We start from the raw sequence: 57671 nt of genomic DNA on the forward strand, positions 1-57671 counted from the left end.
TTCGCGTTATTTTGCGGCGGGATCGGGTATCCCGGAAGACCCGGTTACAGGATCTATCCATGCGACGCTTGTTCCCTATTGGGCTCAAAAGATCGGGAAAAACAAAATGTCCGCTTATCAGGCTTCAGCCCGTGGCGGACATTTGGGATGTGAGCTGAAAGGTGGCCGTGTCTTGCTCACCGGTAAAGCCGTCACATTCATGAAAGCCGAGATTTATATCCCGTAAAGAATAAGGGCGCCGATTAGTTCGGCGCCCTGATCGCTTTTGGGTCGTTTTTACAATCAAGCAAGCGGCGGAATGCGCAGCACCTGACCCGGATAGATTTTGTCCGGATGGGTTAGCATTGGCTTGTTGGCTTCAAAGATAATGTCATTCTTTGCGCCCTTGCCTTTGCCATACTGGGCTTCAGCGATTTTCCAGAGATTGTCGCCCTTCTTCACCGTATAGAAGACTGGCTCGGCACCGGTTGTTCCAGCGCCTTCCACTTTTAGTTCCGAGGCTTCCACTTTGGAAACACCCAGCGAATTGCCGACTGCGATAATCGCCTTTTCAAAAGCAGATTGATCCTTCACGTTGCCGGTCAGAACAGCCTTGTCGCCCTGAACGCTCACCTGAACGCCATCGGTGCCGAGATTATGCGAGTCGAGTTCCTTCTTGAGATCATCGGCTTTGGGCTCATTTTCACCGAAACCAAGCTTGGTTCCAACCGACTTCACGAAATCGAAAATTCCCATGGGGCAAGTCTCCCTGTTGTTGCTAACTTATTGATGCATGCAATCAAATATCAGAACCAGAGATGAGCCAGCGCTTCTTGCGGCCAATCAATGGGGTACAAAGTACAGCCCCTTTCAAATTGGTCAAGGCAGGAATTTCCGGAAATTGCTCAATAGGTACGGACACTTAATTAGCAAAACCGTCGGAAAAGACACGTCTTACCGTCCAAGATTGGTACGGGCGAGTTCAACGATTTCATCGCCACGGCCACTGATGATGGCTTTGAGCATATAAAGGCTGAAACCCTTGGCCTGCTCGGCCTTGATCTTTGGTGGCATGACAAGCTCCTGCTTGGCCGTCACCACATCAACCAGAACCGGGCCGTCATGGGCAAAGGCTTGCTTCAAAGCATTTGGCAGATCAGCGGATTCCTCCACCCTGAAACCTTTGATGCCTATGGCTTCGGCCATTGCTGCAAAATTCGGGTTTTCAAGGTCGGTTCCAGAGGTCAGATAGCCGCCAGCCTTCATTTCCATCGCCACGAAGCCAAGCGAGCCGTTGTTATAAACAATGATTTTTGCGGGCAGATTAAGCTGCTTGAGCGAAAGGAAATCGCCCATCATCATCGTGAAGCCGCCATCGCCTGACAGCGAAACCACCTGTCGTTCCGGCGCTGCAGCCTTCGCCCCAAGCGCCTGAAGCATGGCATTGGCCATTGAGCCATGATTGAACGAACCAAGCAGGCGGCGCCTGCCATTCATGGTGAGGTAGCGTGCTGCCCAGACGGTTGGCGTCCCGACATCGGCGGTGAAAATCGCATTCTCGTCGGCAATCTCATCGATGAGACGCGTGAGATATTGCGGGTGGATTGGCTGGCCGGGCTTTGATGGCGCTGCCAGATCATCAAGTGCCTCGCGCGCCTTGGTATAATGGGTCTTGGCTGCATCAAGAAATTTCGTGTTGCGACCCGATTTAAGCTTGGGCAGGAGCGCTGTGATCGTTTCAGAAACGTCGCCCGTCGCGCCAAAAGTCAGCGGTGCACGGCGACCAAGCTGCGAAGGATCATTGTCGATCTGAACGATCTTGGCCTTGTCGGGATAGAAGTTTCGATAAGGGAAACTGGTGCCGAGCATTAACAGCGTGTCGCAGTTGAGCATGGCGTGGTAGCCGGATGAAAAGCCGATCAGACCTGTCATGCCGACGTCGAACGGATTGTCCCATTCGACATGTTCTTTGCCGCGAAGCGCATGAACAACGGGCGCCTCAAGCCGTTCGGCCAATGAGACCAACGCATCATGTGCGCCTGCGCAGCCACTGCCTGCAAGAATGGTAATTTTCTCTGAGCCATTGAGAATGTCTGCGAGTTTCGCCATGTCCTCATCGGCTGGGATGACGCGTGGAAGCGAGATCGGTGTCCAGCTTTGCTTGGAACCTTCGGGGGCTTGTTTGAGCGCTACATCGCCCGGAATAACAATCACCGCTACGCCGCGCTTGCCGATGGCTGCACGCATGGCGCGGTTCAGCACTTCGGGCATTTGCGCAGGATTGGAAACCAGCTCGACAAAATGGCTGCATTCGCGGAACAGTTCCTGCGGATGCGTTTCCTGAAAATAATCGAGGCCAATTTCCGATGAAGGAATATGCGCTGCAATGGCCAGCACCGGCTCATGATTGCGATGGCAATCAAACAGCCCATTGATCAGGTGAAGATTGCCGGGACCGCAACTTCCGGCACAAACAGCCAGTTCGCCGGTGATGGCCGCTTCGGCCCCTGCCGCAAAGGCCGCAGTTTCCTCATGCCGGACATGCATCCAGTCGATCTTGCCAAGTCTTCTGAGGCTGTCATTCAGTCCGTTGAGGCTGTCGCCCGTAACGCCCCAGATACGCTTAACACCCGCTTCGGCCAAGGTTTGAGCCAGAAGATCCGCAACAGTCATACCCATGGTTATTTCACCCTTTTGAGCGCATCCCGAAAGTGGGAACCGTTTTTCGGGCTCAGATGCGCGTAGAATAAAAAGATACTCTTGTATTTCTGAAGGATAACTTAGGGCGCTGGGCAGATGTGGGAAGCTGTCAAACGGCATCATTCGATGCCGTTTGAAATGGGACAGCTATTTTGTGCAGTCGCCAATAAAGCGCGCGAGATAGGCATCAAATTCCGCAGGCGCTTCGCGGAATGGTGCATGTCCTGCATTGTTGATAACGTGGGTTTTGCCGTCCCACAGATTGCCGAACTTCACTTTCGACACGAAGTCGAGTTCCACAAATGGCTCGTCACGTCCATTGACGACAGCGATGGGAAGTTTTGCTTCCGCTACGATGTCGCGCTGATTGCCACCGGTTCCATTGCCAAATTTTTCAAACATGATGCGGCGTGCGCGTCCGTCGGTGCGTGCAACAATGTCGAGAAGCGAAGTTTCAAACGGTTCGCCGCAAGTGCTGCGAGCGTAGGATTCCACATCGCGTTCCGAAAAGATTTCCTGTCCGGCGAGTGCCATATCAGGACCGCTCTTGAACCCCTGCCCTACTTCTTCGCGCGCCACGGGTGGCGTTCCGGTAATCATAAGGCCACGCATCGCCGGATAGCGCGCAATCATCTCGATACCGATATGGCCGCCGAGCGACCAGCCGAAAACAACCGCGTCGGCAATTCCGAGCTTTTGCATCACTTCGGTCATTGCGTCCGCATAGCCTTCCATCGAATAGCTGCGGTCGGGGTCTATGGCGTCGGAGGACTTTCCATGGCCCGGAAGATCGGGTGCGATCACGCGCCACTTCTTGCCGATTTCACCTTCGAGCTGCGGCGCAAAAATGGCACCCGAACTCGAATTGCCGTGGATCATCAGAAGAGGTGCGCCCTCGCCTTCGCTTTCGCGTACTGCAATGCGGCCATGGCTGGTTTCAAGCTCGTGATAATTGATCGTCATGTCGTCTGTTCCCAAATGCTCTATCTGTTCGTTTTTAAGTGCATCTTTTTCCGATCGAAGTGGAACCAGAAATCAGTCGGGCAGACTGATTTCCCCGCGTAGGCGGTTCACACTTTTCGGGATGCGCTCTAATCATAAGAAACCTTACCGCGGCCCTTCTTGATATCCGAGCGACCGGACTTGGCCTTGAGGCGGCGTTCGACCGAGCCTTTGGTCGGCTTTGTCTTCCGGCGTGGTGGCGGCGGCGGTTCAGCCGCTTTGGCGATCAGTGCAATCATCCGCTCGCGCGCATCTTCGCGATTGCGTTCCTGTGTGCGGAAACGATTGGCCTCGATCAGGATATCCCCATCCTTGGTGCCTTTTTGACCGGCTAGCTTGAAAAGTCGGGAAAGCACATCTTCCGGTAGGCCTGAGCGCGCCGCATGAAAACGCAGCTGTACAGCGGTGGAAACCTTGTTGACGTTCTGACCGCCGGGACCGGATGAGCGAATAAAACTCTCCTCCAGATCATCCTCGTGGATGGTCAGGCGGTTGGTGATGCGGATGATGTTGCGGCTTTCTTCCATGATGCGAAGTGATACACCGCTTTTTATCCATTAGACAAAAGAAAAACCCGGCCTTTCGGCCGGGCTTCCCCTCCTCCTCAGGATACTAAAAGCATGTCTCCAAAAAGTGGGAACCGGTTTTTGGATAAAGACATGCGTAAAAGCGAGTTATTCCGCAGCGATCTGGGTTGCCGGGGCGGCATCCTTCACATCGTGATCGACATGGCTTTCGAATTTCTCGAAATTGTTTACGAACATATCGACAAGCTTTTTGGCCTGTGCGTCGTAAGCAGCCTTGTCGGCCCAGGTCGAGCGCGGATCGAGAATGGACGCATCCACGCCAGGCACTTCAACCGGAACGGCAAAGCCGAAATTCGGATCGGTGCGGAATTCCGCATTGTTGAGCGAGCCGTCGAGAGCTGCTGACAAAAGCGCACGTGTTGCCTTGATCGGCATACGCTTGCCAGTGCCATAAGCGCCGCCTGTCCAGCCGGTATTGACCAGCCAGCAATCGACCTTGTGTTCAGCGATCAGCTTGCGCAGAAGATTGCCGTATTCCGATGGATGGCGTGGCATGAATGGCGCGCCAAAGCAGGTCGAAAACGTTGCTTCCGGTTCCGTCACGCCTTTTTCGGTGCCTGCAACCTTCGCGGTGTAGCCAGACAGGAAGTGATACATGGCCTGTGCCGGCGTCAGTTTGGCAATCGGAGGCATTACGCCGAAAGCGTCGGCGGTTAGCATGATGATGTTTTTCGGCTGGCCACCCTTGCCCGAGGCAGATGCATTCGGAATAAAATCGAGCGGATAGGCGCAGCGGGTGTTTTCCGTGAGCGAGCCATCGTCGAAATCCGGCTGGCGGTTTTCATCCAGCACGACATTTTCCAGAACGGTGCCAAAACGTTGCGTGGTCGCAAAGATTTCGGGTTCGGCTTCTGCCGAAAGGCGGATGGTCTTGGCATAGCAGCCACCTTCAAAATTGAAGATGCCATCTTCGCCCCAGCCATGCTCGTCGTCACCGATCAGTGTGCGGCTCGGATCTGCAGAAAGCGTGGTCTTGCCGGTGCCGGAAAGACCGAAGAATACAGCCGTATCGCCGTTCGGGCCTTCATTGGCCGAGCAATGCATTGGCATGACGCCCTTGGCAGGCAGCAGATAGTTGAGCGCGGTGAAGACCGACTTCTTCATTTCACCGGCATAGGATGTCCCGCCGATCAACACGATCTTGCGGGTAAGATCGACCGCGATCACCGTTTCGGTGCGTACACCATAACTTGCAGGATCAGCCTTGAAGGAAGGCAGATCGATAATCGTCATTTCAGGTATATAAGACGCAAGGGCTGCTTCTTCCGGGCGGATCAGCAGGTTGCGGATGAACAGCGAGTGCCATGCATATTCGGTGACAATGCGCGCATTGATCTTGTTATCTTCGTCAGCGCCGCCGATCAGATCCTGTACGAAAAGCTCCTTGCCCTTCGCGTGCTCGATGAAATCGGCATAAAGCAGCTCGAAAGCCTCCGGCGTCATGGGCTTGTTGTTGTCCCACCAGACCTGATCTTCGGTGTTTGCATCACGAACGACGAACTTGTCTTTTGGCGAACGGCCCGTGTGCTGGCCCGTTTTAGCTACAAGGGCTCCTTGCGCGGAAAGCTCTGCTTCGCCACGGCGAATAGTCTCTTCATAAAGCCGGGCCGGTCCAAAATTATAAAAGACTGCGGACAGTTCCTTCAATCCTGAAGTGGCAATGGAAGCGGCAGTATTGTGAATGCCGATCTCTTTCATGGTCTCTCCGCCATCTGGTTCAAAAATGCGTTGGCCCGATTTCATTTTAATCCGGGATGGCAGTCAGAAACAGATTAATTAAATCAAATCAAATATTTAATCGATTTAAAAAAATTGAAACTTTTTTAAATCGTTTAATCTTTACGTTATCGCGTGTATTTCCAGTCTGGAACAATTCTCGATTGCGTTAAGCGGCAAAAACGTTTCGCTTTGGGGCATTGATGGCAAGTTGAGCTGTTGCCACATTTTGTACCTAATTTGTACTGCACAAGCGGGACGACTATTATAGTATTGATTTGTCAGGACGCTGGACCACCATTCCAGTGAGATGACAAAGAGGGTTTAAAGTCGAGACGCCAGAAGGCGTTCGGTAATTTCTGCCGCTGATGTGATCGGGGCGGTTAAAAAAGGAGAAGGTCCGCATGAAGGAAGCTTCGGCAACGCAGACAATTGCGCTGGTCGACGATGACCGTAACATTCTGACCTCCGTTTCCATTGCTCTGGAGTCGGAAGGCTATCGCGTGGAGACCTATACCGATGGGGCTTCCGCATTGGATGGCCTGATGGCGCGCCCACCGAACCTCGCGATCTTCGATATCAAGATGCCGCGCATGGATGGTATGGAACTCTTGCGCCGTTTGCGCCAGAAGTCCGATCTCCCGGTGATCTTCCTGACTTCCAAGGATGATGAGATCGACGAATTGTTCGGCCTCAAAATGGGTGCCGACGATTTTATTACCAAGCCTTTCTCGCAACGCCTTCTGGTCGAGCGAGTGAAGGCAGTTCTGCGCCGCGTCGCAGCGCGCGACGGCACTGCAAAGCCGACAGGTCAGCAGGCAAAGTCGCTGGAACGCGGTCAGCTGGTCATGGATCAGGAGCGCCACACCTGTACCTGGAAGGGTGAACCGGTAACGCTGACCGTGACGGAGTTCCTCATCTTGCATTCGCTGGCACAGCGCCCCGGTGTTGTGAAAAGCCGTGACGCGCTGATGGATGCGGCCTATGATGAGCAGGTCTACGTGGATGATCGAACTATCGACAGCCACATCAAGCGTCTGCGCAAGAAGTTCAAGTCGGTCGATGACGACTTTGAGATGATCGAAACGCTCTATGGCGTCGGTTATCGCTTCCGTGAAGCGTAATATATAGGTATCAGAGCGCCGGGTTTTTTTGAAACCCGGCGCTCATTAAGAAAGTAAGAATGAAGCGACATGGTCGCCGAAACCCGGAAAGACAGTGCCGTTACCATGAGAGAACGTAGGGCGCGGCGGCAACGTTCGCTCTTCCTGCGTCGTCTTTTTGCGCCTTTCAGCCGGTTTCTCGGTCAGTTTCTGTTCTCGAGCCTGACGCGCCGCATACTGTTTCTCAATCTTGCCGCCCTTGCTGTGCTGGTTTCTGGCATCCTCTATATGAACCAGTTCCGTGAGGGGCTGATTGACGCCAAGATCGAAAGCCTGCTCACACAAGGCAAGATTATCGCGGCTGCTATTTCGTCATCAGCCACGGTCGATACCAACTCGCTGATGATCGATCCGGAAAAGCTTTTGGAGCTTCAAGCCGGGCAGAGCATCACGCCATCGCCTGATTCGCCCGATAATTGGGAGTTCCCGATTAATCCGGAAAAAGTATCGCCGCTCTTGCGTCAGTTGATTTCACCAACCAGTACGCGTGCCCGCATTTACGATCATTACGCAAACCTGCTGCTCGATTCCCGCTCGCTTTACGCACCGGCTTTTGCTTCCGGTGGTCCGGTATACCGCTATGATCTGCCAGCCATCGAAGAAGATACGCCAAGTGCCTGGGAGCGTTTCACCGGCTGGTTCTCCCGTCTTTTCTATGGTGGCGGTCTGCCGCTTTATCAGGAGCAACCCGGCGGCAATGGTCTCGCCTATCAGGAAATCGTTCGCGCACTGACGGGCTCGCCACAAACGGCACAGCGCCGTAACCAGCAAGGTGAACTGGTGGTGTCGGTTGCGGTGCCAATCCAGCAATCGCGCGCCATTTTGGGTGTCCTTCTGCTTTCGACCGAAGGTGACGACATCGATAAAATCGTTCAAGGCGAGCGCATGGCCGTTTTCCGTGTGTTCGGTGTTGTTGCTGCCGTCATGGTGATCTTGTCGCTGTTTCTAGCGTCCACCATTGCAAGCCCGCTCAGAAAGCTGGCTGCTGCTGCCGACCGTGTGCGTCTTGGTGTAAAAAGCCGCGAGGAAATCCCGGATTTCTCAGAACGCCAGGACGAGGTTGGCCATTTGTCGACCTCTATTCGTGCGATGACCGATGCGCTTTATACCCGTATTGAAGCGATTGAGAGCTTTGCGGCCGACGTGAGCCACGAGCTGAAAAATCCCCTCACCTCGCTTCGAAGCGCGGTCGAAACTCTGCCACTTGCCAAAAATGATGATTCGCGCAAACGCTTGCTCGACGTCATTCAGCACGATGTCCGCCGCCTCGACCGCCTGATTACCGATATTTCGGATGCTTCACGTCTGGATGCGGAACTGGCGCGCGAACATTCTGATCGCGTTGATATGAAGACGCTGTTGAACAGTCTGGTGGCTGCCGCGCGCGAAGTGCGCCGCAACAAAATCGGCACCGAGATCGTATTTAATACCGGCAAACTGCCGTCCGGCAAAAAAGGCTTCTTTGTTGCTGGTCATGATTTGCGTCTGGGACAGGTCATCAGCAATCTTATCGAAAACGCGCGTTCCTTCGTTCCCGAAGATACAGGGCGTATCGTTGTCACTCTGAACGGCGAAGGTGGTCGTTTGCGGGTGCTGGTCGAAGATAACGGGCCTGGTATTCCGATCGAAAATATCGAGCGTATCTTTGAGCGCTTCTATACTGATCGCCCGGCTTCTGAGGCTTTTGGCCAGAATTCTGGTCTTGGCCTTTCGATCAGCCGTCAGATTATCGAGGCACATGGCGGAACGCTGACCGCGGAAAACATCATCGACCCAGCCGATCCTGATCATATGAAAGGCGCGCGCTTTATCGTCGATCTTCCGGCCAGCGCGTGATCCCGAGATGACACCCGAAGAGGAAAAAAGCGGCCTTCATGCAACGACTGTGCAGTTGCAGGGCCGTGGTGTCATGCTGATGGGTAAGTCTGGCGCGGGGAAAACAGAACTGGCCCTTACGCTTGTCGAACGTGCGATTGCTCGCAATGAACAGGCTTCACTTGTCGCAGACGACCGCACTTTATTGCATGCGGAAAGCGGGAAGCTGATTGCGCGTGTGCCGCAAACATTGGCTGGCGGTGTCGAAATCCGCGGCGCGGGCCTTTTCACTGTTGCTTATGTGGAACAGACGCCGCTCGATCTCGTGGTCAGGCTGGTCCATCGCGACGGGGCCGAGCGCTATCCGAGTGGCGAAAACTGGCATTTCGAAGGTGTCCAAGTTCCATGTTTGCTGCTCCCTGCCCTTTCATCGAATGGCGATTCTAATGCACTTTCGCGGGCGATTGAGGCTACTTTGTTTTTAAAACCCTGGCCGTAAGTGCTGGCATCGGCGTTTTTTGTAAGTCACGTCCAAAAAGCGTGCTTAACGCTGCGGCATTTTGCTTTTTTCAAGGCAATGCTGAAATTTTTCACTTGCTATCAAGATTTGCCCTGCCAAGATGCACAACTCGTCGGTTAAGATCCGGCAGGGTTTTAGTGCCATCTGCGCCTTTGGCGGGTTGAAGCGGCGGGCACGCGACAGGAGCTTTTAAAGTATGATCGGACTCGTGCTTGTTACGCACGGAAGGCTGGCCGAGGAGTTTCTCCATGCTGTTGAGCATGTAGTTGGCCCGCAAGACAATTTCGAGACCGTATGTATCGGTGCGGAAGATGACATGGAACAGCGTCGTCGGGATATCGTCGATGCTGTCGAGCGCGCCGATAGTGGCAGAGGTGTCATCGTTCTGACGGATATGTTTGGTGGCACGCCGTCCAATCTGGCGATTTCGGTAATGGAGGAAGGCAAGATCGAGGTCATTGCAGGTGTTAACCTGCCAATGCTTATCAAGCTTTCGAGCGTTCGCATTGCTGGCGACATCAAGACGGCCTTGCGTGAAGCGCAGGATGCCGGGCGCAAATATATCAACGTCGCAAGCCAGGTCCTCACAGGAAAGTAATCATGCATCCCACCGTGGCCGTTACTGGCGAATACGATGCCGATAGCGCTCTGTCCCGGTCCTTTGAGATCGTCAACAAGCGTGGGCTTCATGCCCGCGCATCGGCAAAATTCGTTCAGCTTGTGGACAGTTATGATGCCCATGTTCGCGTTAGCAAGGATGGTATGACGGTGGGCGGCACATCCATCATGGGCTTGATGATGCTAGCAGCCTCACCCGGCTGCTGCATCGATGTCCGTGCATCGGGCGAACAGGCGGATGCAGTTCTTGATGCGCTTCAGGCGCTTATTGCCGATAAATTCGGCGAGGAATGCTGAGTTTTATCAAGCTTCGGGCTTCCCTCTCAATTGATTGATATAGACACATAAAGATTTCTTTATGTTGCGTTGTGCTGGCCGGGCTGATCTGCTAATCAGGACGCCAGCCGAAGCCCTTTCGCATTATTTTGGGCTTCTAAACAAATTTGATTGGAGCAGATGATGACCGCAAGTCAGGATTTTGTCGTCAAGGATTTAAGCCTCGCTGACTGGGGCCGCAAGGAACTCGATATTGCTGAAACCGAAATGCCGGGCCTGATGGCTGCGCGCGAAGAGTTCGGCAAATCACAGCCACTCAAGGGCGCTCGCATTTCCGGCTCGCTGCATATGACGATCCAGACGGCTGTCTTGATTGAGACGCTGAAGGCTCTGGGTGCCGATGTGCGCTGGGCTTCCTGCAATATTTTCTCTACGCAAGACCATGCCGCTGCAGCAATTGCAGCCACTGGCACACCGGTTTTCGCCATCAAGGGCGAAACGCTTGAAGAATATTGGACCTACACCGACAAGATCTTCCAGTGGTCGGATGGTCAGCCATCCAATATGATCCTCGATGATGGTGGCGATGCCACCATGTACATCCTGATCGGCGCGCGCGCTGAGGCTGGCGAAGACGTTCTTTCCAAGCCTGAAAGCGAAGAAGAAGAAGTGCTGTTCGCGCAGATCAAGAAGCGCATGGCTGAAACGCCAGGCTTCTTCACCAAACAGCGCGATGCGATCAAGGGCGTGACGGAAGAAACCACCACTGGCGTCAACCGTCTTTACCAGCTGCAGAAGAAGGGCCTCCTGCCCTTCCCGGCAATCAACGTCAATGACAGCGTCACCAAGTCGAAGTTCGACAACAAGTATGGCTGCAAGGAATCGCTGGTTGACGGTATCCGTCGCGGCACTGACGTCATGATGGCCGGCAAGGTCGCAGTCGTCTGTGGTTATGGCGACGTTGGCAAAGGCTCTGCAGCTTCGCTCGCAGGCGCTGGCGCTCGCGTCAAGGTCACGGAAGTCGATCCGATTTGCGCCCTTCAGGCCGCTATGGATGGCTTTGAGGTTGTAACGCTCGATGATGCGGCTTCAACAGCCGATATCGTGATCTCAACGACCGGCAACAAGGACGTCATCACGCTTGATCATATGCGTAAGCTGAAGGATATGGCCATTGTTGGCAATATCGGTCACTTCGACAATGAAATTCAGGTTGCAGGTCTTCGTAATCTCAAGTGGACCAACGTAAAGCCACAGGTTGATCTGGTTGAGTTCCCGGATGGCAAGCGGATTATCCTTCTTTCGGAAGGGCGCCTGCTCAATCTCGGCAACGCAACGGGCCATCCAAGCTTCGTTATGTCCGCATCTTTCACCAATCAGGTGCTCGGTCAGATTGAACTCTTCACGCGTACAGATCAGTACAAGAATGAGGTCTATGTCCTGCCTAAGCATCTCGACGAAAAGGTTGCTCGTCTGCATCTCGACAAGCTTGGCGCGAAGCTGACTGTGCTTTCTGAGGAACAGGCCGCTTATATCGGTGTCACTCCACAGGGCCCATTCAAGTCGGAACACTACAGGTATTAAGTATCCGTTAACCATACTGCTACATGTTGTAGGCCGGGCAGCATCAGGTTGCCCGGTCTTTATTTTTACACGTAACACGCTTCACGTGGATTCGCGGTAAGGGTATTGTGAAGACGAATCAATGTGTTTTGACGGGTGTTTGCGTTGGGCGTGTTTTGCCGGTTTAGGGCAAAAGACGGGCGGCTTATTCATCCTCGAAACATGTCTGGCTTTGCTGGTCCGGGCTCTTTGTATTGTGGCGATGCGGGAGAGTTGGGACAGAAATTGCAGTTGCTGTGTTTTGAAATATGGCAGCCTCGCTTTTGGGCGGTGCTGCCGGTGGCGGAGACAAGGGAAATATGCCAGTGGTCGGCTCATCGGGGAGCTTGCGGAGCAAATCCGCATTCAGCGCAGGCAGACACCTGAAAGGTTCGCTTTCGTTCGGCTTCAGCCCTCTTAAACGGGTCATCCTCAAAGCAACAGTTTCCTTTGCCGCACTGGTTGCGGCGGCTCCGGCATTTGCACAAAGCACGGAAAACTCCACACGCATAGATCTGCCATTTGGTGGCAGCGTTGGTGCTTTCGATGTCATCCAGTTTTCGATTTTTCTGGGCGCCATGGGGGCTGCCCTTTTGTCGGCTGGCTGGCTGATCCGCGATCGTTCCAAGATCGCCAATGAAAACAACGAATTGCGTTCGCGCCTGTCCGATATGGGGCTGGCGGCACAGCGCAATGACGCACTGCTTAACCTCAAAGATCAGCGGATCGTTGTCTGGGATGCCCACGGCGCACGCGCTGATGTCGTCGGACAATTGCCGTTTGATTGCGGTGCACCGCAGGACCGTTCGCATTTTCTGGCCTTTGGTCGCTGGCTGCGCCCGCAATCCGTAACCGAGCTTGAACGCGCGGTTTCGGCTTTGCGCGAGCAGGCTCATGCTTTTGATCTCACAGTTGAAACCGTCAACGGCACGCTTCTGGACGTTTATGGGCGCACGTCGGGCAGTTTCGCCGTCGTGCGCTTCCTGAGCCTCCAGGGTGTACAGGCGGAGCGCGCAGCACTACAGTCGCAGAACCGAGAACTCTCTGAAAAGCTTGCACTATTACGCCATCTGCTTGACCGGATCGAACAGCCCGTCTGGGTGCGTGGGTCTGATGGGCGCATCGAATGGGTCAATGGTGCCTACGCGCGCGCCGTGGATGCCGCTGACGGTACACAGGCAAGCTCGGAAGGCCGGGAGCTGTTTGGCGCACAGGCCCGTCAGCGTCTGGAGCGCGACCGCTTTGCCGAGCCGGATATGCGTGAGCAAATGCCTGCCGTGGTCCGCGGCGACCGCCGTATCTATGATGTCACCGATGTGAGTGCTGAGGCAGGTTCTGCTGGCCTCGGATTTGATTTAAGTGAAGTGGAACAGGTGCGCGAAGAACTGAGCCGCACCTTGAAGAGTCACGCCGAGACGCTCGACCAGCTTTCGACCGCTGTGGCTATTTTCGATCCGGATATGAAGCTTCAATTCTTCAATCAGGCTTTCGTTTCGCTTTGGTCGCTGGATACCGCATGGCTTGAAACGCATCCGAGCAACACGCTGCTTTTTGATCGGCTCCGCTCTGAAGGCAAGCTGCCGGAGCAGCCGGAATGGCGCAAGTGGAAGGATTCTCTGCTTTCCGCCTACCGTTCGGTCGAGCCGGAAGAACATATGTGGCATTTGCCGGACACGCGTATCATGCGCGTTGTCGCCAATCCGCACCCGCAAGGCGGCGTGACCTGGTTCTTCGAGAACATGACCGAAAAATTCGAGCTTGAAGGTCGCTACAACACGCTTATCAAGGTTCAGGGCGAAACGCTCGACCATCTGGCGGAAGCGGTTGCGGTGTTTGGCTCCGACGGCCGGTTGCGCCTTTCCAATCCATCTTTTGCCGATCTCTGGTCGCTGCCTGCAGCCATTACTGTTGAAGGCACACACATTTCCACAATCTCCAAGCTTTGCGGCCAGCGTGGCGGCGATGGCCTTTGGGAGGATTTTGTCTCTTCGGTGGCTGGCTTCCTCGACGAGCGCAACGGACGCATGGGGCAGGTGGAGCTTAATGACGGCATTATCCTTTCATATGCCGTCGTACCGTTGCCCAAGGGGCAGACCATGCTCACCTTCATCGATGTCACCGATACGGTGCGTGTTGAACGAGCTTTGAAGGAAAAAAACGAAGCGCTTTCGCTGGCCGATCAGATCAAGAACGATTTTGTGCAGCATGTTTCCTATGAGTTGCGCTCGCCGTTGACCAATATCATCGGCTTTACCGAGCTGCTGCAAACGCCGACCTTCGGTTCACTCAACGAACGTCAACTTGAATATCTCGATCATATTGGCACGTCGTCGGCAGTCCTTCTGACCATCGTCAACGACATCCTCGATCTTGCGACGGTCGATGCTGGTATTATGCAACTCGATATTGATGATGTGTCGGTGACTGATGAAATTTCCGCTGCTGCAAAGCGCGTCAGCGAACGTCTGCAAGAGCATGATATCGGGCTCGATATCGATATTGCCGATGATGTCGAAACTTTCAGGGCCGATGCCAACCGCGTAAGGCAGGTTCTGTTCAATCTCCTTTCCAATGCGTCCAATTATGCACCGGAAGGCTCGACGGTCGCGCTTCAAGTGGCGCGCGATGGCACGGATATTGTCTTTGCCGTGCACGATGACGGCCCGGGCATGCCAAGCGATGTGCTCGATACGGTTTTCAAGCGTTTTCAGGCCTATCAGAATGGCGGACGCAAACGCGGCGTAGGTTTGGGACTTTCCATCGTAAAAAGCTTTGTCGAGCTGCATGGTGGCAGGGTCGAGATTGAAACAGGTGCGGACATTGGAACCACGGTTATTTGTCGCTTCCCATCGGAGGCGCGCAGCTTCCGTGTTGCCGCCGAATAAGGTAAATGGTGCTGCATGAGCACCCCAATCAGTAGCCCGATCAATACTCTTGAGTTTTTCCTGCCAGATGAGGCCGCCACACAGCGCTTTGGTGAGGACTTCGCCCTTGCGCTCATGAAAGGTGATCTCGTCACCTTGTCCGGCGATCTTGGCGCAGGCAAATCCTCGCTTGCCCGCGCGATCATCCGCGCGATAGCCGACGATGAGGATTTTGAAGTTCCAAGCCCGACTTTCACACTGGTCCAAAGCTACGAGGCTTTGCGTATCCCCGTCGCGCATGCAGATCTCTATCGGATTTCGCATGGCGAGGAATTGGACGAACTGGGGCTCGTCGAATTCCTCGAAGATGGCGTGGTGCTGTCTGAATGGCCTGAACAGGCTGAAGGTTTTCTGCCAGAACCAGCTTTTGCTGTTCAGCTTACTCATGAAGGGGTAGGGCGGCGCATTGCGATTGCGGGTTTCGAAGCTGCGATTGCACGCCTTGAGCGGTCGCTTGAAATCCGTAGTTTTCTTGAAACGAACAATCGCAAAGGGGCCAAGCGGCGCTACTTGCAGGGCGATGCATCTCCACGCAAATATGAGATCGTCACAAGCGCCTATGGTGTTGAAGTTCTGATGAATGCGCCTGCGATGCCGTATGATCCGCCGCTGCGCAATGGAAAATCCTATCGCCAGCTTGCGCATATTGCTGAGAATATACAGGCTTTCGTGGCGATTGACGGTCTGCTTGCTGCACATGGTTTGCGGGTGCCCGAGATGCGCGCAATGGATATAGATGCGGGGTTTCTGATCCTTGAAGATCTGGGAACAGAAGGCATCCGCATGCCCTCGGGTGAACCTGTCGCCGAACGCTATGAGGCGGCAGGGCGGTTTCTGGCGCATCTCCACGGTGTTCAATGGCCAGATCACGCGCCGGTTCCAGGCCATCTTGATCATATCATCGCGAGCTTTGACCGCGACGCGATGATCATGGAAGTGAGTCTCGTGGGGCAATGGTATGCGCCACGCATCATGGGTCGCAAGCTCACCGACACCGAAATCGCAGCCTATGAGGCGGCGTGGGACGTAGTTCTGAACGACATCGCTGAGTGTGAGAAAAGCCTGCTTCTGCGCGATTATCACTCACCAAACCTGTTCTGGTTTGAAGATGCCGAAGGTGCCGACAAAATCGGCACTATCGATTTTCAGGATGCGATGATCGGGCCTGCTGCTTATGACGTGGCTTCTCTGGCGCTCGATGCCCGTGTGACGATCACGCCAAATCTCGAAAAAGCAGTGGTGGACGCCTATTGTGACGAGCGCCACAAGCTCGGTCATGTGTTCGACGAAGAGAATTTCCGCAAGGCATATGCAGCGATGGGCGCACAGCGCAATGCAAAGCTGTTAGGCCTGTTCGTGAGGCTTGATGAGCGGGATGGTAAGCCGCATTATCTCGCCCATTTGCCCCGCATTCACGACTATCTTAGCCGCGTGTTACAGCATCCGGTGATGACGCCCGTCGCTCGCTGGTTTGATGATCTCGCTTTGCTGGAGAAACAATGACAGTTCCTGATACAGCGGTTATGCTCGCGGCAGGCCTTGGAAAGCGCATGCGTCCCATCACCGAAACCATGCCCAAGCCGCTGGTTAAGGTTGCGGGTAAGCCGCTCATTGATTGGGGTCTTGACGCGCTGGCAAATGCTGGTGTCGAAAAGACGATCGTCAATGTTCATTACTTAGCCGACCAACTCATAACCTATCTTAATGATCGTATCTCACCTGAAATCATGATTTCCGATGAGCGGGCGCTGTTACTCGATTCCGCTGGTGGTATCATCAATGTGCTGCCTGAACTCAAGAACCAGCCTTTCTACGTACTCAATGCAGATACGTTTTGGGTTGGTGATGAAGCGAAGCCGAATATCTCAGCGCTTCGTGATGCATGGGACGGCGCCTCCATGGACATCCTTTTGATGACCGCAAAGCTTGATCAGGCGACGGGATTCGAAGGCAAGGGTGACTTTGTTGCAGATGATGAGGGGCGCTTGCGCCGCCTGCGTGATGTTGCGGGGGATCCGGTCATCTATGCAGGTGCCGCAATCATTCATCCGCGGATTTTTGCAGATAGCGAACCGGGTGTTTCATCGCTCAATCGCTATTTCGATGCGGCGATTGCATCAGGTCGATTGTATGGTATGCCAATGCGTGGGCATTGGCTGACAGTGGGAACGCCAGAAGCAATTGGCGAGGCGGAGGCCGTACTATCGGCGCTCTAAGCATTTTGTGGCCTGCATCTTTCCCGAAAACAGCTTCACATTTTTCGGGGTGCGCTTTGGCGTGAAGAAGGAATCGATATGAGAACGCCAAAACTGTTTTCCATTCCTTCCGGTACACCCTTTTTGCCAGCCTTTGCAAAAGCGCTTTTGGAAGGTCGTTTGGTTGAAGGTTTTCCGGGCAATGCGGCTGATCCGCTGGCGCTCGCGAATGCCACCATCTATGTGCCGACACGGCGCGCGGCGCGCGCACTTCGCTCCATTCTGGTCGATATGATCTCGGCAGAAGCATTTTCAACAAAAGTGGGAACCGGTTTCGCGTCCGAAAATGCGTGGGAAAAAAAGAGTGCGATCCTGCCTACGATACGACCGCTGGGTGACGTGGACGAGGATGCAGCTTTTTTCAATGCCAGCACGTCGGGAATTTTCGATCTCAATCCGCCGATCGGCAAGGCCGAGCGCCTGTTATTGCTGGCGCGGCTTATTCGTCCGTGGCGGGAGTCCCTGCCTGCGCATGTGCGCGCACTGTTTGGTGTCGAGGATGTGTCGGTTCCAGCCACGACCTCAGATGCAATCTGGCTTGCTCGCGATCTCGCAGGTCTGATGGATCAGGTCGAAACCGACAATGCCAAATGGAGTGAGCTTGCGAGCATCGCCCCAGATGATCTGGCCGATTGGTGGCAGGTCACGCTTGGCTTTCTCGATATTGTTACGAAAATCTGGCCGGATATTCTTGAAGAACGCAAGCTTTCCAATCCGGCTGCACACCGCAACGAACTGATCTGGGGCGAGGTGCGGCGGCTGCGCGATCATCCGCCTTTGGGCCCCGTGATTGCTGCCGGTTCTACAGGCTCTATTCCTGCGACCGCAGAGCTGGTTTCTGTGATCGCCAATCTACCCAATGGTGCAGTTGTGCTGCCCGGTTTGGACCGCGATCTCGATGAAGGTGCGTGGAACCTGCTGGGGGCTTCGGATGATAACCCCTCCACATTCGGGCATCCGCAATACGGTCTTCATAAGCTGTTGCAGGCCATTGGCATTCTGCGCGAGGATGTCGAGCATATCGAGAATATGCCGACGAAGAAGCGCGTGCTGGAGCGCGTGGTGAGCCAGGCGCTGCGTCCGGCTGAGACCACCGACGCGTGGAGCGAGCTCAGTCGCGACCCGGATATGCAACCCGAAGAACTTCGAAAGACCGCACACAAGATTGATCTGATCGAAACCGCCAATGAGCGCGAGGAAGCGCTGGCAGTAGCACTCGCGCTGCGTGATGCCATCAGCGATGAAAACAAGACTGCGGCACTGGTAACGGCGGATCGTAATCTGGCGCGTCGCGTGGTCGGCGAGCTTGCCCGTTTTGGTATCGATGCCGATGATTCCGGTGGTCGTCATTTGCGCGATATCGAGACTGCAACGCTGATGCGTCTGATGGTCGAAACGGTGTTTAATCCCGGTGATCCGGTAGCGTTGTTGGCGCTCGTCAAGCATCCGATGTTGCGGCTTGGCAGCAAGCGTATTGAACGGAGACTGGCTGCGGAAACGCTTGAGCTGGCGGCTTTCCGTGGTGGTACGGGACGCGCATCGATCATTGATCTGCCTGCATTTTTCGACCAACGCATGGAAGAAAGCGCAAACCAGCCCTGGCAACCTGCATGGCATTCAACTGTCACGCAGGACATGATCGATGCCGCACGCGCGCTTTGTGTGAGCCTGTCTGAAGCGGTCGCACCGCTGGCACCCTATGCAGTCATTAACCGGCGAACGGAAATAGGCGAAATCACCTGCGCAACTGTTGAGGCGCTCGAAAATCTGGCGCGCGATGAAAGCGGCAGTGTCACGCGCTATTATTCTGGTGAACATGGAGAGAAGCTGGCTTCCTTCCTGCGTCAGCTTGTATCGAGCGAAGCGGAACTGGATTTTGAAGCTATTGAATGGCCCGCCATTCTCGAAGCCTTGATGTCGGGTGAAACCGTCAAGCCGCATCCGGGTGGTCATCCGCGCGTCTTCATCTGGGGTGCGCTGGAAGCGCGTTTGCAGACGATGGATACGCTTGTGATCGGTGGTCTCAACGAAGGCACATGGCCCGCCAAGACACGCAATGATCCGTTCATGTCGCGCCCGATGAAGGCGATGATCGCACTCGATCCACCGGAGCGGCGCACTGGTCTTGCAGCGCACGATTTTCAGATGGCGCTCGGCATGGATCATGTCGTGTTGTCGCGCTCGCAGCGTTCGGATAACGCGCCGACCATTCCGTCGCGCTGGTTACAGCGGCTTGAAACTGTGCTTGGTGCCGATGTGACCAAGGATATGCGTGCTCGTGGTGCGCGTTTCATCCATTGGGCGCGCGAAATTGATCAGGCACCCGATGTACCCTTCGTCAAACGGCCAGAACCGGCACCGCCTGTGAGCGCACGGCCCAAGCATTTCTCGGTTACAGAAATCGAAACCCTGCGCCGCGATCCCTATGCGATCTTTGCAAAGAAAATTCTCAAACTGCGCCCGCTGGAACCGCTCATCCGCGATCCGGCAGCAGCAGAACGTGGGACACTTTTTCACGATATTCTGGGACATTTTACAGAAGAAGGCATCGATCCGCTTGCGCCTGATGCAGCCCAGCAACTGGAAGAGTTCGGCCGGCACTTCTTTGCCGACATGGACCTGCCTGTGGAGATCGAAGCGGTCTGGTGGCCCCGTTTTACCGCACTTATTCCGCAATTCCTCGAATGGGAGCGGGAACGCGCTTATAATGTTCAGACCCGATTTGCCGAAATTTCATCGGATAAGCGCGAGGTTGAAAGCCTTGGCATTACCTTGTCGGGCCGTGCCGACCGTATTGATCTGATGCGCGACGGAACTGCGGAAGTGATCGATTACAAGACCGGCTCCACACCATCGCCCAAGCAGGCGCATGTGCTGTTGTCGCCACAGTTGGCGCTGGAAGCAGCTCTTCTCGTGCGCGGTGCGTTCCGCGAACTGGGTTCTGTTCGAGCTTCTGATCTGACCTATGTGCGATTGCGGGCAGGTGGTGAGGTGAAGCCGGAATCGATTTTGAAAATCGGTCGGCCACCATCTGAAAAGACCGCCCCAGCCCTTGGCGAAGAGGCATGGCAGCGACTGGCGCAGTTGCTTACTGAATATCAGAATCCGGCTAAGGGTTATCTTTCCCGTGCGCTGCCATTCAAAGAAACCGAGCTTTCGGGCGATTATGATCATCTGGCACGCGTGCTGGAATGGTCCGCTGGTGGTGATGCGGGCGGGGACGGCGGCGAATGAAAAAGCAACGGATTATTCCAAAGGAAACAATCGACGCGCAGGCCAGTGCTGCCAATCCGCTGGCCTCTGTCTGGGTGTCGGCCAATGCCGGTTCGGGCAAGACTCACGTTCTGACCGAGCGCGTCATTCGTTTGCTGCTCGAAGGCACTGACCCGTCGAAAATTCTGTGTCTGACCTATACCAAAGCGGCAGCAGCCGTCATGCAGAACCGCGTCTTTGCGCGATTGTCCGAATGGGCAATGTTGCCTGATCAGGATCTGGCGGATCGGTTATGGAAGCTTGAAGGCAGGCGCGCGGGCGAACATCGTTTGAAAGTCGCAAGGCGGCTTTTTGCGCGTGCGCTTGAAACGCCGGGTGGGCTGAAAATCCAGACCATTCACGCATTTTGCGAAGCGATCCTGCATCAGTTCCCGCTTGAGGCGAATATCGCCGGTCATTTCGAGATGATGGACGATCTCATGCAAATGGCGCTGGTCGGCGAGGCGAGGCGCACTTTGCTTGAGACTGCGCATGGTGGTGGCGACGAGCTGCTTGCGAGCGCTTTTGCTGACGTCATGCAGGCGGCTGGCGAAATGGGGCTGCAATCACTGCTCGATGAAGCCGTGAACCGTCGTCACGGCTTGCAGCAATATATTGCCGCGCTTGGCAATGCGGGAGAGCGGAGCGAGACCCTTCATCGGCATTTTGGTTTCAGGCCAGGCACACGCGAATCCGATCTGCTTGACGAGATGTGGCCGGTGCCGGAGTTTTCCGATGATGCGCTCGATCTCATCTTGTCGATCCAGAAGGGTGCAGCGCGTGCGCATGATTTTGCGTTGCAGCTCAAGCAATATGAGAAGGTGAAAAGCAGTTTCGACAAGGAAGCTGTGCTGCGTGCAGCTTTCCTCAAAGCCACTGGTGAAGCCAAATCCGGCTCCTATGTGGGCTCGGCTGCTGTCAAAAAGCTGCTGCCGGATTTCGAAGAGGATTTCAACGCTGCTGCCTCGCGTGTGGAATTCGGTCTCGACAAGATCAAAGAGCTGCGGCTTATCCGGCTTAATCTGGCTGCACTCACACTCATTGATAATCTCCTGCAGCGCTATCACGATATAAAGCGAAAGCGTGGTCTGCTCGACTTTGAAGACCTGATCACGCGCACGGTTGCGCTGCTTGCCCGCGACGGGGCAGGGCAGTGGGTGCAATATAAGCTTGATCGCGGCATTGATCATATTCTGGTCGATGAAGCGCAGGATACCAGCCCCGACCAGTGGCAGGTCATCCGTATGTTGTCGGAAGAGTTTTTCTCCGGCCTCGGCCAGCGCGATGTAAACCGCACGCTGTTTGCCGTGGGTGACGAAAAGCAGTCGATCTATTCGTTTCAGGGGGCGGTGCCGGAAGACTTTGCGGCACAGGGCAGGGCGGTTAGTCTCAGGGCTGAGGATGCGGAGCTTAAATTCGAGCGCGTAAGCCTCAACTTCTCGTTCCGCTCCGCTCCCGACGTATTGCAGGCCGTGGATGAGGTCTTTGCACGTCCTGAAGCCAACCGCGGCCTTTCAGGTGCAACGGTTCATTCGGCCATTCGCGATAACGAGCCGGGCGAGGTGGAAATATGGGATATGCTGACGCCTGAAGAGGTGGAGGAGCCGGACGACTGGCGCATTCCGGTCGATCATTTGCAGGCACCTGCGATCAAGCTCGCCGAACAGATTGCAGCGACCATCCGCTATTGGCTTGATCGCGGTGAAACCATTCCGGGCCAGAATCGCGAACTTGCGCCGAAAGACATTATGGTGCTGGTGCGCAAGCGCGACCAGTTCATGCCAGCGCTTTCGCGCGCGCTCAAAGAGCGCCATGTGCCGGTGGCCGGTGCAGATCGGCTCAAGCTCACAAGCCATATTGCTATTCAGGATTTAATGGCGCTGGGGCGTTTCGTGTTGCAGCCATCTGATGATCTTTCACTGGCGTCACTTCTCAAAAGTCCACTTTTTGGTTGGGACGATGACAGGCTTTTTGCGTTGGCGCATCCGCGCAAGAGTGGTGAAACGCTGTTTGAGCGGCTTTATCATGCGTCACTGGAAGAGCCTGCGTTGATCGCGGTTCACAAGACGCTGAGCCGTTGGCGGAACATGGCCGATACCATGCCGATCTTCGAGTTCTATGCGCGAATTCTGAGTGCTGACGGCGCAAGACGGAAGCTTCTGGCGCGGCTTGGGCCGGAAGCTGGCGATATTATCGACGAATTCCAGAACTACGCACTTTCAGCCGAACGCGCTGGTCTGCCGGGCATGCAAGCCTTTCTCGAAACACTTGATGCGGCTTCACCACAAATCAAGCGCGAGCTGGATCAGGGTCGCAACGAAGTGCGCATCATGACGGTCCATGCCGCCAAGGGACTTGAAGGCGCTGTGGTGTTTCTGGTTGATCCGGGCAATGCAGTCTGGAGCGGAACCCGCGCACCAAAGCTTGTTCCGTTTGATTTTTCCAATGATGGTCCGCAGGTCAAAGGCTATCTCTGGCAGCCCAATTCAGGCTATCAGACTGGTTTTCTGGCATCCCAGATCGAAGGTCTCAAGACGCGCGCCGAGGAAGAATATCGCCGCCTGCTCTATGTGGGCATGACGCGTGCGGAAGATCGGCTGATTGTCTGTGGCTATCGTGGGTCGCGTGATAGTGGCGAGACATGGCACCGGCTGGTTGAGGATGCGCTCACAACAAAGGCAGAAACCTTCGTGCATCCGGTTTCAGGTGTTGCGGCACGTCGCTATCGCAACACGCCACGCGGGTTGACGGAAATCGCCGAGCCGGAAGTTACGGAAACGCTCGAAATTCCGCCGCTGCCGCCGGAATATTTGCAGCCGATCAAACCTGAGCCGGGACTGCCGCGCCCGCTTGCGCCATCGGGTGCATCGGCACTTATTGAAGCGGATGAAGAGCCGCCGCTTGATATTGTTTCACCTGTGCTGGGTGCAAGCGGGGATACATCGGCCTTCGCGTTAAGGCGCGGTACGGCGATCCACATGCTGCTGCAATATCTGCCGGAAGTGCCCGAGATTGACCGCGAGAAACTTGCACAGGACTATCTCACGCGCATCGCCAGCGACTGGCCGGAGATCGAACGCACGAAGGCATGGGCAAGCGTGGCGAGTATTTTAACCGATCCGAAATTCGCACCGGTCTTTGCTAAAGGATCGCGCGGTGAAGTGGCCGTTATGGGTACGATCAATCTCGGTGGCAAAGATCATGCTGTGTCAGGTCAGATCGACCGCATCAGCGTAGACGAAAGCCGCGTTCTGATCGTAGACTATAAAACCAATCGCCCGCCACCAAAGACCGTTGAAGCGGTGCCTTTCGCTTATCGCGCGCAGCTTGCGCTTTATCGGGAACTGCTTACGCCGCTTTATCCGGGGCGGATAGTTGAAGCGGCTTTGCTCTTCACTGAAGGGCCATATCTGCTGCCATTACCGGAAAGCGTGCTCAACGACGCATTGCAGGCTTTGAGTGACTCTCAAGGAAAGGTTACTAACCAGAACTTGACGAATGGCAGTCAACACGCCACATGATATGGTCAAAGGAGCAATTTCTCGATGAGTCTTTTGCTCTCAAACAGATATGAGGATAGCCCTATGGCAACCGTAAAGGTCGATAACAGCAATTTTCAGTCGGACGTTCTTCAGTCGAGCGAGCCTGTCGTCGTGGATTTTTGGGCTGAATGGTGCGGTCCTTGCAAGATGATCGCTCCCGCTCTTGACGAGATCGCCACTGAAATGGCCGGTCAGGTTAAGATTGCCAAGGTCAATATCGACGAAAATCCAGAACTCGCAGCACAGTTCGGCGTGCGTTCGATCCCAACGCTGCTGATGTTCAAGGATGGCGAACTCGCTGCCAACATGGTTGGCGCTGCTCCAAAGAGCCGCCTTGCCGACTGGATTAAGGCTTCTGCTGCTTAATCAGCAAGCTTCTGACCTCTGAAAAACCCGGCCTTTGTGTCGGGTTTTTTGTTGCGCTATGGGCTGTTGAAACAGTGAGCATTCAAGAAAGCTTCAATGAACTGAGAAAATACTGTTACAAATGAGGCCTATTCCCCGTTCAGTCTCAAAGCTGGCCGTCGTTCATCCGGTGGTCGCCATCGTTCGGGGTAAAGCATGCTTATTAATCGTCGTCACGCATTGGGTTTGATGGGAGCTGCTGCTGGCACCTTCGTCCTGCCGGGTATCGTTCGTGCCAATCAGCGCCGCTCGATCACGATTGCGGTGCAGAAGATCACCAACAACAACACGCTCGACATCTGGAACGAGCAGTCGAATGTTGGCGAACGCGTCTTCTTTCCCAATCTGTGGGAAGGCTTGATCCTGCGTGACTGGATGGGAAATCAGGGACCTGTTCCCGGCCTTGCGACCGAGTGGAAGCGTCTTGATGACAAGACCATCGAGCTCAAGCTGCGTCAGGGTGTGAAGTTCCACAACGGCGATGAGTTGACTGCGGAAGATGTGGTGTTCTCGTTCTCCGATGAGCGCCTCTTTGCAGGCACTGAGCCGTCAGGTGGCAAGACGCTTTACGAAGCAAACTTCAAGCCGCAGACTGAAAAAGAACTGCCGGCTGCAATTCCGGGCATTTCGCGCCGCCTGTGGCCCGCCCTTCGCGGTGTCGAAGCTGTCGACAAATATACCGTGCGTTTTCACAATGCGACGCCTGACGTGACGCTTGAAGGCCGTCTCTACGCCTTCGGTTCGCAGATTGCCAACAAGCGCGCATGGAACGAAGCAAAGTCCTATACCGATTGGGCGCGCAAGCCTGTCACGACAGGTCCTTACAAGGTCGCAGACTATAAGCCAGACGTAGAACTGGTGCTGGAAGCGCATGACGAATATTGGGGCGGTCGTCCGCCATTGCAGCAAATCCGCTTCGTTGAAGTGCCGGAAGTTGCAAGTCGCGTAAACGGCCTGATTTCGGGTCAGTACGACTTCGCCTGCGATCTTCCACCAGATCAGATCGGCAATGTTGCGAACAATCCGGGTCTTGAAGTTCAGAGCTCAACTATCTGGAACCATCGCACGACGATTTTCAATACACAGAATGAAGTGCTGCGCGATCCGCTGGTGCGCCGCGCCATGACCCATTCGATTGATCGTCAGGCAATCGTGGATTCGCTCTGGGCTGGTCAGACCGTTGTGCCTGCTGGTCTTCAATTTGAAAGCTTCCGCACTTCCGACATGTTTGTCGAAGGCTGGGCGCCACCGCAGTTCGACCCGGAACTCGCCCGCGATCTGCTCAAGCAGGCCAATTATAAGGGTGATGCGATCCCATACCGTCTGCTTAACAACTACTACACCAACCAGACCCCAACCGCTCAGGTTCTGGTGGAAATGTGGAAGCAGGTTGGCCTGAATGTCGAGATCGAGATGAAGGAAAACTGGGCGCAGATCCACGATCCGGCAGGCACCAAGGGTGTGCGCGACTGGTCGGCATCCAACAACATCAACGATCCGATCACGCCGATGGTGGTGCAGTTTGGTCCCAATGGTGAAGTGCAGCAGAAGAAGGACTGGTCGAACGACGAGATCAACAAGCTGTCGGTGATCATGGAAACTTCGACAGATCGCGGAGAGCGCAAGAAGGCAATCGCGCGTATGCTTGAAATCTGTGAGCGCGAAGACCCGGTTTACAATGTCCTGCATCAAAATGCCGTGTTCACCGGCATGAAGAAGGAACTGAAGTGGAAAGCCGCTCCGGCCTTCGCCATGGATTTCCGTTCAAACAACTGGAACGTCTGATCCTGAAGAATGGCTGGCGCGATTATGCGTCAGCCATTTTTTCTTTCCATAAATACATTTGAAAATCGCCAGTAACCGCGATTGACCGAGCGAAAGGAGAAGACGGTGGCATTCGTCTCCATTCGGGATTTAAAGGTTTCATTCAGCGGTGTGCAGGTTCTGCACGGCATCAATATCGACATAGACCGGGGTGAAACTCTGGGTCTGGTTGGTGAATCCGGTTGCGGAAAATCTGTGACCTGGCTCGCAGCCCTTGGCCTTTTGCCGGGCAAGACATCGGTCTCCGGTTCTGTGCGTGTCGATGGTCAGGAGCTTATTAATGCTCCACGCCATGTTCAGGAAGGTGTTCGCGGTGGTCGTATTGCGATGATTTTTCAGGACCCAAGCTCCTCGCTCAATCCGGTCAAGAAAGTTGGTCCGCAGATCGTGGAATCCCTTTCCCTTCATCGGGGATTGAAGGGCAACGCTGCCCGTCTTGAAGCGATCAGGCTTATGGAACGGGTTGGCATTCCCGATGCCACGCGTCGGTTCGATCTCTTTCCGCATGAATTTTCCGGCGGCCAGTGTCAGCGCATCATGATCGCCATTGCTCTCGCTGGAGAGCCGGATGTGTTGATTGCGGATGAGCCGACCACAGCACTTGATGTCACCATTCAGGCGCAAATTCTCGATCTTCTGAACCAGATCAGGCAGGAAACCGGCATGGCGATTGTGTTCATCAGCCATGATTTGGGGGCCGTCAGCCAGATATGCGAGCGGGTATGCGTCATGTATGCCGGTCGTATCGTGGAAACTGCACAAACGTCGGAATTGTTTGAGACGCCGAAGCATCCTTATACTTTGGGTCTGTTTGATGCTATTCCGCGGCTGGATGGCGGTCGCGAAAGGCTGCGCGCCATTCCGGGCACCGTCCCTGATCCCCGACACTTGCCGCAAGGCTGCGCCTTTGCGCCACGCTGTTCGCAGGCAACTGAGCAATGTGAAAAACATATTCCCGAGCTTCGGCAGTTGAACGCGCAGAAAGTCGCCTGCTTCAACGTGGTTGATGTGATTAAGACCACATTCATCGAGGCAGGAAACGCCCATCGCACCATCGGTGCGGAAGGAGCGACAGCATGAGTTTCCTTCTTGAAGCCCGTAATCTCGTTCGCACCTATCAGGGCGGCGGCGTCTTCAAAAAGACCGATCCGGTTAAGGCAGTCGATGACGTGAGCTTGTGCATTCAGCCGGGCGAGACTCTTGGCATTGTGGGTGAATCTGGCTGCGGAAAGTCGACGCTCGGTCGTATGTTGCTGGGCATCGATGATGCCACTGAAGGCCAAGTGTTTTTTGATGGCAAGCCGTTGCCACCGCGCAATACGCTCGAATGGCGTAAGCTTCGCGCGCAGATGCAGCTGGTGTTTCAGGACCCGCTCGCGGCCCTTGATCGCCGCCTGACCATTGCTGCGCAAATCGGTGAGCCTTTACAGATACATGGCATCGCCAAAGGTGCGGAGCTGAAAGATCGTGTTGATGAGCTGATGATATCGGTAGGGTTGAGACGCGATCAGGGCGACCGCTATCCGCATGAATTGTCGGGTGGCCAGCGTCAGCGCGTCATCATCGCACGTGCTTTGGCCACAAGCCCGCGATTGCTGGTGTGCGATGAGCCGGTTTCGGCGCTTGATGTTTCCATTCAAGCGCAGGTCGTCAATCTGCTGCGCGATCTGCAGGACAGGCACGGCGTCGCCATGATTTTCATCAGTCACGACCTCAAGGTCGTGCGCAATATCTGCGACCGTGTGGCGGTCATGTATCTCGGTAAAATTGTCGAGGAAGCAAGTTCCGGTGTGATTTTTGAAACGCCGCATCATCCATACACCAAAGCACTGGTTTCCTCAGTACCAATTCCGGGAAAGCGGCTTGAGCACCGCATGATCCTCAAGGGCGAGCCGCCAAATCCTGCCAACCGACCGGAGGGATGCGTTTTCCATCCGCGCTGTCCGATTGCTGGCTTCCAGTGTCCGACAGCAATGCCAGAACTTGAAGTTTCCGGTTACGACCGACGGACCGCTTGTCATTTTGTCGAGCCGGTCAAAACCGCGGCGTGAGGCCTGAATGTTATCTTATGTAGCGTCCCGTCTTTTTCGCGCGCTGGTCACGGTGTTTCTGGTCATGACCTTCGCTTTCGTGGTTTTGCGCATGTCGGGCGATCCGGCGCAGATCATGCTCGGTCCAGATGCGCCGCAGGAATCCATTGATGCGTTTCGCAAGGCCTGGGGGCTGGATGACCCGCTGTGGCTTCAATATATCTCTTATCTCAAGGGGATATTGAGCTTCGACTTCGGTGTCTCCATGCGAGACAAGGCATCGGCCATCGATCTGGTGCTGCAACGCATACCCGCCACGCTTCAAATTACGATTCCCGCGTTGATCATCAAGCTGGGCCTTGGCATTCCGGCAGGTGTTTATGCGGCCTTGCATCGGCAGGGCTTTGCGGATCGTGGCGTAATCACGCTGTCCATTCTTGGCTTTACGGTGCCGTCCTTTGTGCTTGGTTTGGTGCTGGTTCTGATCTTCTCGATCCAACTCGGCGTTCTGCCATCCGGCGGCAGCGATACGTGGGCCCATGGCATTTTGCCCACAATGACGATTGCCATCGGCGGCACGGCAATTCTGGCGCGGTTCTCGCGTTCGGCAATGATCGAAGTGCTTGGCAGTCCTTATATCCGCACAGCTTCCGCCAAGGGTGTCAGCTGGCACGATGTCGTGTGGAAACACGCACTGCCCAATGCTTCTGTACCGATTGTGACAATTGTCGGCTTCATGGTCGGATCGCTGATTGCGGGTGCGGTTGTTGTCGAGACCATCTTTTCGTGGCCCGGCGTCGGACGTCTGCTTGTTGTTTCAGTTGCGAACCGAGACCTCGCCGTCGTGCAGTGCCTTCTTCTGATGATTGCCAGCTGCATGGTTGTCTCCAACCTCATTGTCGATGTTCTCTACGGCGTTCTTGATCCACGCCTGAGATCAAAGGCTGCGCATTAAGGGAGGTTGAGGATGACCGACACAGCTCTTGACAGCACCACCACAATCCGGGCACCGGGGCTTATAACGCGTCTACGCAAATCAGTGCCTGCAAGTGTTGCATTCGCGATTTTCTGGCTTGGACTGATGCTTTTTGTGGTGTTCTTCGCCGATCTATTGCGACCATATCCGATCACCAAAATGGACCTGATGGCGCGGCTGGTTCCGTTTGGCACGCCCGGACATTGGCTGGGGACGGATGAGCTTGGCCGCGATGTCTATTCGCGTCTCATCCAGTCGATCCGTGTATCGCTGATCATCGCATTTGGCGCGACGATTCTCTCGGCCTTCTTCGGGACGCTGCTCGGTTTTCTTGCCGCCCGCTTTCGTGGCTGGGTGGAGCAGGTGGTGCTGATGCTGGCGGATTTTCAGGCGGCACTTCCGTTCATGGTACTGGCTCTGGCAGTTCTTGCCTTCTTCGGCAACTCGCTGACGCTGCTGATCTGTCTGATGGGTTTTTATGGCTGGGAACGTTATGCGCGCATTGCACGCGGGCTTGCGATTTCTGCCGGTGCGCAGGGCTATGCCAGTGCCGTGGTGCAGTTGGGCGCCTCGCCGTTCCGTGTCTATTTTCATCACATTCTGCCCAATGTCGCCTCGACGCTGATCGTGTCGATGACGCTGACTTTCCCGGAAATTATCCTGATGGAATCCGGGCTTTCCTTTCTTGGTTTGGGCGTGCAGCCCCCGGCCACATCTTTGGGCAACATGGTTGGCTTTGCGCGCGAATATCTCACGCAGGCACCGTGGATCATGCTGGCACCGGCGCTGGTGATCGTACTGACCACCCTTTCAATTTCACTCCTCGGGGACTGGCTGCGCGACAAGCTGGACCCAACCGTTCAATAGGAATATCGCAATGATAAAGATCATGGCGCATCGTGGTGCGCGCAATCTGTGGGCTGAAAACTCGCTGACGGGTTTCAGAAATGTACTGAAGCTCGATGTCGATAGTGTCGAGTTCGACCTACACTTGACCAGTGCCGGACAGATTTTGGTTATCCATGACAGCACGCTGGAGCGTACCACAGACGCTCACGGTTCTGTCCGCGATCTGGATGACAATGCCCGCCGCTCCATTCGTCTTAAAGACGAGCAGGGCAATGTGACCGAGGATAGCATTCCGACTTTCGAGGAAGTGCTGGATGTGTTTGCGGCGAGACCCGAACTCAAGCTTTATGTCGAGCTGAAGTCAGGCTCTGACGGCAAGCCTTATGAAGGACTGGTCGAAAAGGCCGTCGAAATCATCAAGCAACGTGGCATTGAAGAGCGGGTCGTTCTGCATTCCTTTGACCGCAGTGTCGTTGAGCGCTGCGCCGAAGTTGCACCGGATATCGAGCGACTGATGTCGCTCAACACTGAATGGGTTGAGCGCAATGGCGGGCTTGAGCATTTCTTTGCGAGCGTCGAACCACTGGTTCAATATGTCGGCGTTCATCATGCGCTGTTCGAAGCTGAGTTTGAGCGCATTACGTCGCTGTTTCCAAACGAACGTCTCGGCGTGTGGACGCTCAACGAGCGCGACCTGATTGACCGTTGGATGCAACGCGATGTCGCTTACATCACGTCGGATAGTCCAGATCTTGTGATTGCTTCCCGCCTCGCTCTCTCAAAACAGCCCGCCTGACAAATCCCAACACTACAAACCCTACTCGGTCAATTTCAGGAAGAATCCCATGTCTGATCTGCCGCTGCTCGGCGCAGCCGTGCCATTGTCGTATCTCGAAAACCATCTTGACTTTATCCTGTCGGAAAACCGCGATCTGGAAATTCAGGATTTCTTTGATGTCGGCCTGTTGAAGGGTGACTGGAAAACACCGGCAAACCGTATCAAGACGCTGCTGGACGGCTATCAGGGCCGTCTCGGCATCCATGGCCCCTTCTGGGGGCTCAATATGTCGAACCCGGATGAAGACATTCGCACAGTTGTGCGTGAGCGTTATCTCAAGGGTCTGGAAGTCTGCGAATATATCGGTGCAACGCAGATGGTCGTGCACAGCCCTTATAATTTCTGGTTTAACAACAATCGCGACAATGTACCGGAAAGTGCGCAGAACATCGTCGATTACGCCCATGACACACTCGCTCTGGTCGTCGAACGCGCAGAAGAAATCGGTTGCACACTGGTGATCGAAAACATCGAAGATATCGATCCCGATGCCCGTCGCATTCTGGCCGATAGCTTCCACTCAAACTCTGTTGCGGTATCTGTCGACACGGGCCACGCGCATTTTGCCTATGGCTCCATGGGCGCTCATCCGGTGGATTATTTCATCAGTCGTGCAGGAAACCGTCTTGAGCATGTACATCTTCAGGATGCAGACGGTCACGCAGATCGCCATTGGGCAATCGGTGAAGGCACGATCCGCTGGCACGCAGTCTTTGCTGCTTTGTCGAAGCTTGAGAGCAATCCGCGCCTGATGCTTGAACTGCGCGACAAGAACAAAATCCAGCAGTCAGTGCAGTATTTGATGGCGGCAGGTTTAGCCCGCTAATTGCAAAGTTTCTGCCTTCCTCTGGCTGTCATGAATGGCGATTTGGTTTGCCGCTTATGACAGCCATTTTTTGATTTGGATGAAAATATAATAAATTCAATCTATTATGAAATTTATTCTTCAAGGGACAACGCCGCAATCAAATATCTGATGCCTGATACATCAGATATTGACATATCAATCCACGTACTCCAAGATCATCTCGTAGTTTCGGATGACAGTCAGGTGCGCCCTTGCGTGATAACGTTTCCCCATTTTCACCGATCAAGGTGAAGAGCCTCAGAGATCATGTTCATGACGATCTTCGGGAGGCGATTATTTCGGGGCGTCTGAAATCCGGTGACAGATTAAACGAGCGGCAATTGGCAGCCGATCTGGGCATCAGCACCAGCCCGCTTAAAGAGGCGCTGCGTCAGCTAGAAGGTGAGGGGCTGGTCCGCACGGAAGCGCGGCGCGGGACATTTGTGTCGTTCAATGCACGGCAGGCCGAAGAGATGACGCTGGCGCGCGCTGCCCTTGAAAGCATCATTGCACGGCAGGCAGCAAAACATGGCGGTGAAGACGCTTTTGTGTTTCTGCGTGCGGTTATTGAGGAAATGCGGGCGGCAGTGGAATCCGGCGATGTGGATGCGCTGATCGAACTCAATGAGAAGTTTCATGATGCCATTCATGAGGCGTCGGGATGCGAATATCTGCGGCGGCTGCAAAACGCGCAGCGCATGTATGACCATGCAGCACGGGTGACGGTGTTGTCACGTGAAGATGTGCGCAGGCAATCGTTTGGTGAACATGAAGCGATTATGCAGGCCATTACTGCAAGAAACGGCGATTTGGCCGAGCGATTGATGCGGGAGCACATCGTGAAGGCGGGGGATACACATATCGAACTGGTCTTCTGACCAGTACCTGGGAGGGTATAATGAATTTAGCGGAATACCGCCGGGTGCTGCGAGGCATCTCGGGCGTGCATGCGACTGCCTATAATGTAGATGGTGAAATCGAAGCCGCTTTGACGGCGAAAATTGTCGAGCGGATCGCCAAGGCAGGTGTGCATAATATCGTCACCGGCGGCAATACGGGCGAGTTCTACAGCATGACTGTGGACGAGGTGATCCGCTTGCAGGCCATCGCGGTGAAGGCTGCGAATGGCAAGGCCGCAGTGACAGCTGCGGCCGGTCGTTCCGTGCGGGATGCAATCAAGGTTTCAAAAGCCGCTCAGGCCGAAGGGGCCGATGGCGTGATGATCCATCATCCGCTTGATCCTTTTGCTGCGCCTCATGCGCAGGTTGATTACTTCATTGAAATCGCTGAGGCGATTGATCTGCCGATCGTGGCCTATATCCGCTCCGATCTGATCCCGCTTGACGAAATGGTGCGTCTGGCAACGCATCCGAAGGTCGCGGGCGTCAAATTCGCCTCTCAGAACACCATGTTGTTTTTCGAATGTTGCCGCGCAACCAAGGGCACAGACGCGACCTGGATTTGTGGTCTGGCGGAAAGCTGGGCGCTGCCCTTCTACGCGCTTGGCGGTCGTGGCTTTACGTCCGGTCTTGTCAATGTCGCGCCGGAACGTTCGCTGGCTGTCTGGAACGCGCTTGAAGCTGGCGATTATGCCCGCGCCCGCGAGGTTGTTGAGAGCATCGCTGATTTTGAAACCATGCGAACCAAATATCGCAATGGTGCAAACGTCACAGTGGTCAAGGAAGCACTGCAAATTCAAGGTATTGCTGTCGGTGATGTTCGGCTTCCGGGCTTGCCGAAACTCGAAACGGCTGACCGCAAGATACTCGAAAAGGTCGTTGCAGGTTGGGAGACCGATGCAATTGTCTGAAAACTAGAAAACCAGCGCGTAACGCGGGAGGAAGCGGTGCGCGCTGGACAATTAAAAAATTGGAGGAGAGCATGACCAAAGGAATTTCACGCCGCACATTCATGGCGGGCGCAGGGCTTGCGACCGGTGCAGGGCTTTTATTGCCCAAGGGTGCCGCATGGGCGCAATCGGCCAAACTGCCATCGTCGCCTGTCGCCTTGAACGTGATCGACGCTGCCGGTAATCTGGCACTGACGCAGCCGATTTTCGATAACTTCGCGTCAGAACAAAAGGCGTTGGTATCGCGTTTCACTTTTAACAAAGCACCGGCACCGGAATTGCCCGGCAAGATCAAGGCGCAGCAGCGTGCCAACCGGATCGATATTGATCTGGTAATTATTGGCCCAGACGCCCTTTCAGCAGGGCTGGCTGACGATATCTGGACCGATATCATCGCTCTTCCAGATAACGGCCTGCCAAAGTTGCAGGACGTCTATCTTGAACCAGCCTGGCGCATGCAGGAAATGTCGAAGGGTAAGGGCGTCGTTGTGTCTTATTACCCGTCAGGCCCATTGCTGGAATATCATCCCGACAAGGTGAAGACACCGCCAAAAACGGCGGAAGAGCTTCTCGCCTGGACCAAGGAAAACCCGAACAAGTTCATTTATGCCCGCCCGGCAAATTCCGGTCCGGGGCGTACATTCCTGATGGGGCTGCCTTATCTGCTCGGTGACAGCGACCCGAAAGATCCGGTCAAGGGCTGGGACAAGACCTGGGCCTATCTCAAGGAATTACACAAGAATATCGAATATTATCCAGCTGGAACCGGCGCTCTTATGAAAGAGCTCGGCGAAGGCACACGCTATATGACGGCGACCACAACGGGTTGGGACATCAATCCGCGCGCGCTTGGTGTGGTGCCAAAGGAGATGGCGGTCAGCAAGCTTGAGGGCTTCCATTGGGTTTGCGACGCGCATTATTTCGCCATTCCAAAGGGTGTGTCCGAAGAAAAGATCGCTGTTCTGATGGAATTCATCAAATTTGCGCTCAAGCCGGATCAGCAGGCCTATTCCTACGATGCGGGCTACTTCTATCCGGGACCAGCGGTGAAGGATGTCACCATCGAGATGGCGCCGAAGGAAAGTCAGGATGTGATTGCCGAATTCGGTCGCCCTGAATACGCCGACTGGATTGCGAATAATCCGATTGAGTTGCCGCTTGAGCCTGAAGCGCTCGTTGCAGCCTTCCGTCGCTGGGACGAAGACGTCGCTGCCAGCTGAGGCTTCTCGAAAGCGTCAATGGCGGATCCTATCGGTCCGCCATTAGCCGCCTAAGATTACACCACTCAATTTACGGTGCTTGCGTCAATGTCCTTTCAAGAACTTCGGCTCGACCGAATGAGCCGCTCATTTGGAACTTTTAACGCGCTGCGGGAGATTAACCTCACGATTGGCAAAGGCGAGTTCATCGCTCTTCTCGGTCCGTCAGGCTGCGGAAAGTCCACGGCTCTCAATTGCATCGCAGGTCTTTTGGGCACGACTGGCGGGGGCATCTATATCGATGACAAGCGCGTGGATCAGTTGAAGCCCGAGGATCGCGGCTTTGGCATGGTGTTCCAGAACTACGCCCTCTTTCCCCATATGAATGTCCTGCAAAATGTCGGCTTTGGCCTGAAAATGCGCGGACTTGCCAAAAGCGAGGTCGAGAAACGGTCGCGCGCTGCTTTGGCACTGGTTCGTTTGCAGGGACAGGAAGAAAAGCTTCCCGGCCAGTTGTCAGGCGGACAGCAGCAACGTGTTGCCATAGCGCGTGCTATCGTTATCGAGCCGCCACTGGTGCTGATGGATGAACCGCTTTCAAATCTCGACGCAAAGTTGCGACTGGAAATGCGCGCTGAAATCCGCCGCATTCATAACCAGTTGGGTTCAACCACCATCTATGTCACCCATGATCAGGATGAGGCTTTGTCGCTGGCAGACCGCATTGTAGTGCTGCGCGATGGTGAAATCCGGCAGGTTGGCACACCGCACGAGCTTTACGAGCAACCGCGTTATCTCGATGTTGCCGCCTTCATGGGCTTCCGTAATGCGCTGCATGGCAAGGTGGTGCGCGTTGAAGATGGTCGGGCCACAATCGCCGTTGCGGGCACGGAACTGACTGGGCGCGCAATGGATCCGCTTACACCTGGCAGCAATGCGGTTCTGATGGCACGTGGCGACGATGTGATTTCCGGCGAAAAAGGTCGCAATACGATTGAGGCGACCGTCGAGACGATTGAATATCGCGGGCGCGAATATGTCGGCATAGCCCGCACCGAAACCGGTATGGAAATGGTCTTTCATGGCCCGCAGGAGGTTGGACCCGGGGCAATTATCACGCTTGGCATCGATGCGAGCCACGCACTGGTCTTTGCGGGCGAGGCTTAAGCCATGGCGGAAGAACGTTTTTCCGATACAACGCTCAAACCCGGTTTGCGTCAGCGGCTTGCCAATCGTGGTTTCGACGGTGTCACGCTGCTGATCCTGCCTGCACTGCTTTTTGTGATCGGTGTTTTCATCTATCCATTTCTCTACGGTCTGGTGCTGTCTTTTAATCCGCTTGATGGTGGTGGAGCGCTGGCCAATTACCGCAAGTTCTTCTCCGATCCTTATCTTTACAAGACCATCGGCGCGACACTCTGGCTGGCAATTCCGGTGACACTGATCAGTGTTCTGTTTGCAGTCCCGATTGCCATGCGTGTGCGGCTGATGCGCAAGCAGCGCCTTCTGACGACGATCCTCGTGCTGCCCGTGACATTGGGTACAGTGTTGATTGCCGAAGGGCTTTTGAATTATCTGGGACCACAGGGTTGGTTCAGCCGCAGTCTGATCGCTATCGGCTTTATCGAGAATCCGCTCAAACTCACCAACAACTATTGGGGCGTGTTCGCCTCGTTAGTGATTACGGTTTTCCCTTTTACGTTCCTGCTGACACTGTCCTACATAACCGGGATTGATCCCGCACTTGAGCGGGCGGCTGCAACGCACGGAGCAAACAGCTGGCAACGCTTCCGCCATGTCATGTTGCCGCTTCTGGTGCCGGGGCTGGTGGTGGCTGCGTGTCTCACCTTTGTGCAGGCCTTTGCCGTGTTTCCTTCCGCTGTGCTGTTGGGTGCGCCGTCGGGACCGACACGCGTGATTTCCATTGCCGCAGCACAAGCTGCCTTTGAACAATATGACGACTCCATGGCCTCCTCCATCGCCATGATCATGGCGGCGGTGCAGTTGCTTGTCGTTGGTGCATTGCTCGGGGTGCGTTCACTCTTTTATCGCGGTTCGACCGCTGGCGGGAAAGGATAGACCATGATCCGCGATACATCTGTCCTTTCAAAGCTCTGGATCACCGTTGTCTGGCTTGTGACGGGCTTCTTCGTCCTCAATGTGCTGGCGGTTATCACTGCTGTCGTGGTTTCAAGCTTCGGTACGCGCTGGCTTGGCACCTGGTTTCCGGACGGTTTCACAACGCGCTGGTATGCAGCCGCCTGGGCAGAGTTCCAGCTCGATCAGGTGTTGCTGGTGACATTTCAGGTCGTCTTTGCAGTGGTTATTCTGTCCGGATTTCTGGGTGTGACGGCTGCTTATGCAATGGCGCGGCGTGATTTTCCCGGCAAGAAGTTCGTGCTGCTGATCTTTCTGCTGCCACTGCTTGTGCCGCCAATCACCTTCGGTATCCCGCTTGCAACTGTGCTTTACAAGTTTGGTGTCGGTGGCACTTTCTGGGGCGTGGTTCTCGCCAATCTGGTGCCGACCGTCCCTTTCGTCATTCTGGTGATGGTGCCGTTCATCGAACAGATTGATCCCAAGGTGGAAGCGGCGGCACGGGTCTTTGGCGCAGGCACATTCAAACTGTTCCTGCATGTGCTTTTGCCGATGCTGACACCGGGTATTCTGGCGGCCATGCTGCTGGTTTTGGTGCGCACAGTTGCCATGTTTGAGCTGACCTTCCTGACGGCTGGGCCAACATCACAGACATTGGTCGTGGCGCTTTATTATTCGGTCTTTGCTGCAGGGGTGCGTTCGGTTCAATCCATCGACGCAATGGCAGTAATCTACATGGTTACATCACTGGTCTGGCTGTTGCTGGCGCTGCGCTTCGTTAATCCGACGCAGATCGTAGCACGCAACCGTCAACCTTCTGCCCATTGATGCGGCCAACATTTCTCGGAGTGCATGATGAAAATTACGGCCATCGAAACGGTGCAGCTTCCGCACCTCAACAACATCCTTTGGGTGCGTGTCCACACAGATGAAGGGATCGTTGGGCTGGGCGAGACTTTCCGCGGGGCCAATGCGGTCGCAGCCTATATTCATAGTGATATAGCGCCGCAACTGGTGGGGAAAAACCCGCTGGAAATCGATCGCATTTCCAAGCTTCTGCTCGAACCCTATGTGGGTTTCCGCTCATCGGGCGTTGAAATTCGTGCGGCCTCCGCAATTGATATCGCGCTGTGGGATATCTTTGGCAAACTGACCAATCAGCCGATCCATCAGTTGCTGGGTGGCCTTTCGCGTCCGTCGATCCGTACCTATAATACCTGCGCCGGTTATACCTATAACAAGAGCGGCGCGCGTCGTTATATCGGTGATCAGGATGATGCGAAGGAAGGTCCGTATGAGGATCAGCTGGCATTTCATCGTGATGCCGGGGTCTTGGCTGAAAGTCTTCTGTCGGAAGGCATTACGGCGATGAAAATCTGGCCCTTCGATCCCTATGCTGTGGCCAATGGTGGTAACTTCATTCACGCCACCGATCTCGACAAGGCGTTGGTTCCGTTCCGTCAGATCCGCGATGCGGTTGGCGATAAAATGGAAATCATGGTCGAGTTTCATTCCATGTGGGATTTGACCTCGGCGCTTGCTATCGCCCGCGAACTAAAAGCCTTTCGACCATTCTGGTCGGAAGATCCGATCAAGATGATGAACCCGCAATCGCTTGCCGTCTATGCGCAACAGTCTGGCATTCCTGTCTGTGCGAGCGAAACCATGGCAACGCGCGCGCAGTTTCTTGAAGTGCTGCGCACCGACGCTACCGATTATGTCATGCTCGACATTTCCTGGTGTGGCGGGCTTTCGGAAGCGAAGAAAATCGCCACTATGGCCGAAGCCTTTCAGCGGCCTATAGCGCCACATGACTGCACCGGCCCCGTGGTTTTTGCGGCCTCAATTCATCTGTCCTTAAATGCACCCAACGCGATTTTTCAGGAATCGGTGCGGGCCTATTACACCTCGTGGTATCGCGATCTGGTGACAGTGATGCCGCGGATTGAAAAGGGCGTAATCTATCCGTTCGAAGGCGCCGGGCTGGGGCTTGAATTGTCGGACTTCGTTCTCGACCATCCCGATGTGATCCGTCACAGCACGAAAGCCGCATGATGGGACCGTTTCGCTGTATAGCCGATTTACGCGGACAACTGATGGAGAGCCCAGTCTGGGATGAACGCCGGGGAACGCTGTTCGCGTGTGATATCAACGGACGCAAAGTCTACGAGATTGATCTGGATAAGGGACCGTTGCGCGAATGGACTTTTGAAGCAGAGGTTCCGTGCCTTGGGCTTGCTGAAAGCGGCAAACTGATCATTTCTCTTGCGCGTCACATCATCTTGTTTGACCCTGAAACCGAAGCGCGCCAGACGATCTGGGACGGTTACGATGAGCCTGAAACATCACGTCTTAATGACGGCAAAGTTGGGCCGGATGGCGCGTTCTGGGTTGGCAGCATGGATGCACGTCCGCAACGCGAACCGATCTCAAAACTCTATCGCGTGAAAGCTGATGGCAAAGCCGAACTCAAGGCAGAAGGCTTTGAGATTTCCAATGGATTGGCCTGGACTGCGGACGGATCGACCATGTTTCACACGGATTCTCGTGGGCCTTGGATCGACCGATATGATTTTGATGTCACGACCGGCTCGATCAACAATCGCAAGCGCATCCGCGATCTTGATGAGGAAACAGGTCGGCCCGACGGCGGGGCCTGTGACGCAGAAGGAACCTATTGGAGCGCCGGGGTCTCGGCGGGCGTATTAAACCGCTTTGATCGTGACGGCACATTGCTTGATTGTGTTCCAGCTCCCGTTCCTGCGCCGACAATGCCATGCTTTTGCGGCCCTGATCTTACGCTTATTGCAATTACTTCGCATAGATTGGGCGCTCCCGATGCGCCGCAATCGGGTGGAGTGCATCTGGCAAAGGCATATGTAGCAGGCGCAAAAGTCGCCAGAATGAAGGGAGTTTGATCCGATGAAAAAACTTCTCCTGACCGGCGCATCCGGCAATCTGGGCCGTATGCTGACACCACGGCTGGCGCAAGCGGGTTATCGCTTGCGGCTTTCCGACATCGCGCCGTTTCCCGATGAATTGCCTGAAGGGGCAGAGTTTATTCAGGCTGATCTTACTGACGCGACAGCAATCGCTGATCTGGTGCGTGGAACCGACGCGATCCTGCACTTTGGCGGCATCAGTGTTGAGCAGCCCTATGATCTGGTTGCGACAGCCAATCTGATCGGTGTGACGCATATTTTCGAGGCGGCGAGAGCGGAAAAGCAGCGGGTTATTTTCGCAAGTTCCAATCACACGATCGGTTTTTATACTCGTGACGAGACGTTGAGCACGGATGAGCCATATAAGCCGGATGGCTATTACGGGCTTTCCAAAGCCTATGGCGAATTGCTTGGGCGCATGATGTTCGACAAGCACGGGATTGAAAGCGTGCATCTGCGTATCGGCTCTTGTGTGCCAGAGCCGACAGAGGCACGACATCTCTCGACGTGGCTCTCCCATGACGATCTGGTGCGGCTTTTGATTGCAGCGGTTGAAGCACCCAAAACCGATGTTGCGGTCGTCTGGGGTGTTTCCGCCAATGCTTCGCGCTGGTGGGCAAAGGACGATGCAGCGCTGATCGGTTATGTGCCGCAGGACGATGCCGCCCGCTTTGGCGATCTGGCTGAAACCGGTGATCCCATATCGAGTAGGTTTCAAGGCGGCACATTTACCGCCCATGATTACTCGCGTGAGGATTGAGCGAGTGGTGCTTGAACTCGACGCCCATAATTATCGCTTGCGGATCGACCCGCACCATGGCGCAACGTTGTTGTCTGCGCAGTGGCGTCATCCTGACGGTAAATGGGTCGATCTGCTCGAGCCATTGACCACACCGCAAACTGGTTTGAAGGCCGGATGCTTCGTGATGGCACCTTTTGCCAACCGCATTGATGGCGGGTGTTTCACCTTTGACGGTGCGATTGTTCAATTACCTATTAACGCGCCGGATGAAGGGATGGCCATTCACGGTTTTTCACGGATGCACAGTGCACAGGTCCTGTCGTCAACCAAAGACCGTGCGGTTCTGGTGGATGAAGTTGCAGGTAAGAGTTACCCCTACACTTATCGGCTGGAGCAGGAACTATGCATTTTGCCTGAAGGCTTTCGCATATCTCTTAGCATCCGCAACAATGGTCCGTCGCGGTTGCCGTTCGGTATTGGCCTGCATCCTTGGTTCACCAAGACGGCGAAAGCCACGCTTGAGTTTTCCTCAATGGGTGCGCCACAGCTTGATGCGCGTGGCTTGCCGGAAGGTCGTGCTGTGCCTGTAGACAGTTTCACGCCGGGCGAGCCCACGCCGTTATCTCGATTGCTCTTGGTGAATTGCTGTTTTACGGGCTGGGAAAGCCGGACCGCATTCATTCGCTGGCCTGAGACAGGCACGGGTTTGAAGCTAAAAGGAGAGGGTGCTTTGCGCCATCTCCATGTGTTCAATCCGCAAGATCGCGCTGTCTTTTGCGCAGAGCCGGTCAGCCATCTGCCGGATGCCATCAATCGGCCATCGCTCGGCGTGGATGCCGCGATGACAATCTTAAGTCCCGGAGAAACGCTCTCCGGTGGGGCTTTTTTCTCAGCATGCGCTCTCGCACCAACGGGTGCAGGGCAGTTTTCGGGAAGGCATTGAAATGACAAGAAAAGCCTATGAAGATCTGCGTTCGGCGCGCTGGATGCTGCCAGATGACCAGCGCTCATCAGGGCATCGCTCCAGAACCATGCAGATGGGCTATGATCCGGTGGATTGGGAGGGCAAGCCAATCATCGCGATCATCAATACCTGGTCGGATGCACAACCTTGTCACGCGCATTTCAAGGACCGTGTCGAGTGGGTGAAGCGCGGCATTCTGCAAGCGGGAGGTTTTCCTCTTGAGCTTCCGGCACTCTCATTGTCGGAAAGCTATGTCAAACCAACGACCATGCTTTACCGCAACATGCTTGCGATGGAGACGGAAGAGCTTTTACGCTCGCATCCTATAGATGGTGCAGTGCTGATGGGCGGTTGCGACAAAACCACACCGGCGCTCATCATGGGTGCGACCAGTGCGGGCTATCCGTTTATCTATCTGCCAGCTGGTCCAATGCTGCGTGGCAATTACGCTGGCAAGACACTCGGATCAGGCACAGACATGTTCAAGTTTTGGGACGAGCGCCGTGCAGGCACTATCGGCAAGGAAGAATGGCAGGGTATAGAGGGCGGCATTGCGCGTAGTTATGGCCATTGCATGACCATGGGTACGGCGTCCACCATGACGGTAATCGCCGAGGCGATGGGGCTGACATTACCCGGAGCATCCTCCATTCCTGCTCCTGATGCCAATCACCAGCGTATGTCAACCCAATGTGGTCGCCGCATCGTCGAGATGGTCTGGGAAGACCTGACACCCGATCAGATCATCACGCCCGCAGCTGTGAAGAATTCCGTCATTGTCGCGATGGCAACCGGCTGCTCGACCAATGCGATCATTCACCTGATTGCCATGGCGCGCCGCGCTGGTGTGCCACTGGAGCTTGATGATCTGGATCGGATCGGGCGTACAACACCGGTCATTGCCAATATCCGGCCATCAGGATCGACCTATCTGATGGAGGATTTCTACTACGCTGGTGGTATCCTTGCACTGATGAAACAACTCGGTGACAAGCTTGATCCCTCCGCCATCAATGTCACCGGAAAACCGCTGACGGAAGGGCTGGAAAAAGCGCAGGTGTTCAACGAAGACGTTATTCGCCCTCTGTCCAACCCCGTGTATCATGAAGGCTCGCTTGCCGTATTGAAGGGTAATCTCTGCCCGGACGGCGCTGTGATCAAGCCTGCTGCCTGCGATCCGAAATTTCATCGCCATACGGGTCCTGCGCTTGTCGCAGATAGCTATCCGGAACTTAAAAAGATTATCGACGATCCCGATTATGCTTTGACGCCGGAAACTGTACTTGTGTTGCGTAATGCAGGCCCGCAAGGCGGCCCTGGGATGCCTGAATGGGGCATGATCCCGATGCCGAAAGCGCTGCTGAAACTCGGCCTGCGGGATATGGTGCGGATTTCAGATGCGCGTATGTCGGGCACGAGTTTTGGTGCCTGTGTTCTTCATGTGGCACCGGAATCCTTCGTCGGCGGGCCGCTGGCTTTGCTCAAAACCGGTGATATGGTTGAACTCGATATTCCGGCCCGCAGCCTCAATATGCTGGTTTCCGAAGATGAATTGGCGGTTCGTCGCGCAGCATGGCAGACGCCTGAGCCAAAATATGAGCGCGGCTATGGCTTCGTCTTTTCCAAGCATGTCGAGCAAGCCGACAAAGGCTGCGACTTTGATTTCCTGAAAACCGATTTTGGTCGTCCGGTTGACGAGCCGGTCATTTATTAAGAGGCACGAAGATGTCAGACTATATCCTCCCCGAAGAAACCCGTGCGAAACTGAAAAAGGTTTCTACAGCCTCTGTTGCCACAGCACTTTACAAGCGCGGCTTGCGTAATCAGTTCATTCAGGGTTCGTTTCAGGTGGCGCGCAAGCCGGAAAACATGGTGGGTCAGGCTTTCACGTTGCGCTATATCCCTGCGCGCGAAGACCGCAATCCCATCACAGTTTTCCGCAATCCCGATCACAAACAGCGCGTCGCAATTGAAACCTGTCCAGCGGGCTGGGTGCTGGTTATGGATGCGCGCAAGGATGCTCGCGCGGCGACGGCCGGTTCCATTCTGGTAACACGGCTGGCCTTACGCGGTGCGGCGGGTATTGTTTCAGACGGCGGCTTCCGTGATGTTACGGGCATTGGTGAACTGGAAATGCCTGCTTATTGCGCCAAGGCATCGGCACCGACAAACCTCACCTTGCATGAAGCAGTTGATATCAACGTACCGATTTCCTGCGGAGATGCAGCAGTGTTTCCCGGCGACGTGCTTGTGGGTGATCCCGATGGTGTGATGGTGATCCCGGCACATCTTTGCGAAGAAATCGCCGATGAATGCGTTGGAATGGAAGTCTTTGAGGACTTTGTTCTCGAAGAAGTCAAAAATGGCGCTGGAATTATCGGGCTCTACCCTTGCACGAAGGATGAGTGGGCAACCAAATTTGAGGGCTGGAAACGCGAGAATAAACGCTAATTCTGGAGTGCATAAAAAAACACCGCCTTATTGAGGCGGTGTTCCATTGTCGCGCAAGACTTCACCGGCGAGATACAGCGAGCCGCCGATAAGAATACGCGGCGGCGCTTCATCGTGTGGCCAGCTATCGCGCAGGATTTTTAGCGCATTGGCAACCGAATGGACAGGTTCCGCCGAAAGCCCTGCCTTCTGTGCGCTGATCGCCAGTTCATTGTTGGGGATTCCAGCATCACTTGAAGGGATCGGCACTGTAAAGACGTGGCGTGCCATACCTGCGAAGGCTTCAAAATAACCGACAGGGTCCTTCGTGTTGATCATGCCGGTAATCAGGAACAGAGGACGCGTGGAGCGTTCCTCAAGATCGCCAAGGGCTTCCGCGATGACCGCGCCTGCACCCGGATTATGACCACCATCGAGCCAGATTTCCGATGCAGCCGGTGCGAGATCGGTCAATTCACCATGGGTGAGGCGTTGCATGCGTGCGGGCCAATCCACCACCATCAGCGCCTTCTCGGCGGCTTTGTCGGTAATGGTGAAACCGGCCATCTGCACGGCTTCAATTGCTGCAGCCGCATTGGCAATCTGGTGGCGACCCGGCAGGCGTGGCAATGGAAGGTCGATCAATCCATCCTCGTTCTGGAAGACCATGCGACCATGTTCTTCGAATGCGAGGAAATCCTGCCCGTAGATCGACAAAGGGCAATCCAGACGATCAGCCGTTGAAATCAGAACTTCGCGTGCTGCATCGAAAGGCTGGAACCCGATGACCACGGGGCAGTCTTTCTTGATAATGCCTGCCTTTTCGGCAGCAATCAGCTCAACCCGGTCGCCGAGAAATGCCTGATGGTCGATGGAAATCGGCATGATCAGCGATACGGCGGGCTCTGGTATGACATTTGTCGCATCAAAACGACCGCCAAGGCCTACTTCCATGATCACAACATCGGCCGGATGCTCCGCAAACAGGACAAAAGCAACGGCGGTGAGGATCTCGAAAACGGTGATGTATTGACCGCCATTTGCTGCTTCTACACGCTCGATGGCTTCAGCCAGAACGTCGTCGGAAACGAATTTGCCGCCGGACTTTGAGGCCAGACGGTAGCGCTCATGCCAGTTGACCAGATGCGGAGAGGTGTGGACATGCACGCCAAAGCCGCTCGCTTCCAGAAGCGCGCGGCAGAAGGCGGTTGCCGATCCCTTACCATTGGTACCGGCAATATGGATCACCGGCGGTAGGTTCAGATGCGGATTGCCGAGCTTTTCCAGAAGACCGCGAATGCGGTCCAGTGAAAGATCGAAGCCTTTTGGATGCAATTGCATCAGCCGTTCAATAACGGCATCCGCTTTTCCTGTCACGATTAAGCCGCCTTGCTGTCAGCTTCCGGCTTCTTTGGTGTCGGAGCCGTTACAGGTGTGTCGGTATTGGCTGGCTGCCTGGTCATGATTTTCAACAGACTTGCAATGGTCGATTTCAGCTCAAGACGCGAAATGACCATATCGACCATGCCATGTTCCATCAGATATTCAGCGCTCTGGAAGCCCTCGGGGAGCTTTTCGCGAATGGTCTGCTCGATCACGCGTGGACCGGCAAAGCCAATCAATGCGCCGGGTTCTGCAATGTGGATATCGCCCAGCATAGCGTATGAAGCGGTGACACCACCGGTGGTCGGGTTGGTGAGGACGACGATATAAGGCAGACCTGCTTCCTTGAGCATTTCCACGGCAACGGTCGTGCGTGGAAGCTGCATGAGCGACAGAATGCCTTCCTGCATGCGCGCACCACCCGATGCTGCGAACAGAACCAGCGGACGCTTTAGTTCAATGGCTTTCTGGAAGCCCTGAATGATCGCTTCACCGGCACCCATGCCGAGCGAGCCACCCATGAAGCCGAAATCCTGAACGGTTGCTACAATCGGCAAGCCTTCAATCGTTCCAAGACCATTGATGATCGCGTCTTCCATGCCGGTACGCGAACGATAGTCCTTGAGACGATCGATATATTTCTTCTCGTCGCGGAATTTCAGCGGGTCGACAGGAACTTTTGGGCTTTCCAGAGTAGTGTATTCGCCATTGTCGAAGAAGAAACGCAGACGGTGCTTGCCCTTGATGCGCATATGATGGCCTGAGCCGGGGATCACAAACTGATTGCTCTCAAGGTCCTTGTGAAACACCATTTCGCCGGTCGATGGATCCTTGATCCAAAGATTTTCCGGCATCTCGCGACGTCCGAGCATCGAATTGATCTTTGGACGAACGTAGTTGGTGATCCAATTCATGACGTTTGGTTCCGTTTCTTGTTCTTCAAAACTAACTAGCGCTTAAATGGACGATTTATTGGGCAGCTTCAAGGCGTGTTGCACGAACACTTGCTGCCAATGCACTGACAAGTTTGGTAACAGCAGCGACAGGATCGCCGCTAACCTTGCCATTTTCGTCGAGTTCTGCCGCAACCGCATTGACGATTGCAGTGCCGACAACAACGCCGTCAGCAGCTTCAGCAATGGCTGCAGCCTGTTCAGGCGTCTTCACACCAAAGCCGACGCAGATCGGCAGTTGGGTGCTCTTCTTGATGTGGCGCACGGCGTCGGCTACGCGTGTTGTATCGGCAATCGCCGAACCGGTGATGCCGTTCATCGAGACGTAATAGACGAAGCCCGACGAATTATGCAGCACCTTTGGCAGGCGCTTGTCGTCCGTGGTTGGCGTCGTCAGTCGGATGAAATTGAGGCCTGCTTGCGTTGCCGGAATGCAGAGTTCCTTGTCCATTTCAGACGGCAGATCGACAATGATGAAGCCATCAATGCCGGATGTTTTTGCATCAGCAAGGAAGCGTTCAACGCCATAAATATAGATCGGATTGTAATAGCCCATCAGGACGATTGGCGTCGTGTTGTCATCCTTGCGGAAGTCAGCGGCCAGTTGCAGCGTTTTCTTCAATGTCTGCCCGGCATCGAGCGAGCGCAGGCCAGCCGCCTGAATGGCCGGACCATCTGCCATCGGATCGGAGAAGGGCATGCCAAGTTCGATCACATCGGAGCCAGCCTTGGGTAGCGCCTTCATCACATTGAGCGATGTTGCGTAATCCGGATCGCCGCCCATGAAATAGGTAACCAGCGCCGGACGTCCTTCGGACTTGAGCGATGCAAATTTGGTGTCGATGCGTGTGGTCATACCGTGCCCCGTGGCAAAATGCGCGTAAGATAATCGGCGGTGGACTGCCCGGACATAACCGTTTCCATCCATGCACGCCGTTCAAAGTCGATGATTCCCAGTTCCCAGACACAGGCCATCAGTAATGGCTGTGCAGGCTCGAATTCAACTTCTTCGTTGAGTTCGGATTGCCAGAGAATCTGGGTTGCGATGCCGCCTTCCAGCCACCAGTGCAGGAGCAGCCAAAGGCTTTCCTCGCCCTGATGCAGAATGGCAAAGCCCGCGCCAAGATGTGGCGTGTGCTCAAGCTTGTCTGCAACGGCTGCAATCTGCCGTCGTGCGATGCCGACTGCTGCTTCTGCAAGCGGATTGGAAGGGTCGGCTTCAATAATGTTGAGCTTGATCGTTGCCGGGCCGCACTCCGTCAGTCCGTCGAACCATGCGGCACGCGGTCTGTAGGAATTGGTGTCGGCGACGATCAAGCTCATGGAGTCCTCACATGTCCATGCCGAGCAACTGCCCGACCGTATGGACATCCTTGTCGCCACGGCCTGACAGGTTGACGATCATAACCTGATCCTTACCCATGGATGGTGCCATTTTCACAGCTTGTGCGATGGCGTGTGCGGATTCCAATGCTGGAATAATGCCTTCAACGCGAGTGCAGAGCTGGAAAGCTTCGAGCGCTTCATCATCGAGGATTGGCACATATTCAACACGGCCGCTGTCTTTGAGCCATGAATGCTCAGGGCCGACGCCCGGATAATCGAGACCTGCGGAAACCGAATGGCCTTCAAGAATCTGACCATCTTCGTTCTGCAGCAGATAGGTACGGTTGCCATGCAGAACGCCCGGGCTACCAGCACTCATCGAGGCGCAATGCTCAACGCCGTCAAGACCACGACCACCTGCTTCAACGCCGACAATCCTGACCGATGAATCGTCAAGGAACGGATGAAACAGGCCGATTGCGTTCGAGCCACCGCCGACAGCTGCCACGATCACATCCGGCAGACGGCCTTCCTGTTCAAGAATCTGCTTGCGCGCTTCAATGCCGATAACCGACTGGAAGTCGCGAACGAGTTCTGGATAAGGAGCAGGACCGGCTGCGGTGCCGATCAGGTAATATGTGTCGTCAACATTGGTGACCCAATCACGAAGCGCTTCGTTCATGGCGTCTTTCAGCGTGCCATTTCCAGCCGTCACCGGCTTTACTTCAGCACCCAGCAACTTCATGCGGAAAACGTTTGGCTTCTGACGTTCAACGTCGGTCGCGCCCATGTAGACAACGCAAGGCAGGCCGAAGCGCGCAGCAACCGTTGCAGATGCAACACCGTGCTGGCCAGCGCCAGTTTCCGCGATGATGCGGGTCTTGCCCATGCGCTTGGCAAGAAGGATCTGGCCGAGGCAATTGTTGATCTTGTGGCTGCCGGTATGGTTCAGGTCTTCGCGCTTGAAGTAAATCTTTGCGCCACCCAGATGCTTGGTCAGGCCTTCCGCAAAATAAAGCTTGGAAGGGCGACCGGCATAATAAGTCGACAGATTGGAAAGCTCGGCCTGAAATTCAGGATCGGTCTTTGCCGTTTCATAGGCTTCCTGCAATTCAAGGATCAGCGGCATCAGCGTTTCGGCGACGAAGCGTCCGCCAAAAATGCCGAACATGCCTTCTTCATCCGGGCCTGTCTTATAGGAATTGGGTTCAACCGGCTTATTCAACGCTTGCCACTCCGTCATGTTCAGGCGTGCTTCGCAGATGGTCTTTCATCCGCAGTCGCAACGGCCTGGAAAAATTCTTCAATCAGACGCACATCCTTTTCGCCGGGTGTGCGCTCTACTCCGGACGATACATCGATACCCGGCGCGCGTGTCTTTTGCAGCGCCTCGGCAATGTTGCCCGCGTTCAGTCCACCGGAAAGCATGTAATCGACACTTTCGTCAAGCGCGTCGAGCAATGCCCAGTCAAAGGATACACCATTGCCGCCCGGAAGGTCTGCGCCTTTCGGTGGCTTGGCATCAAAAAGAAAGCGATCGGCAATGCCCTTGTAAGGTGCGATCGCATCAAGATCGTGAGCTTCCCGCACCGCAAATGCCTTGATGACCGGCAGGCTGTAACGCTTTTTCACGTCCGCAACACGTTGCGGCGTTTCATGGCCGTGCAGTTGCAACATGTCAGGCTCAAGCTCGCGCACGATTTCATCAAGCGTGGCATCGTCAGCGTCGACCGTCACCGCGACAACTTTGGCGCGGTTTCGGGCTGCTTCGCGCAATCGGCCCGCAGCGGCAGGCGTGAGATGGCGCGGGCTTTTTGGAAAGAAGATAAAGCCAATATGGGTCGCCCCGCCAATGAGCGCAGCCTCGACTGCTTCAGGCGTTTTAAGACCGCATATTTTTATATCAAAAACCATGGCGTTTCCGTCGCACATATTGCTGCACGACTCAAGTTAATCCGGGAACTGCGCAAAAACAAAGAAATAGAACGGCGCCCCTTATTCAACCCAAACTGGAACCGTCCTCATAGCCTTTAGCGATCAGATAATCATACGCTTCCATGACCTCAAGGGGAACTGCTTGTGCAATCTGGAAGCCCTGCGCCGGATATTCGAGAATACGCCGGATATCGCCGGTCATTTCACGCATGAGCATTTCGAAACTATGGCCCGGTGTCGGCTGATCTTCGAAGGATGTCGGCGGGGCTGTAACGAAAGCCTTGGCTTCGGGCCATTGCCGATCAACAGTCGCGCGAACCCGACGCTGGGTTTGTGGCTTGGTCACGAAAATCGGGCTGATAGCACCCGGCACCATTTTCTCACGCGAGAACAAGATGTTTTCGCCAATATTGGTGGCCTTTGGCTCAATGATGATTGCTTCTCTCGGGACACCTTCGGCAATCGCAATTTCTGCAAATGCTTCCGCTTCGGAGTTTTTATATAGGCCTTTGGTCCAGTTGCCGCTGTGGCCTGTAAACATGAGCCAGGTGGCAAGGCCTTGCATATAAAGCTCTGAGGCGTGTTTTGCGACGCGTGTATCGTAGCTACCCAATCCGATAATGACATCGGCGGTCTGAAGTTCATCATAGATGCAATGGTAATCCCATAGCATACGCGCTGCGGCCAGTATTTCGGCCGATACTGCAATTTGAATGTCTGATGTCATGTAAAGTCGATAGCCTGTAATGCGCTGCCATTGCGCTTTAGCCATGCTTTGCAGCGCTCGGTGTCGGGGCAAAGATCAAGGCAGAGTTTCCAGAATTTCGGCCCATGGTTCATCTCGATCAGATGCGCCACTTCATGAGCGACGAGATAGTTGATGACGGGCGGCGGGGCCATGCCGATGCGCCATGAAAACGAAAGCACGCCTTCCGAGGTACATGACCCCCAGCGGCTTTTGGTATCCTTGAACCGGATCGCTTTGGCTTTACGGCCCACGGTTGTTGTGTGACGAGCAACCAGTTGTTCGATGTCGCGCTTGACTTCACGCTTGAGGTAATCGGCGACGCGCCGCGCAAGATGCGTAGGGTCGCCATGAACGAGCAGAATATTGCCTTCCAGCAAATCCACCGTGCCGCGTCCCGGCTGATGAGTGATGAGATGCGGAACGCCACGAATGGGGATTTTGACGCCTGCGCGGATGCCTGCCTGATCTGGCAGTTTCGCAATGCGACTTTCGATCCAGCCCTCATGGCGGATCAGAAAGCTCTGAATCTCACGGTCCGGCAGACCGGGTGGAATGGTGACACGCAGACCTTTGCCGCCAGTCTCAATGCGCAGGGTCAAACGTTTGGCGCGCGGGTTTTCCAGCACGCGCAAAGGCAATTCACGTCCCGCGACCGCATGAATGCGTTCGTTTCTGACTATCGCCGACTTTTTAGCCTTCGATGAACGAAATAAGGAAAAGCCCATCACTTAAGAATAAGTGATTCGCAGAAAAAGCCAGAAAATTTTCTATTTTTTAGCAAAACGACGCGGACGAAGCCCGCGTCGTAGTCGTGTATAGACAACGATTTTAGAAAGGTCAGATGCGTAGTTTCAACACTTTAGGGTGCCCGCTATGCGTCCCAAGGGGCGCATAGCGCTCCAAAGGTCAAATGTCTGTGACTTCGTTGCTGTCGTTCTTTTTGCGTGTCGCTGGCGTCCGTTTTCCGGAGGCTTTGCGTTCAGCCATGAAACGGTCGAACTCTTCCTTGTCGCGAGCACGGCGCAGTTCTGCCGCATAGGCTTCAAAATCAGCGCGCGCTTCTTCCAGCTTGCGGCGTTCTTCTGCCAGGCGGTCGAGTTCTTCGCGACGCCAGTCGTCAAAAGCTGCATTGCCGGTTGTGCCGCCAAAGCCGAAGCTTTCGCTCTTGCCGCAGTTGCGGAACGAGCCAAACATCGAGTCGGTCTTTTCATTCACACTGCGTTTGAAATCACCGAGACGGTCGCCCCAGATGATATAAGCGAGCATGGCGAGACCAAGCGGCCAGAAGAAAATGAAACCCAGCACCATCAGCGCGATTGTCGCTGGCGTCCATGCGGGGCGGATCAATGCGGAATTGGTCATGGTTATCTCCGTCAACTCTGAGCCGGTTGTTAATCTCTCGGCTTGATTTTGAGGTGGTGAACCAATTGCGTTATTTCAAGAATATCCTTGGTCTAATCCCGCATAACGGGAGCTAACCAATGTGATTATCTCGAAATTTTTTTGCGTAAATGTTCGAGGACAGCCACGCCAAGTCCCGCCAAAAGCGCCCAGAAGGCTGAACCGACGCCGAAAAAAGCGATGCCTGAGGCTGTCACAGCAAAAGTTATGACCGCTGCAAGCCGTTCTTCTTCATGTTTGAGGGCGAGCGACATGGCGTTGATGAACGGGCCTGTCAGGGCAAGGCCCGCCACCAGCGCAATGAGTGTTGTGGGCAGCACAGCGAAGATCGCGACAAGCGAAGCGCCAAACAGAGCGAAGACGACATAGATTGCTGCATAGACGGGACCGGTCAACCAGCGCTTCGTATGATCGGGATGGGCATCCGGGCCGGTGCACAGAGCTGCAGAAATGGCAGCAAGATTGCTGGTGCCTGCGCCAAAAGGCGCTGAGAGCAGGGAGAAAAGACCTGTGACCTGCAAGGAGGCGCTGGTCGGAGGCTCATAGCCCGAAGCGCGCAACACTGCAAAGCCCGGCAGGTTCTGCGATGCCATGGTGACGATATAGAGTGGAAGCGCCAAGGCAATAATCGCGCCCATGTGAAATTCGGGCCAGATCAGTGTCAGCGTCGAAATTTCGGGCGCAGGCAATTGTGGTGCGCGACCTGACAAGAGCGCGTAAGTCATGCCGATTACCAGCACGGCGATAACGGCGAGAGACGGGTTAAACAGGCGGATCACGAAAAACAGAGCCACCAAGGGCAGCACGAAAGCCGGGTCAAGTGAGACGGTCTTTGCCGCTGCGATAACGAAACTCAGCAATACGCCTGCCAGCATGCCCGATGCGACAGAGGTCGGAATACGCGATACCAGCGTCGAGAGCTGCCGGATTAGCCCGGTCAGGATCAGGGCAATGGCTGCCACAATAAAAGCGCCAACGGCTTCAGGCATGGTGAAACCTACGCTCGCGCCAATCAGTGCCAGGCCCGGCGTTGACCAGGCTCCGATAATCGGCATCTTGTAACGAACACTCAACCAGGCGGACGAGGCGGCAATTGCCAGACAGACAGCTGTTACCCAGCTCGCTGTTTGCGCCTGCGTTGCACCAAGTGCATTTGCTGCCGCAATGATGAGCGCCAGCGTAGAGCCAAAGCCGACGATTGCCGCGACGGCTGAAGATGCAAAGACCGAAAAGCGCATGGATTACTCCTCGCCGGATATGGGGCCAGATATGCGTTCGACTAAGCCCGATACAGTGCGGACGAGCAGATCGAGGTCCTGCGGGCGGGACAGACGATGATCGCCGTCACGAACCAGCGTCAGCGTCACATCATCGACCGGCAGATGCTCGACCAGCTTCAAGGCATGTTGATAGGGAACAGCCTCATCCACCATGCCTTGCAGAATATGGACCGGGCAGCCCGTCTCGATGATTCCCTTCAGAACCAGATTCTGGCGCCCATCTTCGATCAGTGCGCGGGTATAGATGTATGGATTGGGCGAGTATTCCGAAGGTTCCTCGAAATAGCCTTGTTCGATGAGATCACGCTTTTGTGCTTCGGTCAGCGACGGCTCGACGAGTTCGGCGGTGAAATCCGGTGCCGGCGCGATCAGAACGATCCCAGCAGGTGACTTGCCAGCCTTTTTCAGCTCTTGCGCCATGCGCAGCGCTATCCACCCGCCCATCGACGAGCCGACAAGTATTTGCGGGCCTTGCGCATATTTCGTATAAACTGCGAGGCTTTCGTCGAGCCAGCGCGAAATCGTTCCCTGGTTGAAGTCGCCACCCGACTCACCATGGCCCGAATAATCGAGGCGAAGTGCCGAATGTCCGCTCTTTTGGGCCCATTCATCGAGAACGACAGCCTTTGTGCCGAGCATGTCGGAACGGTAGCCACCAAGCCAGACGACGCCGGGAGCATTGCGCCCCGCTCTGTAACGGACAGCAATATTGGCGCCGTTCACGTCGATAAAATCCGGCTGTGTTCCGCTCATTTCCGTCTCCTGATTGCCTGTAAGGAGTTGTCACTCTCATTTGCCATTTATGTCACTACGGTAAAAGCTGTCCGCCTTCCACCCTCTTGAAATACTCAGACCACCTGCTTGAAATATTAACAAATGTGACCGATATGTCGCTCGCCCCCTTGGAAATGCGAGTTTATTCAGCCGGGGGTGATTTTCCTCTTCAAAGATGCTATTGACTTTACCGCTCGCTTGACCACATTTCCGCGTTAAACTGCGGTTTGATGGGGGAATGCCGTCGCGGGCTACGAAATTACACCGCTGTTGACGTTAATAATCAGGAGATAACGACCATTCGCCGACCGTTCAGAGCGACGCCGGTCCAGAAAGACGGACCGCGCTCCAACCGTGATATCCGGGTTCCCCGGGTCCAGCTCATCGATGCCGAAGGCCACAACCACGGCAGCATCCCGACGCAGGAAGCAATTGCAATGGCTGAGGAAGCCGGTCTCGATCTCGTTGAGATCGTGCCGAACGCCGAGCCACCTGTCTGCAAGATCGTGGATCTTGGCAAGCTGAAGTATCAGAATCAGAAAAAAGCCTCCGAAGCGCGCAAGAAGCAGAAAACGGTCGAAATCAAGGAAATCAAGATGCGACCGAACATCGACACTCATGACTATGAAGTGAAGATGAAGGCTGCACAGCGTTTCTTCGAAGAAGGCGACAAGGTCAAGGTTACGCTTCGTTTCCGTGGCCGTGAAATGGCCCACCAGGAGCTCGGTATGAAGCTTCTGTTGCGCGTGAAGGAAGACACTGTTGAAATCGCAAAGGTGGAATCCGAGCCAAAGCTCGAAGGTCGCCAGATGATGATGGTATTGGCTCCGCGCTAACAGTAAGTTGCTGCCTTTGAAAAGCCGCCTTCGGGCGGTTTTTCTTTTTCTGGATTATTCCACTTTTCAGAGATCAAGATGAAAACACTTGGCGAACTGGGCAAATATCAGCAACGACGTCGTCTTGCGATTGCCATTGTTATTGGGCTTCTTGTGGTTGCGCTGTTGTTTGTGCGCTCACAATCGACAGGCCATATGCATGAATATATTGAAGCCTTTGGCATCAGCCTCATCGTTGCGGCCATTATTGGTCGCATGTGGTGCACGCTTTATATCGGCGGACGCAAGAGTGCGGAAATCGTGCAAAGCGGCCCTTATTCCATCACGCGTAATCCACTTTATGTTTTCAGTGCCATCGGTGCCATCGGCATCGGCGCGCAAACGGGAAGCATCATCATTGCGCTGGGCTTCGGTGTTCTGTGCTATCTGGCATTTGCCACCGTCATCCGTACCGAAGAGAAGTTTCTCAAGGCGAATTTCGGAAAGCCCTATGAGGCTTATTGCGCAAGTGTTCCGCGGTTCTTTCCAAAACTGTCCTTGTTTCGGGACGACAAGGAACTGATTGTAAAGCCCGACCGCATTTATCGCACTTTTACGGACGGCCTTGTGTTTTTCGTCGCCTATCCGTTCTTTGAATTCATCGAATATCTTCAGGATGTCGGTACATTGCCAGTGCTTTTGCGCCTTTATTGATAATTTGGCGGCAACTCGTCCAGATTCACGCTGATTCAGTCCAGTTCGGGCATTGCGTTTTTCAGGCTTTAGGCCTATAAGGCCGCGTTCGAACCGCCCGGCAGGGCATGCCGTGGCGGTTTCGTATGCTTTCTGGACTTGGTCGGTCCGGGAGTCAAACAAGGGTTCCGGTCTTTTGCGGATACGGACGTCGCTTAAACAAGAGGCGTGGAGTGCTGCAAGCACGACGGGGACTAAACAAAGGAGTAGCAAAATGCCCAAGATGAAGACCAAATCGGCTGCTAAGAAGCGGTTCAAAATTACAGGCACTGGCAAAGTTGTAGCTGCGGCTGCAGGCAAGCGCCATGGCATGATCAAGCGCTCGAACAAGTTCATTCGCGATGCACGCGGCACCATGGTGCTCTCGGAAGCAGATGCGAAGATTGTAAAACAGTTCCTGCCTAACGGCCTCTAAGCCGCTGTCCTTTAAGGAGATCATATCATGGCACGTGTAAAACGCGGCGTAACTTCCCACGCCAAGCACAAAAAAGTTCTCGATCAGGCTTCCGGTTTCCGTGGCCGTCGTAAGAATACAATCCGCACCGCTAAGGCTGCTGTTGATCGTTCGAAGCAGTATGCTTACCGCGATCGCAAGAACCGTAAGCGTACGTTCCGCGCTCTCTGGATTCAGCGTATCAACGCTGCTGTTCGTGAGCAGGGCCTGACCTACGGTCGTTTCATCGACGGTCTTGCTAAGGCAGGTATCGAGGTTGACCGTAAGGTTCTTTCCGACATCGCAATTCATGAACCGGATGCGTTCGGTGCGCTGGTTGCGTCGGCAAAGAAGGCTCTCGAGTACCTCAAAAACACCGAGACCCCAAATGCTTTTGAAGGCGCTGTTCGCTAAGCCAGCCGCCTTTCCCGAAGCATACTGATAATTTTGGGAACCCGCGCTGGCTCGGCTGGCGCGGGTTTTTCTTTCGTATCTGGCGGCCTCCGCAAATATCACCGATCAAGAGGCGTGGAGCGGCAAGCTAAACACGAGGCGTGGAGTGCCGAAGGCACGACAGGGACTTAAATCAAGAGGCGTGGAGCGCCTTAGGCGCGACAGGGATTTAGACAATGAGCGATCTTGAACAACTCGAACAAACAATTCTTGGCGATATCGCCCAGGCTGTTGATGAGCAGGCGATTGAAGCGGTGCGCGTTGCTGCATTGGGCAAAAAGGGCACGATCTCTGAGAAGCTGAAAACGCTGGGTTCAATGTCTCCTGAAGAGCGTCAGGCACAGGGCCCGGCGATCAATGGTTTGAAGAACCGCGTCACCGAAGCGCTGACTGAGCGTAAGACCGAATTGCGTCGCCAAGCGATTGCCGCTCGCCTTGAGCGCGAGAAGGTCGACGTGACGTTGCCGGTGCGTGAAAGCGCTGCATCGCGTGGCCGCATTCACCCAATTTCGCAGGTTATCGATGAAATCACTGCAATTTTTGCGGATATGGGCTTCTCGATTGCCGAAGGTCCAGATATCGAGACCGACTATTACAATTTTACGGCGCTGAACTTCCCTGAAGGCCATCCGGCGCGCGAAATGCACGACACGTTCTTCTTCAATGCAGACGAGAAGGGTGAGCGCAAGTTGCTGCGCACGCATACCTCTCCGGTGCAGGTCCACACGATGGAGAAGTTCGCAGCGCTGCGTGACAAGGAAGGTCGTGACGAGCCGATCCGCATCGTCATTCCGGGCAAGACCTACCGCATGGATTCCGACGCCACCCATTCGCCGATGTTTCATCAGGTCGAAGGTCTGGTCGTCGATAAGTCGGCTAATGTTGCTAATATGAAGTGGGTGCTGGAAGAGTTCTGCAAATCCTTCTTCGAAGTGCCTTCGGTGACAATGCGTATGCGTCCGAGCTTCTTCCCTTTCACCGAACCATCGGTTGAAGTCGATATTCAGTGCGACCGTTCCGGCCCGCATGTGAAGTTCGGTGAAGGCAATGACTGGCTCGAAATTCTGGGCTGCGGCATGGTACATCCGAATGTACTGCGCGCTTCCGGCTACGATCCGGACGTCTATCAGGGCTTCGCATGGGGCATGGGTATCGACCGTATCGCCATGCTGAAATATGGCATGCCTGATCTGCGCGCCTTCTTCGATGCCGATGTGCGCTGGATCAATCATTACGGTTTCCGTCCCCTCGACATTCCGACGCTGTTCGGCGGTTTGAGCGCGTAAAGACAGGAAAGGATAAGCAAATGAAGTTCACACTTTCCTGGCTCAAGGATCACCTTGAAACCGATGCGACGCTGGAACAAATCGTCGAAAAGCTGACCGACATTGGTCTGGAAGTGGATGGGGTCGATGACCGCGCCGCTTTCAAGGCGTTCAAGGTCGCCAAAGTTCTGACGGCTGTTCAGCATCCG

At 54.8% G+C, this 57671-nt stretch carries 54 protein-coding genes (2 of these 54 only partly in view); 38 read left to right on the forward strand and 16 right to left on the reverse strand.

What is annotated here, in order from left to right; all coding sequences use genetic code 11:
* On the forward strand, window positions 1–226 hold the final stretch of the coding sequence (locus OIV19_RS00855; protein ID WP_095447709.1) for a PhzF family phenazine biosynthesis protein. The gene continues 569 nt to the left of window position 1, outside the view; the window shows 226 of its 795 coding nt (coding positions 570–795); its start codon lies beyond the left edge, outside the window; the stop codon is at window positions 224–226.
* Window positions 227–282: 56 nt separating this feature from the next.
* On the opposite strand, the gene lysM is transcribed toward OIV19_RS00855, so the two are convergent.
* The 5 genes from lysM to OIV19_RS00880 form a co-directional block, all read right to left on the reverse strand.
* Entirely contained in the window at window positions 283–735 is a 453-nt protein-coding gene (lysM, locus tag OIV19_RS00860) for a peptidoglycan-binding protein LysM (protein ID WP_095447710.1), read from the reverse strand.
* A 198-nt stretch (window positions 736–933) separates the two neighbouring features.
* Window positions 934–2658 (reverse strand): ubiquinone-dependent pyruvate dehydrogenase, encoded by a 1725-nt coding sequence (poxB, locus tag OIV19_RS00865; RefSeq protein WP_264230426.1) that lies wholly within the window; start codon window positions 2656–2658, stop codon window positions 934–936.
* Window positions 2659–2826: 168 nt separating this feature from the next.
* Window positions 2827–3642: an alpha/beta fold hydrolase gene (locus OIV19_RS00870; RefSeq protein ID WP_264230427.1), complete on the reverse strand. Its 816-nt coding sequence runs from the start codon at window positions 3640–3642 to the stop codon at window positions 2827–2829.
* Between the two features lie 128 nt (window positions 3643–3770).
* Window positions 3771–4208, reverse strand: coding sequence for an alternative ribosome rescue aminoacyl-tRNA hydrolase ArfB (gene arfB / locus OIV19_RS00875; protein ID WP_095447713.1), 438 nt, complete (start codon window positions 4206–4208; stop codon window positions 3771–3773).
* A gap of 147 nt (window positions 4209–4355) precedes the next feature.
* Window positions 4356–5966 (reverse strand): phosphoenolpyruvate carboxykinase, encoded by a 1611-nt coding sequence (locus tag OIV19_RS00880; RefSeq protein WP_264230428.1) that lies wholly within the window; start codon window positions 5964–5966, stop codon window positions 4356–4358.
* A 422-nt stretch (window positions 5967–6388) separates the two neighbouring features.
* Between OIV19_RS00880 and OIV19_RS00885 the strand changes: the two genes are divergently transcribed.
* The 31 genes from OIV19_RS00885 (at window position 6389) to OIV19_RS01035 (ending at window position 43964) form a co-directional block, all read left to right on the forward strand.
* Window positions 6389–7108, forward strand: a complete 720-nt coding sequence (locus tag OIV19_RS00885; RefSeq protein ID WP_024898427.1) for a response regulator transcription factor — start codon at window positions 6389–6391, stop codon at window positions 7106–7108.
* Window positions 7109–7177: 69 nt separating this feature from the next.
* The gene (locus tag OIV19_RS00890; protein ID WP_095447714.1) at window positions 7178–8983 is read left to right on the forward strand and encodes a sensor histidine kinase; all 1806 of its coding nucleotides are present in this window, start codon (window positions 7178–7180) and stop codon (window positions 8981–8983) included.
* 7 nt (window positions 8984–8990) lie between these two features.
* Window positions 8991–9461: an HPr kinase/phosphorylase gene (locus OIV19_RS00895; protein ID WP_264230429.1), complete on the forward strand. Its 471-nt coding sequence runs from the start codon at window positions 8991–8993 to the stop codon at window positions 9459–9461.
* A gap of 217 nt (window positions 9462–9678) precedes the next feature.
* On the forward strand, window positions 9679–10080 hold the full coding sequence (locus OIV19_RS00900; RefSeq protein ID WP_024898424.1) for a PTS sugar transporter subunit IIA: 402 nt from the start codon (window positions 9679–9681) through the stop codon (window positions 10078–10080).
* Between the two features lie 2 nt (window positions 10081–10082).
* On the forward strand, window positions 10083–10397 hold the full coding sequence (locus OIV19_RS00905) for an HPr family phosphocarrier protein (protein WP_024898423.1): 315 nt from the start codon (window positions 10083–10085) through the stop codon (window positions 10395–10397).
* A 162-nt stretch (window positions 10398–10559) separates the two neighbouring features.
* A complete protein-coding gene (ahcY, locus tag OIV19_RS00910; protein WP_095447716.1) occupies window positions 10560–11960 on the forward strand; it encodes an adenosylhomocysteinase in 1401 nt (466 codons plus the stop codon).
* Window positions 11961–12247: 287 nt separating this feature from the next.
* Window positions 12248–14863 carry a sensor histidine kinase gene (locus tag OIV19_RS00915; RefSeq protein ID WP_404901857.1) on the forward strand — a complete coding sequence of 872 codons (2616 nt, stop codon included), beginning with the start codon at window positions 12248–12250 and terminating at the stop codon, window positions 14861–14863.
* A gap of 15 nt (window positions 14864–14878) precedes the next feature.
* Window positions 14879–16405, forward strand: a complete 1527-nt coding sequence (tsaE, locus tag OIV19_RS00920; protein ID WP_498831020.1) for a tRNA (adenosine(37)-N6)-threonylcarbamoyltransferase complex ATPase subunit type 1 TsaE — start codon at window positions 14879–14881, stop codon at window positions 16403–16405.
* Complete coding sequence (locus OIV19_RS00925) at window positions 16402–17118, forward strand: nucleotidyltransferase family protein (protein WP_264230430.1); 717 nt, start codon at window positions 16402–16404, stop codon at window positions 17116–17118. The genes tsaE and OIV19_RS00925 overlap by 4 nt, the downstream gene beginning before the upstream one ends.
* Window positions 17119–17196: 78 nt before the next feature.
* A complete protein-coding gene (gene addB / locus OIV19_RS00930; RefSeq protein ID WP_264230431.1) occupies window positions 17197–20391 on the forward strand; it encodes a double-strand break repair protein AddB in 3195 nt (1064 codons plus the stop codon).
* Window positions 20388–23930 carry a double-strand break repair helicase AddA gene (gene addA / locus OIV19_RS00935; protein WP_264230432.1) on the forward strand — a complete coding sequence of 1181 codons (3543 nt, stop codon included), beginning with the start codon at window positions 20388–20390 and terminating at the stop codon, window positions 23928–23930. The genes addB and addA overlap by 4 nt, the downstream gene beginning before the upstream one ends.
* A 63-nt stretch (window positions 23931–23993) precedes the next feature.
* Window positions 23994–24317, forward strand: a complete 324-nt coding sequence (gene trxA / locus OIV19_RS00940; protein WP_006473274.1) for a thioredoxin — start codon at window positions 23994–23996, stop codon at window positions 24315–24317.
* Between the two features lie 195 nt (window positions 24318–24512).
* Window positions 24513–26141: an ABC transporter substrate-binding protein gene (locus OIV19_RS00945; RefSeq protein WP_095447720.1), complete on the forward strand. Its 1629-nt coding sequence runs from the start codon at window positions 24513–24515 to the stop codon at window positions 26139–26141.
* Window positions 26142–26246: 105 nt separating this feature from the next.
* Window positions 26247–27260, forward strand: a complete 1014-nt coding sequence (locus tag OIV19_RS00950) for an ABC transporter ATP-binding protein (RefSeq protein WP_264230433.1) — start codon at window positions 26247–26249, stop codon at window positions 27258–27260.
* Window positions 27257–28231, forward strand: coding sequence for an ABC transporter ATP-binding protein (locus OIV19_RS00955; protein ID WP_264230434.1), 975 nt, complete (start codon window positions 27257–27259; stop codon window positions 28229–28231). Before OIV19_RS00950 ends, OIV19_RS00955 begins: the two co-directional genes overlap by 4 nt.
* A gap of 7 nt (window positions 28232–28238) precedes the next feature.
* Window positions 28239–29165: an ABC transporter permease gene (locus OIV19_RS00960; protein ID WP_264230435.1), complete on the forward strand. Its 927-nt coding sequence runs from the start codon at window positions 28239–28241 to the stop codon at window positions 29163–29165.
* A 12-nt stretch (window positions 29166–29177) separates the two neighbouring features.
* Window positions 29178–30053: an ABC transporter permease gene (locus tag OIV19_RS00965; RefSeq protein WP_264230436.1), complete on the forward strand. Its 876-nt coding sequence runs from the start codon at window positions 29178–29180 to the stop codon at window positions 30051–30053.
* Window positions 30054–30063: 10 nt separating this feature from the next.
* Window positions 30064–30831 (forward strand): glycerophosphodiester phosphodiesterase family protein, encoded by a 768-nt coding sequence (locus OIV19_RS00970; RefSeq protein WP_264230437.1) that lies wholly within the window; start codon window positions 30064–30066, stop codon window positions 30829–30831.
* A 49-nt stretch (window positions 30832–30880) separates the two neighbouring features.
* A complete protein-coding gene (locus OIV19_RS00975) occupies window positions 30881–31699 on the forward strand; it encodes a sugar phosphate isomerase/epimerase family protein (protein ID WP_264230438.1) in 819 nt (272 codons plus the stop codon).
* Window positions 31700–31932: 233 nt separating this feature from the next.
* Window positions 31933–32598 carry a GntR family transcriptional regulator gene (locus OIV19_RS00980; RefSeq protein WP_095447727.1) on the forward strand — a complete coding sequence of 222 codons (666 nt, stop codon included), beginning with the start codon at window positions 31933–31935 and terminating at the stop codon, window positions 32596–32598.
* A 20-nt stretch (window positions 32599–32618) separates the two neighbouring features.
* Window positions 32619–33530, forward strand: a complete 912-nt coding sequence (locus OIV19_RS00985) for a dihydrodipicolinate synthase family protein (RefSeq protein WP_264230439.1) — start codon at window positions 32619–32621, stop codon at window positions 33528–33530.
* A gap of 71 nt (window positions 33531–33601) precedes the next feature.
* Window positions 33602–34789 (forward strand): extracellular solute-binding protein, encoded by a 1188-nt coding sequence (locus tag OIV19_RS00990; protein ID WP_264230440.1) that lies wholly within the window; start codon window positions 33602–33604, stop codon window positions 34787–34789.
* Between the two features lie 87 nt (window positions 34790–34876).
* Window positions 34877–35935 (forward strand): ABC transporter ATP-binding protein, encoded by a 1059-nt coding sequence (locus OIV19_RS00995; protein WP_095447730.1) that lies wholly within the window; start codon window positions 34877–34879, stop codon window positions 35933–35935.
* A gap of 3 nt (window positions 35936–35938) precedes the next feature.
* Complete coding sequence (locus OIV19_RS01000) at window positions 35939–36847, forward strand: ABC transporter permease (RefSeq protein WP_264230441.1); 909 nt, start codon at window positions 35939–35941, stop codon at window positions 36845–36847.
* 3 nt (window positions 36848–36850) lie between these two features.
* Window positions 36851–37693 carry an ABC transporter permease gene (locus OIV19_RS01005; protein ID WP_024898404.1) on the forward strand — a complete coding sequence of 281 codons (843 nt, stop codon included), beginning with the start codon at window positions 36851–36853 and terminating at the stop codon, window positions 37691–37693.
* 27 nt (window positions 37694–37720) lie between these two features.
* Window positions 37721–38920, forward strand: a complete 1200-nt coding sequence (locus OIV19_RS01010) for a mandelate racemase/muconate lactonizing enzyme family protein (protein WP_264230649.1) — start codon at window positions 37721–37723, stop codon at window positions 38918–38920.
* Window positions 38917–39783, forward strand: a complete 867-nt coding sequence (locus OIV19_RS01015; RefSeq protein ID WP_264230442.1) for an SMP-30/gluconolactonase/LRE family protein — start codon at window positions 38917–38919, stop codon at window positions 39781–39783. Before OIV19_RS01010 ends, OIV19_RS01015 begins: the two co-directional genes overlap by 4 nt.
* 4 nt (window positions 39784–39787) lie before the next feature.
* Window positions 39788–40567 carry an NAD-dependent epimerase/dehydratase family protein gene (locus OIV19_RS01020; protein WP_095447734.1) on the forward strand — a complete coding sequence of 260 codons (780 nt, stop codon included), beginning with the start codon at window positions 39788–39790 and terminating at the stop codon, window positions 40565–40567.
* A gap of 4 nt (window positions 40568–40571) precedes the next feature.
* On the forward strand, window positions 40572–41492 hold the full coding sequence (locus OIV19_RS01025; protein ID WP_264230443.1) for an aldose epimerase family protein: 921 nt from the start codon (window positions 40572–40574) through the stop codon (window positions 41490–41492).
* Window position 41493: 1 nt separating this feature from the next.
* Window positions 41494–43227 carry an L-arabinonate dehydratase gene (araD, locus tag OIV19_RS01030; RefSeq protein ID WP_095447736.1) on the forward strand — a complete coding sequence of 578 codons (1734 nt, stop codon included), beginning with the start codon at window positions 41494–41496 and terminating at the stop codon, window positions 43225–43227.
* An 11-nt stretch (window positions 43228–43238) separates the two neighbouring features.
* On the forward strand, window positions 43239–43964 hold the full coding sequence (locus OIV19_RS01035; protein WP_095447737.1) for a ribonuclease activity regulator RraA: 726 nt from the start codon (window positions 43239–43241) through the stop codon (window positions 43962–43964).
* A gap of 27 nt (window positions 43965–43991) precedes the next feature.
* Here the strand turns inward: OIV19_RS01035 and OIV19_RS01040 are convergent, their stop codons facing one another.
* The 11 genes from OIV19_RS01040 to OIV19_RS01090 form a co-directional block, all read right to left on the reverse strand.
* Window positions 43992–45284 (reverse strand): bifunctional folylpolyglutamate synthase/dihydrofolate synthase, encoded by a 1293-nt coding sequence (locus OIV19_RS01040; protein ID WP_191793339.1) that lies wholly within the window; start codon window positions 45282–45284, stop codon window positions 43992–43994.
* A gap of 38 nt (window positions 45285–45322) precedes the next feature.
* Window positions 45323–46240 (reverse strand): acetyl-CoA carboxylase, carboxyltransferase subunit beta, encoded by a 918-nt coding sequence (accD, locus tag OIV19_RS01045; RefSeq protein WP_264230444.1) that lies wholly within the window; start codon window positions 46238–46240, stop codon window positions 45323–45325.
* Window positions 46241–46295: 55 nt separating this feature from the next.
* Window positions 46296–47135, reverse strand: a complete 840-nt coding sequence (trpA, locus tag OIV19_RS01050; RefSeq protein WP_264230445.1) for a tryptophan synthase subunit alpha — start codon at window positions 47133–47135, stop codon at window positions 46296–46298.
* The gene (locus OIV19_RS01055) at window positions 47132–47602 is read right to left on the reverse strand and encodes a hypothetical protein (protein WP_095447741.1); all 471 of its coding nucleotides are present in this window, start codon (window positions 47600–47602) and stop codon (window positions 47132–47134) included. Before OIV19_RS01055 ends, trpA begins: the two co-directional genes overlap by 4 nt.
* Before the next feature lie 7 nt (window positions 47603–47609).
* A complete protein-coding gene (trpB, locus tag OIV19_RS01060; protein WP_095448013.1) occupies window positions 47610–48830 on the reverse strand; it encodes a tryptophan synthase subunit beta in 1221 nt (406 codons plus the stop codon).
* Window positions 48831–48850: 20 nt separating this feature from the next.
* Window positions 48851–49519 (reverse strand): phosphoribosylanthranilate isomerase, encoded by a 669-nt coding sequence (locus OIV19_RS01065; RefSeq protein WP_095447742.1) that lies wholly within the window; start codon window positions 49517–49519, stop codon window positions 48851–48853.
* 85 nt (window positions 49520–49604) lie between these two features.
* Entirely contained in the window at window positions 49605–50267 is a 663-nt protein-coding gene (locus OIV19_RS01070; RefSeq protein WP_095447743.1) for a YdcF family protein, read from the reverse strand.
* Entirely contained in the window at window positions 50264–51013 is a 750-nt protein-coding gene (locus tag OIV19_RS01075) for a M48 family metallopeptidase (RefSeq protein WP_095447744.1), read from the reverse strand. The genes OIV19_RS01070 and OIV19_RS01075 overlap by 4 nt, the downstream gene beginning before the upstream one ends.
* A 181-nt stretch (window positions 51014–51194) precedes the next feature.
* Window positions 51195–51650, reverse strand: a complete 456-nt coding sequence (locus tag OIV19_RS01080; RefSeq protein ID WP_095447745.1) for a DUF2852 domain-containing protein — start codon at window positions 51648–51650, stop codon at window positions 51195–51197.
* Window positions 51651–51775: 125 nt separating this feature from the next.
* Window positions 51776–52927, reverse strand: a complete 1152-nt coding sequence (locus OIV19_RS01085) for a benzoate/H(+) symporter BenE family transporter (protein ID WP_264230446.1) — start codon at window positions 52925–52927, stop codon at window positions 51776–51778.
* 3 nt (window positions 52928–52930) lie between these two features.
* Window positions 52931–53722: an alpha/beta fold hydrolase gene (locus OIV19_RS01090; RefSeq protein ID WP_264230447.1), complete on the reverse strand. Its 792-nt coding sequence runs from the start codon at window positions 53720–53722 to the stop codon at window positions 52931–52933.
* A gap of 320 nt (window positions 53723–54042) precedes the next feature.
* Between OIV19_RS01090 and infC the strand changes: the two genes are divergently transcribed.
* From infC to pheT, 6 genes are all read left to right on the forward strand, one after another.
* The gene (infC, locus tag OIV19_RS01095) at window positions 54043–54579 is read left to right on the forward strand and encodes a translation initiation factor IF-3 (protein ID WP_095448014.1); all 537 of its coding nucleotides are present in this window, start codon (window positions 54043–54045) and stop codon (window positions 54577–54579) included.
* A gap of 78 nt (window positions 54580–54657) precedes the next feature.
* Entirely contained in the window at window positions 54658–55272 is a 615-nt protein-coding gene (locus OIV19_RS01100) for a methyltransferase family protein (RefSeq protein ID WP_095447748.1), read from the forward strand.
* Between the two features lie 253 nt (window positions 55273–55525).
* Window positions 55526–55726: a 50S ribosomal protein L35 gene (gene rpmI / locus OIV19_RS01105; protein ID WP_024898386.1), complete on the forward strand. Its 201-nt coding sequence runs from the start codon at window positions 55526–55528 to the stop codon at window positions 55724–55726.
* A 27-nt stretch (window positions 55727–55753) separates the two neighbouring features.
* Window positions 55754–56158: a 50S ribosomal protein L20 gene (gene rplT, locus OIV19_RS01110; protein WP_095447749.1), complete on the forward strand. Its 405-nt coding sequence runs from the start codon at window positions 55754–55756 to the stop codon at window positions 56156–56158.
* Window positions 56159–56373: 215 nt separating this feature from the next.
* Entirely contained in the window at window positions 56374–57483 is a 1110-nt protein-coding gene (gene pheS / locus OIV19_RS01115; RefSeq protein WP_095447750.1) for a phenylalanine--tRNA ligase subunit alpha, read from the forward strand.
* Window positions 57484–57503: 20 nt separating this feature from the next.
* Window positions 57504–57671, forward strand: the 5' end (the start) of a protein-coding gene (gene pheT, locus OIV19_RS01120) for a phenylalanine--tRNA ligase subunit beta (RefSeq protein WP_264230448.1). 2247 nt of this gene lie beyond the right edge of the window; only the first 168 of its 2415 coding nucleotides appear in the window; its start codon is at window positions 57504–57506; its stop codon lies beyond the right edge, outside the window.

Origin of the sequence: Brucella sp. HL-2 (assembly GCF_025846885.2) — a bacterium.
GTDB lineage: Bacteria > Pseudomonadota > Alphaproteobacteria > Rhizobiales > Rhizobiaceae > Brucella > Brucella quorumnocens.

Coding starts and splice junctions, on each gene's coding strand:
- OIV19_RS01075 (WP_095447744.1), bottom strand. CDS start 51,013: ATGGGCTTTTCCTTATTTCGTTCATCGAAGGCTAAAAAGTCGGCGATA.
- OIV19_RS01040 (WP_191793339.1), bottom strand. CDS start 45,284: ATGCAATTGCATCCAAAAGGCTTCGATCTTTCACTGGACCGCATTCGC.
- OIV19_RS01070 (WP_095447743.1), bottom strand. CDS start 50,267: ATGACATCAGACATTCAAATTGCAGTATCGGCCGAAATACTGGCCGCA.
- OIV19_RS01020 (WP_095447734.1), top strand. CDS start 39,788: ATGAAAAAACTTCTCCTGACCGGCGCATCCGGCAATCTGGGCCGTATG.
- lysM (WP_095447710.1), bottom strand. CDS start 735: ATGGGAATTTTCGATTTCGTGAAGTCGGTTGGAACCAAGCTTGGTTTC.
- OIV19_RS01055 (WP_095447741.1), bottom strand. CDS start 47,602: ATGAGCTTGATCGTCGCCGACACCAATTCCTACAGACCGCGTGCCGCA.
- OIV19_RS01015 (WP_264230442.1), top strand. CDS start 38,917: ATGATGGGACCGTTTCGCTGTATAGCCGATTTACGCGGACAACTGATG.
- arfB (WP_095447713.1), bottom strand. CDS start 4,208: ATGGAAGAAAGCCGCAACATCATCCGCATCACCAACCGCCTGACCATC.
- OIV19_RS00870 (WP_264230427.1), bottom strand. CDS start 3,642: ATGACGATCAATTATCACGAGCTTGAAACCAGCCATGGCCGCATTGCA.
- OIV19_RS00960 (WP_264230435.1), top strand. CDS start 28,239: ATGTTATCTTATGTAGCGTCCCGTCTTTTTCGCGCGCTGGTCACGGTG.
- OIV19_RS00970 (WP_264230437.1), top strand. CDS start 30,064: ATGATAAAGATCATGGCGCATCGTGGTGCGCGCAATCTGTGGGCTGAA.
- OIV19_RS00945 (WP_095447720.1), top strand. CDS start 24,513: ATGCTTATTAATCGTCGTCACGCATTGGGTTTGATGGGAGCTGCTGCT.
- OIV19_RS00905 (WP_024898423.1), top strand. CDS start 10,083: ATGCATCCCACCGTGGCCGTTACTGGCGAATACGATGCCGATAGCGCT.
- tsaE (WP_498831020.1), top strand. CDS start 14,879: ATGAGCACCCCAATCAGTAGCCCGATCAATACTCTTGAGTTTTTCCTG.
- rplT (WP_095447749.1), top strand. CDS start 55,754: ATGGCACGTGTAAAACGCGGCGTAACTTCCCACGCCAAGCACAAAAAA.
- addB (WP_264230431.1), top strand. CDS start 17,197: ATGAGAACGCCAAAACTGTTTTCCATTCCTTCCGGTACACCCTTTTTG.
- OIV19_RS00995 (WP_095447730.1), top strand. CDS start 34,877: ATGTCCTTTCAAGAACTTCGGCTCGACCGAATGAGCCGCTCATTTGGA.
- OIV19_RS00885 (WP_024898427.1), top strand. CDS start 6,389: ATGAAGGAAGCTTCGGCAACGCAGACAATTGCGCTGGTCGACGATGAC.
- OIV19_RS01000 (WP_264230441.1), top strand. CDS start 35,939: ATGGCGGAAGAACGTTTTTCCGATACAACGCTCAAACCCGGTTTGCGT.
- pheS (WP_095447750.1), top strand. CDS start 56,374: ATGAGCGATCTTGAACAACTCGAACAAACAATTCTTGGCGATATCGCC.
- OIV19_RS00915 (WP_404901857.1), top strand. CDS start 12,248: ATGGCAGCCTCGCTTTTGGGCGGTGCTGCCGGTGGCGGAGACAAGGGA.
- poxB (WP_264230426.1), bottom strand. CDS start 2,658: ATGGGTATGACTGTTGCGGATCTTCTGGCTCAAACCTTGGCCGAAGCG.
- OIV19_RS00965 (WP_264230436.1), top strand. CDS start 29,178: ATGACCGACACAGCTCTTGACAGCACCACCACAATCCGGGCACCGGGG.
- OIV19_RS01100 (WP_095447748.1), top strand. CDS start 54,658: ATGAAAACACTTGGCGAACTGGGCAAATATCAGCAACGACGTCGTCTT.
- OIV19_RS01065 (WP_095447742.1), bottom strand. CDS start 49,519: ATGGTTTTTGATATAAAAATATGCGGTCTTAAAACGCCTGAAGCAGTC.
- OIV19_RS00890 (WP_095447714.1), top strand. CDS start 7,178: ATGGTCGCCGAAACCCGGAAAGACAGTGCCGTTACCATGAGAGAACGT.
- ahcY (WP_095447716.1), top strand. CDS start 10,560: ATGACCGCAAGTCAGGATTTTGTCGTCAAGGATTTAAGCCTCGCTGAC.
- OIV19_RS01010 (WP_264230649.1), top strand. CDS start 37,721: ATGAAAATTACGGCCATCGAAACGGTGCAGCTTCCGCACCTCAACAAC.
- OIV19_RS00880 (WP_264230428.1), bottom strand. CDS start 5,966: ATGAAAGAGATCGGCATTCACAATACTGCCGCTTCCATTGCCACTTCA.
- addA (WP_264230432.1), top strand. CDS start 20,388: ATGAAAAAGCAACGGATTATTCCAAAGGAAACAATCGACGCGCAGGCC.
- OIV19_RS00990 (WP_264230440.1), top strand. CDS start 33,602: ATGACCAAAGGAATTTCACGCCGCACATTCATGGCGGGCGCAGGGCTT.
- OIV19_RS01085 (WP_264230446.1), bottom strand. CDS start 52,927: ATGCGCTTTTCGGTCTTTGCATCTTCAGCCGTCGCGGCAATCGTCGGC.
- rpmI (WP_024898386.1), top strand. CDS start 55,526: ATGCCCAAGATGAAGACCAAATCGGCTGCTAAGAAGCGGTTCAAAATT.
- araD (WP_095447736.1), top strand. CDS start 41,494: ATGACAAGAAAAGCCTATGAAGATCTGCGTTCGGCGCGCTGGATGCTG.
- OIV19_RS00895 (WP_264230429.1), top strand. CDS start 8,991: ATGACACCCGAAGAGGAAAAAAGCGGCCTTCATGCAACGACTGTGCAG.
- OIV19_RS01090 (WP_264230447.1), bottom strand. CDS start 53,722: ATGAGCGGAACACAGCCGGATTTTATCGACGTGAACGGCGCCAATATT.
- OIV19_RS00900 (WP_024898424.1), top strand. CDS start 9,679: ATGATCGGACTCGTGCTTGTTACGCACGGAAGGCTGGCCGAGGAGTTT.
- OIV19_RS01035 (WP_095447737.1), top strand. CDS start 43,239: ATGTCAGACTATATCCTCCCCGAAGAAACCCGTGCGAAACTGAAAAAG.
- accD (WP_264230444.1), bottom strand. CDS start 46,240: ATGAATTGGATCACCAACTACGTTCGTCCAAAGATCAATTCGATGCTC.
- OIV19_RS01080 (WP_095447745.1), bottom strand. CDS start 51,650: ATGACCAATTCCGCATTGATCCGCCCCGCATGGACGCCAGCGACAATC.
- trpA (WP_264230445.1), bottom strand. CDS start 47,135: ATGACCACACGCATCGACACCAAATTTGCATCGCTCAAGTCCGAAGGA.
- OIV19_RS00975 (WP_264230438.1), top strand. CDS start 30,881: ATGTCTGATCTGCCGCTGCTCGGCGCAGCCGTGCCATTGTCGTATCTC.
- OIV19_RS00955 (WP_264230434.1), top strand. CDS start 27,257: ATGAGTTTCCTTCTTGAAGCCCGTAATCTCGTTCGCACCTATCAGGGC.
- OIV19_RS01005 (WP_024898404.1), top strand. CDS start 36,851: ATGATCCGCGATACATCTGTCCTTTCAAAGCTCTGGATCACCGTTGTC.
- OIV19_RS00925 (WP_264230430.1), top strand. CDS start 16,402: ATGACAGTTCCTGATACAGCGGTTATGCTCGCGGCAGGCCTTGGAAAG.
- OIV19_RS00985 (WP_264230439.1), top strand. CDS start 32,619: ATGAATTTAGCGGAATACCGCCGGGTGCTGCGAGGCATCTCGGGCGTG.
- trxA (WP_006473274.1), top strand. CDS start 23,994: ATGGCAACCGTAAAGGTCGATAACAGCAATTTTCAGTCGGACGTTCTT.